This is a genomic window from Clostridium oryzae (assembly GCF_002029235.1).
Classification (GTDB): domain Bacteria; phylum Bacillota; class Clostridia; order Clostridiales; family Clostridiaceae; genus Clostridium_AE; species Clostridium_AE oryzae.
In genome coordinates, this window is record NZ_MZGV01000020.1 from 1 (window position 1) to 57,671 (window position 57,671).

At 33.3% G+C, this 57,671-nt stretch carries 42 protein-coding genes and 1 pseudogene (1 of these 43 running past the window's edge); 36 read left to right on the plus strand and 7 right to left on the minus strand.

Annotated features, from left to right (window positions below; all coding sequences use genetic code 11):
* Positions 1–240 precede the first annotated feature (240 nt).
* The 5 genes from CLORY_RS10680 (at position 241) to CLORY_RS10700 (ending at position 8,483) form a co-directional block, all read left to right on the plus strand.
* On the plus strand, positions 241–1,233 hold the full coding sequence (locus CLORY_RS10680; RefSeq protein WP_079424111.1) for an NAD(P)H-dependent glycerol-3-phosphate dehydrogenase: 993 nt from the start codon (positions 241–243) through the stop codon (positions 1,231–1,233).
* Between the two features lie 150 nt (positions 1,234–1,383).
* Positions 1,384–1,788 carry a glycerol-3-phosphate cytidylyltransferase gene (gene tagD / locus CLORY_RS10685; RefSeq protein WP_079424114.1) on the plus strand — a complete coding sequence of 135 codons (405 nt, stop codon included), beginning with the start codon at positions 1,384–1,386 and terminating at the stop codon, positions 1,786–1,788.
* Between the two features lie 84 nt (positions 1,789–1,872).
* The gene (locus CLORY_RS23770; protein WP_079424118.1) at positions 1,873–4,599 is read left to right on the plus strand and encodes a CDP-glycerol glycerophosphotransferase family protein; all 2,727 of its coding nucleotides are present in this window, start codon (positions 1,873–1,875) and stop codon (positions 4,597–4,599) included.
* Positions 4,600–4,692: 93 nt separating this feature from the next.
* Positions 4,693–5,940: a CDP-glycerol glycerophosphotransferase family protein gene (locus CLORY_RS10695; RefSeq protein ID WP_079424121.1), complete on the plus strand. Its 1,248-nt coding sequence runs from the start codon at positions 4,693–4,695 to the stop codon at positions 5,938–5,940.
* 242 nt (positions 5,941–6,182) lie between these two features.
* The gene (locus tag CLORY_RS10700; RefSeq protein WP_079424124.1) at positions 6,183–8,483 is read left to right on the plus strand and encodes an N-acetylmuramoyl-L-alanine amidase; all 2,301 of its coding nucleotides are present in this window, start codon (positions 6,183–6,185) and stop codon (positions 8,481–8,483) included.
* Between the two features lie 52 nt (positions 8,484–8,535).
* Here the strand turns inward: CLORY_RS10700 and CLORY_RS10705 are convergent, their stop codons facing one another.
* Positions 8,536–10,041, minus strand: a complete 1,506-nt coding sequence (locus tag CLORY_RS10705; RefSeq protein ID WP_169911588.1) for a recombinase family protein — start codon at positions 10,039–10,041, stop codon at positions 8,536–8,538.
* Positions 10,042–10,186: 145 nt separating this feature from the next.
* On the opposite strand from CLORY_RS10705, the pseudogene CLORY_RS10710 reads away from it, so the two are divergent.
* From CLORY_RS10710 to CLORY_RS10725, 4 genes and pseudogenes are all read left to right on the plus strand, one after another.
* Positions 10,187–11,176, plus strand: a pseudogene (locus CLORY_RS10710) (hypothetical protein); the annotation flags it as partial.
* A 174-nt stretch (positions 11,177–11,350) separates the two neighbouring features.
* Positions 11,351–11,794: a cell wall hydrolase gene (locus tag CLORY_RS10715; protein WP_079424131.1), complete on the plus strand. Its 444-nt coding sequence runs from the start codon at positions 11,351–11,353 to the stop codon at positions 11,792–11,794.
* Between the two features lie 47 nt (positions 11,795–11,841).
* Positions 11,842–12,402 (plus strand): hypothetical protein, encoded by a 561-nt coding sequence (locus CLORY_RS10720; protein ID WP_079424134.1) that lies wholly within the window; start codon positions 11,842–11,844, stop codon positions 12,400–12,402.
* Between the two features lie 249 nt (positions 12,403–12,651).
* The gene (locus CLORY_RS10725) at positions 12,652–13,242 is read left to right on the plus strand and encodes a metallophosphoesterase family protein (protein WP_079424137.1); all 591 of its coding nucleotides are present in this window, start codon (positions 12,652–12,654) and stop codon (positions 13,240–13,242) included.
* 123 nt (positions 13,243–13,365) lie between these two features.
* On the opposite strand, the gene CLORY_RS10730 is transcribed toward CLORY_RS10725, so the two are convergent.
* Positions 13,366–15,285, minus strand: coding sequence for a BMP family ABC transporter substrate-binding protein (locus CLORY_RS10730; RefSeq protein WP_079424140.1), 1,920 nt, complete (start codon positions 15,283–15,285; stop codon positions 13,366–13,368).
* 525 nt (positions 15,286–15,810) lie between these two features.
* Between CLORY_RS10730 and CLORY_RS10735 the strand changes: the two genes are divergently transcribed.
* From CLORY_RS10735 to CLORY_RS10800, 14 genes are all read left to right on the plus strand, one after another.
* Positions 15,811–16,422, plus strand: a complete 612-nt coding sequence (locus CLORY_RS10735) for a sugar transferase (protein ID WP_079424142.1) — start codon at positions 15,811–15,813, stop codon at positions 16,420–16,422.
* Between the two features lie 22 nt (positions 16,423–16,444).
* A complete protein-coding gene (locus tag CLORY_RS10740; protein ID WP_242954396.1) occupies positions 16,445–17,245 on the plus strand; it encodes a glycosyltransferase family 2 protein in 801 nt (266 codons plus the stop codon).
* 72 nt (positions 17,246–17,317) lie between these two features.
* On the plus strand, positions 17,318–18,418 hold the full coding sequence (locus CLORY_RS10745; protein ID WP_079424144.1) for a glycosyltransferase: 1,101 nt from the start codon (positions 17,318–17,320) through the stop codon (positions 18,416–18,418).
* An 87-nt stretch (positions 18,419–18,505) separates the two neighbouring features.
* Positions 18,506–19,741 carry a DUF6337 family protein gene (locus tag CLORY_RS10750; protein WP_079424146.1) on the plus strand — a complete coding sequence of 412 codons (1,236 nt, stop codon included), beginning with the start codon at positions 18,506–18,508 and terminating at the stop codon, positions 19,739–19,741.
* A gap of 2 nt (positions 19,742–19,743) precedes the next feature.
* The gene (locus tag CLORY_RS10755) at positions 19,744–20,751 is read left to right on the plus strand and encodes a glycosyltransferase (protein ID WP_169911589.1); all 1,008 of its coding nucleotides are present in this window, start codon (positions 19,744–19,746) and stop codon (positions 20,749–20,751) included.
* Between the two features lie 78 nt (positions 20,752–20,829).
* Entirely contained in the window at positions 20,830–21,639 is an 810-nt protein-coding gene (locus tag CLORY_RS10760) for an acyltransferase (protein WP_079424150.1), read from the plus strand.
* An 8-nt stretch (positions 21,640–21,647) separates the two neighbouring features.
* On the plus strand, positions 21,648–22,058 hold the full coding sequence (locus tag CLORY_RS10765; RefSeq protein WP_079424153.1) for a sugar 3,4-ketoisomerase: 411 nt from the start codon (positions 21,648–21,650) through the stop codon (positions 22,056–22,058).
* 12 nt (positions 22,059–22,070) lie between these two features.
* Complete coding sequence (locus tag CLORY_RS10770; RefSeq protein ID WP_079424155.1) at positions 22,071–23,168, plus strand: DegT/DnrJ/EryC1/StrS family aminotransferase; 1,098 nt, start codon at positions 22,071–22,073, stop codon at positions 23,166–23,168.
* Positions 23,169–23,170: 2 nt separating this feature from the next.
* Positions 23,171–24,607 carry a lipopolysaccharide biosynthesis protein gene (locus CLORY_RS10775; protein WP_079424157.1) on the plus strand — a complete coding sequence of 479 codons (1,437 nt, stop codon included), beginning with the start codon at positions 23,171–23,173 and terminating at the stop codon, positions 24,605–24,607.
* Between the two features lie 16 nt (positions 24,608–24,623).
* Positions 24,624–25,793, plus strand: a complete 1,170-nt coding sequence (locus CLORY_RS10780) for a nucleotide sugar dehydrogenase (RefSeq protein ID WP_079424159.1) — start codon at positions 24,624–24,626, stop codon at positions 25,791–25,793.
* Positions 25,794–25,858: 65 nt separating this feature from the next.
* Entirely contained in the window at positions 25,859–26,542 is a 684-nt protein-coding gene (locus CLORY_RS10785) for a YveK family protein (protein ID WP_079424162.1), read from the plus strand.
* A gap of 12 nt (positions 26,543–26,554) precedes the next feature.
* Positions 26,555–27,223: a CpsD/CapB family tyrosine-protein kinase gene (locus CLORY_RS10790; protein WP_079424164.1), complete on the plus strand. Its 669-nt coding sequence runs from the start codon at positions 26,555–26,557 to the stop codon at positions 27,221–27,223.
* A gap of 13 nt (positions 27,224–27,236) precedes the next feature.
* Positions 27,237–28,043: a tyrosine-protein phosphatase gene (locus CLORY_RS10795; RefSeq protein WP_079424166.1), complete on the plus strand. Its 807-nt coding sequence runs from the start codon at positions 27,237–27,239 to the stop codon at positions 28,041–28,043.
* Positions 28,044–28,160: 117 nt separating this feature from the next.
* Positions 28,161–29,024 (plus strand): SGNH/GDSL hydrolase family protein, encoded by an 864-nt coding sequence (locus CLORY_RS10800; RefSeq protein ID WP_079424168.1) that lies wholly within the window; start codon positions 28,161–28,163, stop codon positions 29,022–29,024.
* A gap of 159 nt (positions 29,025–29,183) precedes the next feature.
* Here CLORY_RS10800 and asnB read toward each other — a convergent pair whose 3' ends face one another.
* From asnB to argB, 4 genes are all read right to left on the minus strand, one after another.
* Positions 29,184–31,022, minus strand: a complete 1,839-nt coding sequence (gene asnB / locus CLORY_RS10805; protein ID WP_079424170.1) for an asparagine synthase (glutamine-hydrolyzing) — start codon at positions 31,020–31,022, stop codon at positions 29,184–29,186.
* Positions 31,023–31,131: 109 nt separating this feature from the next.
* Positions 31,132–32,244, minus strand: a complete 1,113-nt coding sequence (locus tag CLORY_RS10810) for a M20 family metallopeptidase (RefSeq protein ID WP_169911590.1) — start codon at positions 32,242–32,244, stop codon at positions 31,132–31,134.
* Between the two features lie 44 nt (positions 32,245–32,288).
* Entirely contained in the window at positions 32,289–33,452 is a 1,164-nt protein-coding gene (locus tag CLORY_RS10815; protein ID WP_079424174.1) for an aspartate aminotransferase family protein, read from the minus strand.
* 14 nt (positions 33,453–33,466) lie between these two features.
* Complete coding sequence (argB, locus tag CLORY_RS10820; protein WP_079424176.1) at positions 33,467–34,330, minus strand: acetylglutamate kinase; 864 nt, start codon at positions 34,328–34,330, stop codon at positions 33,467–33,469.
* Between the two features lie 273 nt (positions 34,331–34,603).
* On the opposite strand from argB, the gene argC reads away from it, so the two are divergent.
* The 5 genes from argC (at position 34,604) to CLORY_RS10845 (ending at position 45,255) form a co-directional block, all read left to right on the plus strand.
* Positions 34,604–35,644 carry an N-acetyl-gamma-glutamyl-phosphate reductase gene (gene argC, locus CLORY_RS10825; protein WP_079424179.1) on the plus strand — a complete coding sequence of 347 codons (1,041 nt, stop codon included), beginning with the start codon at positions 34,604–34,606 and terminating at the stop codon, positions 35,642–35,644.
* 531 nt (positions 35,645–36,175) lie between these two features.
* Positions 36,176–37,459 carry a homoserine dehydrogenase gene (locus CLORY_RS10830; RefSeq protein WP_079424181.1) on the plus strand — a complete coding sequence of 428 codons (1,284 nt, stop codon included), beginning with the start codon at positions 36,176–36,178 and terminating at the stop codon, positions 37,457–37,459.
* A gap of 33 nt (positions 37,460–37,492) precedes the next feature.
* Entirely contained in the window at positions 37,493–38,983 is a 1,491-nt protein-coding gene (gene thrC / locus CLORY_RS10835) for a threonine synthase (RefSeq protein WP_079424183.1), read from the plus strand.
* A gap of 319 nt (positions 38,984–39,302) precedes the next feature.
* A complete protein-coding gene (gltB, locus tag CLORY_RS10840) occupies positions 39,303–43,835 on the plus strand; it encodes a glutamate synthase large subunit (RefSeq protein WP_079424185.1) in 4,533 nt (1,510 codons plus the stop codon).
* A gap of 1 nt (position 43,836) precedes the next feature.
* Complete coding sequence (locus tag CLORY_RS10845; RefSeq protein WP_079424187.1) at positions 43,837–45,255, plus strand: glutamate synthase subunit beta; 1,419 nt, start codon at positions 43,837–43,839, stop codon at positions 45,253–45,255.
* Positions 45,256–45,423: 168 nt separating this feature from the next.
* Here the strand turns inward: CLORY_RS10845 and CLORY_RS10850 are convergent, their stop codons facing one another.
* Positions 45,424–48,090 carry a calcium-transporting P-type ATPase, PMR1-type gene (locus CLORY_RS10850; RefSeq protein WP_079424189.1) on the minus strand — a complete coding sequence of 889 codons (2,667 nt, stop codon included), beginning with the start codon at positions 48,088–48,090 and terminating at the stop codon, positions 45,424–45,426.
* A 751-nt stretch (positions 48,091–48,841) separates the two neighbouring features.
* On the opposite strand from CLORY_RS10850, the gene aspS reads away from it, so the two are divergent.
* The 8 genes from aspS to CLORY_RS10890 all read left to right on the plus strand — a co-directional run.
* On the plus strand, positions 48,842–50,587 hold the full coding sequence (aspS, locus tag CLORY_RS10855; RefSeq protein WP_079424196.1) for an aspartate--tRNA ligase: 1,746 nt from the start codon (positions 48,842–48,844) through the stop codon (positions 50,585–50,587).
* 176 nt (positions 50,588–50,763) lie between these two features.
* Positions 50,764–51,057, plus strand: coding sequence for an Asp-tRNA(Asn)/Glu-tRNA(Gln) amidotransferase subunit GatC (gene gatC, locus CLORY_RS10860; protein ID WP_079424203.1), 294 nt, complete (start codon positions 50,764–50,766; stop codon positions 51,055–51,057).
* Positions 51,054–52,511, plus strand: coding sequence for an Asp-tRNA(Asn)/Glu-tRNA(Gln) amidotransferase subunit GatA (gene gatA / locus CLORY_RS10865; protein WP_079424206.1), 1,458 nt, complete (start codon positions 51,054–51,056; stop codon positions 52,509–52,511). Before gatC ends, gatA begins: the two co-directional genes overlap by 4 nt.
* Positions 52,508–53,926 (plus strand): Asp-tRNA(Asn)/Glu-tRNA(Gln) amidotransferase subunit GatB, encoded by a 1,419-nt coding sequence (gene gatB / locus CLORY_RS10870; RefSeq protein WP_079424208.1) that lies wholly within the window; start codon positions 52,508–52,510, stop codon positions 53,924–53,926. The genes gatA and gatB overlap by 4 nt, the downstream gene beginning before the upstream one ends.
* 297 nt (positions 53,927–54,223) lie before the next feature.
* Complete coding sequence (locus CLORY_RS10875; RefSeq protein ID WP_169911591.1) at positions 54,224–55,114, plus strand: diacylglycerol/lipid kinase family protein; 891 nt, start codon at positions 54,224–54,226, stop codon at positions 55,112–55,114.
* A 38-nt stretch (positions 55,115–55,152) separates the two neighbouring features.
* Positions 55,153–55,857 carry a lysophospholipid acyltransferase family protein gene (locus tag CLORY_RS10880; RefSeq protein ID WP_079424211.1) on the plus strand — a complete coding sequence of 235 codons (705 nt, stop codon included), beginning with the start codon at positions 55,153–55,155 and terminating at the stop codon, positions 55,855–55,857.
* Between the two features lie 284 nt (positions 55,858–56,141).
* The gene (locus CLORY_RS10885) at positions 56,142–57,311 is read left to right on the plus strand and encodes a metallophosphoesterase family protein (RefSeq protein WP_169911592.1); all 1,170 of its coding nucleotides are present in this window, start codon (positions 56,142–56,144) and stop codon (positions 57,309–57,311) included.
* On the plus strand, positions 57,301–57,671 hold the 5' portion of the coding sequence (locus CLORY_RS10890) for an ATP-binding protein (RefSeq protein ID WP_079424215.1). The gene runs 2,008 nt beyond the window's last position; 371 of the gene's 2,379 nt are visible here — the first part of the coding sequence; the start codon lies at positions 57,301–57,303; its stop codon lies beyond the right edge, outside the window. Before CLORY_RS10885 ends, CLORY_RS10890 begins: the two co-directional genes overlap by 11 nt.

Here is a 57,671-nt window from a genome sequence, read left to right on the forward strand (position 1 = left end):
GTAATAGATAAGGACTGTTTTCTGTATTTTATCTTAAAACAATCCTTACTTTTTTGAATATAACTACCATAACAGAAGTTTTTTACTGCTTTGATATATAAAACTGGAAATGTTTAAAGATTTAATATATAATAAACATTGTTATAATTTGAAAATTGGATGGAAATTTGATATAAATATAGATTATTATCAAAGAAATAGACCCAATATAGAAATAAAGCTTAGAGAGGAATGATTTGAATGAATAAAGTAACATTTTTAGGAGGAGGAAGTTTCGGAACAGCCTTGGCTATTTTATTAGCTGACAAGGGGATTGATGTAAGTATCTATGACATAAATGCTGAAGTTATTAACGACATAAATAACAATAGAAAAAATGATAGATACATAAAGGAACTTAATATTCCGGAAAGAGTTACTGGATACACTGATATAGATTTAGCTTTGCAGGGAGCCAGCTTTGTTGTTTTGGCTGTGCCTTCTCATGTAATTAGAAGCGTTTGCAAAAGTATAAAAGGAAAAATAAACAAAAACATAATAGTTGTATCTATAGCAAAGGGTATGGAGGAAGGAACTGACCTTAGACTTTCTGAGGTGATAAGTCAGGAATTAGAAAATCCTGTTGTTGTAATGAGTGGACCTTCTCATGCTGAGGAGGTAGCTATAGGTATACCAACAACTATAGTAGTATCTTCAAAAGATATGAATAGTGCAGAAAAGGTACAGGATTTGTTTATGTCGTCTAACTTTAGAGTATACACAAATGACGATCTTATTGGTGTTGAAATAGGGGGAGCTGTTAAAAACATAATAGCTTTAGCAGCAGGAGTATCAGATGGGATTGGATTAGGAGATAACTCGAAAGCTGCATTGATGACTAGAGGAATAGTCGAAATCAGTAGAATAGGAGAAGAGCTCGGAGGAAAAGCAGAAACATTCTTTGGATTAACAGGCATTGGTGATCTTATAGTTACATGTACATCAATGCATTCAAGAAATAGGAGAGCTGGTATTCTTATTGGAAAAGGTGTACCTGTCGAGGAAGCTATAAAAGAAGTTGGAATGGTTGTCGAAGGAGTAAGTGCATGCAGAGCTTTTTATGAGTTAAAGGAGAAACTTAATGTATGTATGCCAATAACAGATATGCTTTATAAAGTTCTATTTAAAGGAAAGACTCCTCAGCAAGGCGTTGAGGAATTGATGCTTAGAGAAAAGAAAAGCGAAATACATTAGTAATAGCTTTTAAACACCCAAGTTTAATGAGCTTTTATTTAATAATGATATTTCATAGAAGTATACATATAAATTATTTTTGTTGAGCTTGCGACTCTATATCATATTAAAAATCGAAGATTAAATATATTTAGGTGGTGCATTATTAGAATGAGAAGAGTATTAACTTACGGAACATTTGATTTATTTCATGAAGGTCATATAAATTTACTTAGAAGAGCAAAGAAGTTAGGAGATTACCTTATAGTAGCAGTATCTACTGATGAATTCAACGCTATAAAAGGCAAGAAAGCATATTATAGTTTTGAGGCAAGAAAGAAAATATTAGAGGCAGTAAGATATGTAGATTTGGTTATTCCAGAGAACAAATGGGAACAGAAAATTGAGGATGTTAAGAATTACAACGTAGATGTATTTGTTATGGGCGATGACTGGAAAGGCAAGTTTGACTTCTTAAAGGAATATTGCGAAGTCGTTTATTTAAGCAGGACAGAAGGCATATCCACAACTAAAATTAAACAGGATTTGGGCGTAAAAGATGGTTCTGATGACTAGCAGGTGAGTAAAAAGTTATACATAAATGAGCAAAAAAGTTAATAAGCTTAATTTTTCTGCTTATCGTAAAAATGGAGGCACAAAATGGACAAAGAAGAAGTACTAATTAAAAATATATACTTACTTGAGAATAAAATATTTCTTGAAACAGAAAAAACTATAGATAAACTATGTCTAAAATCCTTTAATTCGTCATTGTTATTCAAAGTAGTGCAAAACACTATAGATTTAGAACAGCTAATAAAAGAGAATGCTAGTTTTTTTGAATATGCTTCGCTGTGTAAGGTCTGCGCTGTAAAAGACAATAATTCTTTAGTTAACTTAAAAATACAATTAGTAGATCAAGCTAAGAAAGAGTATATCTGCAAAGGAGTACATTTTCTTGTTAACGAGGATGTTTATAATGTAGATATATACTTAAATAGTGTTGGTGAAATAAATATAGAAATTAATATCGGTAATGATGAAAAGCCTATATTAGCAGAAACTATATACGCAGATGATAGGCAAATTAATTTATCTGTTGCTTTACCAAAGACGTACATGAGTTCACTTACTTCAGATGTAGGCAGTTGTCTGAATAGTAAAGTGCTTTTATTTTCTCAGGACAACAATATTTTAGAGTACAAATGTAAGGCTATTGATAAAAATATATTGCACTTTGCTATTGGTTTTGATTCGTTTCCATTAAATAAAGATAATACATTTAAGGCTGTGCTTCGTTTAGAAGGCAGATATCCTAAAAAGATTAGATTGAAAAAGAATATTCATTTTAAACGAGTAAAACTTATCGATAAAACTACTGTTAAATCACTGATAGTGACTTCAGATGAAGAACATAATGAGCTTGCATTTATTATAGATAGCAGGATATCTGTGTTACCTAAAGTGGATAAAGTACATGTAGACAATGAAGATGTTATTATTGAAGGTACTCTTAATTCAACATTGTATGCTTATGATCATCCCTCAATTAAAGCTAAATTAAGGCTGATAAATACTGAAAGCAATATACAGATAGCAGATGACATCAATGTTGAAAAGGATAGATTTTTATATAAGATTCGTAAATCGGATATATTTGAATTGAAGAAGGTTGCCTATGGAAGTTGGAACATGAATATTGATATACTCAGAGATGGTCAGGTTATTGATAGTAAACCACTTAAATATGTCGATGAGAGTCAAGTTGTCCTAATTTCAAATGAACTTTACAACGATAGGGACACTTCATTTATGGAACTTTTCTTGGAAGGTGAAGAAAAGAATCTTCAGTTAAAAATAGCAGGTAGAGTTACAATAAAACAGATACTTAACATAAGAGTCAGCGGAAGCAGATTAAAGATAAAATATAGAACTAGAGAAAATGTAGAAGCTCTTCTTGACAAAAAAGATATACGTACGAGTATTATGAATTCGGTAGAAGAATTAAAATGTCAAAAGGTAGTTAAGCTTGGTAAAAAGACATACGCTTGCTACTATACAGCAAATGATATAAAGAAATTTATGGATGAAACTTTCAAAAATGGTTTAGCCTTAATTACTGCAGTTGATGGAAAAGAGTACACTAATTTAGTACCAGAAATAAATAAGTATTCTGTGTATTTCAGTTTCATGGAACATTTGGTTAACTCAAGAAAGTATAAAATTTTATGTATCAAACTGTATAATAAGCTGTTCACTAAGATGCCTATAAAGAAAAAAAGGGTTATTTTCGAAAGTTTTCTTGGCAGAAATATGTCTGGAAATCCTAAATATATTTATAATTATTTTGTTGAAAACGGCTTGGATAAGGAATATGAATTAATATGGTCATTAAATGACTTGAATGAGGATATACCTGGTAATGTTAAGAAAGTTAAAAGAAAGACTTTAAAATATTACTATTATATGGCAACATCTGGCTATTGGGTTTTGAATGCGAGACACCTTGAAGAAATACAAAAAAGACAAGGGGTAACATTCTTACAAACATGGCATGGTACTCCGCTTAAGAAGCTTGGAGATGACATGTTTAACGTAACTATGGCTGGAATGAAAGACATAAATCAATATAAAGAAAAGTTCTTCAAAAGTTCGAGACAGTGGGATTACCTTATTGCTCAGAATGATTATTCAGCAGAAATATTTAAGAGAGCATTTAGATTTTATAAGAAGATGTTAGACTATGGATATCCGGCTAATGATATTTTATATAGACATAATAACAAAGAAGATATTGATAAACTTAAGGATAGACTAAGAATACCTAAGGATAAAAAAGTTATACTTTATGCTCCAACTTGGAGAGAAGATAATTTTTACCAAAAAGGTCATTACAAAGCTACGATGGAATTGAATCTAGATAAGATGCAGGAAAAGCTTGGAGAAGAATATGTTCTTCTACTTAAGATGCATTATTTAATAACCAATTCAATAAATATAGAAAACTATAAAGGATTTGCATTTGATTTATCACAGAATTCTGATATACAGGAATTATATCTTATATCAGATATTTTGATTACAGATTATTCTTCTGTAATGTTTGATTATAGTAACTTAAAAAGACCTATAATATTTTTTACTTATGATTGGGATAAATATATGAGTGAGTTAAGAGGTGCATACTTTGATTTAAAAGCAGAAGCACCTGGTCCTATAGTTAAGACTACTGATGAGGTGGTAGATTCTATTTTGAATTACAAAAAATTAGGCTCAATGTATATTGAAAAGCAGCAGAACTTTTATAATAAATTCTGCCATATTGATGATGGTAAAGCAGCTGAGAGAGTAGTCAATGAGGTTTTTTTACACAAAAAGGAAAAATAGATTTATTTAGATAAGTTAAGGGCTCTTTTTACTACCAATAGTAAATGTACTCTTAATTTATCTGATTTAACTGTTTATACTATAGGAGATGCTATGAATTTGCTAAAAAAGATAAAAAGAAAAGTTATATCAAGAATAAAAAAGCACAAGAGGTTTGTTAAACTTGCTAATACGGTTAGAAATAGGATAAAAAAGATAATATACCGTAAGCTATTTGTTCATACGAGGATAGATGAGAGAAAAATAATTTTTTGTAGTCATCTTGGAAGAAATTATTCGTGTAATCCTAAAGCCTTATATGAGTATATGCTTAAGAATCATAAATTTGATGATTACGAGTTTATTTGGGCCTTTGGCGATAAAGATAAGTATTCAATAGACAGAGGCATTAAGGTGAAATATGGAAGCCTTAAGTATCTATATTATCTAAGTAAATGTAAATATTGGATATTTAATGCTAAGATGCCTGGATTTTATATAAAAAAACCAGGACAGATATATTTGCAAACTTGGCATGGTACACCTCTTAAAAAATTAGGGCTAGACATAAATGTAGGTGAAGATGCTACTTTTTATAGAAATAAAATCAGCAGAGAACAAATGGTTCAAACTTATATAAATGATTCTATGAAATATGATTATTTTATTTCTGCAAACAAGTTTTCAACTAAGGCGTTTAGTACTGCCTTTAATATAAAAGAAGACATAATTATTGAAACAGGTTATCCGAGAAATGACGAAATAGTTAATGCTGATAAAAAATATGTGGAAGCTCTTAAAGATAAGTTAAATATCCCAAAAGATAAAGTTATAATACTATATGCTCCTACATGGAGGGACAATAAATATACGCAAGATGGATATTTCCAGGAGCTGAACGTAGACTTTAGAAAGTGGTATGAAAAATTAGGTGATAAATATTATATAATTTATAAACCTCACTATTTAATTAGTAATACTAAAAATATGTACATGAATCCTAACTTTATATATGATGCAAGTGAACACGAAGATATAAACTGCCTTTACATTATAAGTGACATGTTAATTACAGATTATTCTAGTGTATTCTTTGATTATGCTGCGTTGAAGAGACCTATATTATTTTATATGTATGATTTAGAAGAATACAAAAATAATCTTAGAGGTTTCTATCTAGATATATATGAGGATCTTCCTGCACCTATCATTGAGGATGAGGAAGAACTTCTAAATAGTATATTAAATATTGAAGAAGTCGAAATTAACTCTAAAGAGAAATATGATAGATTTTATGATAGGTTTTGTGCATTAAATGATGGAAAATCTTCAGAAAAAGTATTGAGAATTCTAGTAAAATAAAAGATATTCGCATTGAAAATTGTATTTTAATGCAGATATCTTTTATTTTTAAATAATATTAGCCGAATTTGGCAGTATTTTATTTTTAGAATAAGAAAATGCAATCTTAATGCCTCTCTTAATCTAAAATGCTAGCTGAGGGAAACTGAACTTTAAAATGAAATATAGTATAATTTAATATAAGTATAATAATGGTTAGATTATAGGCCATATAGCAAAATTGACTAATAGAAGGTGATAATTTGAGAAAGTATTTTCGATTTCTAATCCTATTTGTGACGCTTTTATATATGTGTATGGTAAATGTGAATAATGTACAAGCGGCTTCACTTCCTATGAGAATGTATCTTGATAGTGTAAAAAGTAACATGAAAGTACATGGTTCCACACTTACTGTAAAGGGATGGGCACTAAGCAGTAATGGAATAAGTAAAGTTAAGATTTATATGGATGGAAACTATAAAGGAAAAGCTACATATGGAAAAATTAGAAATGATGTTAAGAAGGTATATACAAAGTATAAGAATGCAGATAAATCAGGTTATACATATACTCTGCCTTTAAGTTCATATAAATCCGGAAAACATAAAATTGTAGTACAAGCTGTAGATAAAAAGAATAAAACATATTCTATAGTTAGATACTTTACAGTAATAAAGTCAATACCAATAGGAGGCATTGAAAAACCGAAAAGTAATTCTAAAGTATCAGATAGCAAATTTACTGTAAGCGGTTGGGCTATAAGTAAATTTGGTATAAAAAACATAAAAGTGTATTTAGATGATAAATACAAAAAAAGTGCTTCTACCAGCATTACTAGGAAAGATATAGCTAAAAAATATTCAAGTTATTCATTAAAATATGCAGCTAAAAGTGGCTATAGCTGTAGTATAGATACGTACACTACAGCTCCAGGTAAACATACGTTGAAAATTATTATTACTGGAAATGATGGCGGAACAAAAACTTACAAAAAGACTATATACATATCTAAAAAATCTTCAGTAATGAGTATAGAGAGTCCAAAGGCTAGTCAAACTTTCAATGGATCAATAGCAAAAATAACAGGATGGGCTTTAAATGATTCTGGTGTTAGAGAGGTACAGGTAAGTGTCAGCGGTAAGTATCAGGGTAAAGCTTCTATCGGTATATCTCGTACTGATGTAGGTAAGAAGTATAAAGGCTACAGATATGGTGATAAGAGTGGATTTTCTTATTCTTTAAAAATAGGTAGTTTATCTATTGGGAAACATAAGATAACTGTAAAAGTTTTAGGTTATGATGGTACAAGCCAATCAAAATCTGTGACTATAGCAAAGAAAAGTGTAACTGCAAAAAAATCCTATGACACCACACTGCGAAATTTTGTAGATAAGGAATATAATAAAGGTGGAAATGTATATGGAAATACTTCCACAGCGGCAACTAGATCTCAAATAAAATATTATATGAGTCCTGGTAATTTCTCTGGTTCTACCAGTGGAAAATTCATGTTTTTAAAATTATCTTATGTATCAGGGATAAGTGTATATGATTTAAATACGATTTTAAAAGGCAAAGGTGTACTTAGCGGAAAAGGAGAAGCTTTTTTAGAAGGCGGTAAAAAATATAATGTAAATCCTATTTACCTTGTGTCACATGCATTTCTTGAAACAGGATATGGAACATCACAGCTTAGTAATGGTTCTTTGAAAGTCAATGGTAAAAAGACCTATAATATGTATGGTATAGGAGCTACAGATGGAAAAGCTAATAAGGCAGGTTCTGAAAGGGCATACAAGGAAGGCTGGTTTACGGTTGACAAAGCTATAATAGGGGGAGCGAAATTTATAGGTGCTAACTACATAAATAATAAATCCACGCCTCAGGATACGCTTTACAAGATGAGGTGGAATTATTATAATATGGCGCATCAATATGCCACTGATGTACGATGGGCAAGCAATCAGGTTGGAAACATAAAGAAACTTGTAGATATGACTTCAAAGTCTGCATTCGCATATGAGATACCTAAATATAAGACTGCAAAGACTCCTGTAGTGACTCTTGATCCAGCATACGGAGGTACTGAAACTGGTGCATCTGCTAACGGTCTTGTTGAGAAAAATGTTACTAAGGACGTAGCTGCTATGGTTGGAAGCATTTTGAAGAAACAATCTGTTAAAGTAATCTATACTAGAACAAATGATAAAACAGTATCTTCAGAAGATAGAATCACGATATCAAATAACGCTGGTGCTGATTATTTTGTATCACTTCAAGCTCATGATAAATATACTTATTACTATCCAAGCAGTACAAATAAATTAGGCAATGCAATAGCCGAAGCCATAAATGCAGTTATTAATGAACTGAAGGTTTCAACCAATTTAACTAAGTCCAATAAAACTATTGCAACGCTTGCAAAGACTACTTCTACATCAGTAATAGTTAATGTAGGGAATATTAAGAAATCAAAACAAGCGTCATCTTTAAAATCCAGTGATTATAAAAAGAAACTCGCTCAACAGATTGCTAATCAAATTTTAGACTTTGTGTATTAGAATAAAAGCGTATCAACCCTTTAACGTAGGTTTGGTACGCTTTTATATGTTTTTACACTCTAAGCTTTACATTGAGTCGACTTGCTTTAGCATCATAGAGAATATAATCGATACTAGAAGCTAAAATATCTTTTTTTGTGCTGATGCTGCACTCGGTTAACCAACGTTTTATATCCTGATATATTGTTTTGGAATCAAAACTATTAAGGCTTATCAATTGATTTTCTATAAGGGATAAATCGCTTTTCAACTTATTATTTTCCTTTGAAAGGCATTCAATTTTATCTGATATAATTTCTATTGAAGAAGGAGCTTTTATGAAGCATAGATTACTAATCAAATTATCTATAGATAATCTATTTGAATTTATTTTTTTATTTAGCTTTCTTATCTCTTTAATACAAAAAGAATTGATGTTATTTTTACTTACACAGGAATCTAAAATAGTCCTATCGATAAGAGCTGCAAAGAAATGCAGTATAGCATTTTCTAAAATATCAACTCTTAAATAATCAGCACCACATAATGGACATTTAAAATAATATAATCTAGAGCCATCTTTTCGTTTATGTCCTAAACAAATTTTCATGGATTTTTCGCATTTTTTACAAATAATTATTCTTGAATTAAGAAAACTGTAATGGGTCTGTTTTGAACGTGAAAATGTAGATTTAGATTTCAGAAGTTCATTAGCCTTTTTCCATAAAGGTAAAGCTATAATCGGTTGATGTACTGAAACTGCAGCGAATATAGCTTTTGCTTTATTACTATTGTTTTTATTTGGTTTACGATTGTATGGTAAATATCCATAACCGTTAGGAGTTCCATACACAGTATATCCTATGCTTCTCAAGTATTCAGAAGCTTCCTGAGAGGATTGAAGATAAGTAGGGTTCGTAATAATATTTAGTACAGAATTCGCTGAAAAAGTATAGTTCCGCTCTTTCAAAAAACGGCTTATATAGCTTGCAGAATAATCTTGAACGTACAGCTCAAATATATTTTTTATTACGCTAGATTCGGATTCAATAAGTTCTAGAAAAGCAGCTTTCTTATTGTTTTTAATAGTAATCATACTCTTATAGCCTAAAGGAACTTTGCCGCCTGTCCATCTGCCCAATTTAGCAAGTTCAAGCATATTATCTGATACTCTTTCGGAAATGTTTAATCTTTCCATTTCAGCAAATGATGCTAAAATTAGCATTAGCATTTTACCTGTAGGTTTTGAAGCATCAAAGCCTTCGGTTATACTAACAAGTTTTACAGAATATTTTTCTAATGTATCAAAAATATTAACGAAATCTACTATATTTCTAGCTATCCTATCTATCTTATATGTTGCTATTATTTCAAAATGCCTTGATTTTGCATAATCCATCATTCGAAGAAAACTGGGTCTATTAATATTACTACCCGAGAAGCCTTCATCTTCAAATATAGTAAATTCACAGTCATCATATCGTTTCATAAAATAATCTTTGCATAGGTTTACTTGATTTTTAATGCTTTCACCAGTATCAGTTTCAATAGATTTTCGAGAATAAATTGCAATATTCATCATGATGCTCCAATTTTAAAACTTGCTTATTATATTATATGAAATTACTAGTTGTTTTAGCCTTAATAAGTACCTTGGTAAGAATTAGTTGAAATATTAATCAGAAGAACGAGCAGACGTAGAGTGCAACCTTTTTTAAGCTAATATTGCACTACCGCCTATAGGTGTAGCAATGGCTATGAATCTATTTGGACATGGTGTTGCTCTATCAGGTGATTTCGTCATTCAAGGTGCTCCGAAGCTAACAGCTGATGCAGCAGGAATACCTGTGAATAATGTAGTCTCTGCAAGTATACCACTAGTAATGATAATGGGAATTACGACTACTGTCGCAGCTTATTACTTCCTTTCTAAAGATATGAAAAATAATAAAATACAACATAATAAGAGTGAAATACGAGGAAAATATATACACGAAAACACAGTAGAAGAAGTAGTAAAAGTACCATTTTCAGGCAGGTTAAGAAAAGCTTTTGCTATTGCAATTCCATTAGTATTCGTAATAGATATAGTCATAATGTACTTTCTGAAACTGCAAGGTGGCGATGCAACTGCATTGATTGGAGGTACAGCTCTATTTATATTGATTATAATCGCAATTTTTGCCTATAAAAGAGCTTGTCTTGAAAAAGTTACGGACAACTTTATCGAGGGACTTATGTTTGGCTTCAAAGTATTTGGGCCAGTAATACCAATAGCCGCATTTTTCTATCTTGGGGATGCGGGAATATCTGATATAATAGGAAAAGTACTCCCTGTAAAATCTCAAGGTATAGTAAATGATTTGGGCCTGGCATTAGCTAATGCCGTTCCGATAAATTCAATCGTATCTGCAGTAACAGTTACTGTAGTAGGTGCAATAACTGGATTAGACGGATCAGGATTTTCAGGTATATCTTTGGCTGGTTCTACTGCAAAATTATTTGCGCTTGCATTAGGAAAAGGTACGGCTACACTGACTGCTTTAGGACAGATAGCTGCCATATATGTTGGTGGAGGAACATTGGTTCCTTGGGCATTAATTCCTGCTGCAGCAATTTGCGGTATAAACCCATTTGAACTGGCAAGACGTAATTTTAAACCGGTTATGATAGGACTAGCAGTTACTGTTGTCGCGGCAATAATTATTTTATAAATGCTAATGAGTGGATCTAGAGAAAATGCTTTACTATAATCCACCCATTAATATTTATATTCGTAAACATTAAAATCTGTTAGAAGTTTTTTATGGGAAAATTAATATTTTTGTAACCAATTAGATTCTTTTGAATATTCTATATAGTGTACACTGAATAGAGGAGTGAATATAGTGGCTTATTCCGACAGAGAACTATTGGCTAGAATAATAAGATGTGAAGCTGGTGGAGAAGGACAAAACGGTATGAAAGCAGTAGCTACCGCAGTTATGAATAGGGTGAGAGTTTCATATGGAGAATATAGAAGAATAGGTCAAGGAAATTTAAGAAATATTATATTTCAAAAAGGGCAATTTGATTGTGCAACATCAGTACTGGGAGGAATGCCAAATCCTCAGACGATATGGGCGAATCCACCCACAGAAGTACACTATCAATTAGCGGATTGGGCATTAGCAGGAAACAGATTGTTTACAGTCGGTGCTTCATTATGGTATTTTAATCCGTTTGTCCCTGAATGCCCATATTATTTTCCTGTAAATAGAACAGGGAGTTTTCAAGTAAGAGTAAATCAACACTGCTTTTATAATCCTACTGAGCTATACTCAGAAACATAGACTTATGAATCATATTAATAGTAATTAGTAAATTTAGGAGGAAATATATGTCTGAAAGTTTTTGTGATGACTGTTTGGCTAGACAAAATAACGCAAATATAGCTTCAGGATGCGGTACTGGAGGATGGAATGCTGGAGCATGGACGTTAGGTGGAAATCAGCAAAACGCTATGGGACAACAAGTTCCTATTAATCAGCAGGCTGCTATGAATCAACAAGCATCATTACCTCAATCAGCTATGCAGCAGCCTATTATGGGTTCAACTGCTGCGAATTTAGGCGGTATGCCTGGCGCTGTAGTATCTGGTGGTGGAGCAGGTATGCAGCAACCATCTGGTGCATTTCCATCACCTGTTCCTGGAGTAGACTTTGTTCAAGCACCAGGCTCACCTGTATTCCAAGGGCAGGGATATACACAGGCGTTTCTTAGAAGAAATATCGGAAGAAATATGCGAGTAGAATTTCTTATCGGGACTAACTTATTAACTGACAGAACTGGAACTCTACTTGAAGTTGGCATAAGTTATATTGTGCTTCAACCTACAGATAGTGATGATCAACTTATGTGCGATATATATTCTATAGTATTTGTTACTGTATACTATTAGGAAAAATAATAGTATTTTGAAAAGCCAGTTATTTTTACGAAAATAACTGGCATTTTGCTGAAAAATACGAAGAAGTAAAACAATTTGTAGAAATGTAAACCATATTATTTTATAATGATTATATAGACAAGAGCTTTCTATATAATTTTATCAAGTAAAGTCCAATCAAATATTTGCGCTGATAATAACAATCGGGATGTTTACGTTAATCTTATATAAAGACAGCTTAGAAAAAGGCGGGGTAACATTTTGAAAATATTACTGGTAGCAGATTTAGAATCAAGGTATATATGGGATTATTTTCAACCTGAAAAATTTAAAGATATAGATATAATAATATCCAGTGGTGATTTAAAGGCAGAGTATCTCTCTTTTTTAGTAACTATGATAAAGGCACCGTTGTTTTATGTTCCAGGAAATCATAATGATAAGTATCTGAAGAATCCACCTGAAGGCTGCGAAGATATAGACGGGAAAATTATTACCTATAAGGGCATAAGGATTATGGGACTCGGAGGAAGCATGCGATATAATTTTGGTAATTATCAATATACAGAAAGAGAAATGAAGAAAAGAGTATTTAAAATGGGACTAAAGCTTTGGTTAAATAAAGGCGTAGATATATTTGTAGCTCATGCACCACTTAAAGGCATCGGCGATGGAAACGATTTGTGTCATACGGGATTTAAATCATTTTATTCCATATTAGATAAATACGAGCCTAAATATTTTATTCATGGACATCAGCATCTTAGCTATGGATATCAGCCTGAAAGAATAAAAAAATATAAGACTACAACTATAATAAATGCGTATGATCATTACATACTAGAATATTAATAATTAGGAATAATGAGTGATGGTAAAAATTCAGATGTGCCGAATTTTGCTTGCAGAGATAATCTAAATTGATTTAGCAATACATTAAAAAAGATTGCACCCCGACGGAGGGCACAATCTTTTTTAGCTTTCTACATCTTCCACAAACCAATCCATTGCAAGTATCTGTTCGTGTGTAGCAATAGCGTCTTTATCAAAGCGCAGCATACCTTTAGAATCATTAATAGGTCCTGTAAATGGATATAGAACACTTTCGATTATCATTTTCCTCATAACATCCACAAGTTTCTGAGTAGCTTTTGGAACATGTTCCTTCGAATAATATATATCTAAAACTCCTGAAGCAATACCCCACCAAAAGTTTAACATCTGATATTGGTTACCATACATATCATGAATAGTTTTTAAAGTGTCGTTCAATATGCTTTTTAATATTTTCTCATAGAAGATTCCCCAGTTCCAAATAGGAGCTGCAAGGTATTTATCTGGAAGTCCAGTGCTTAAGTCAATACTGGAGAGCATCGAATAAACACCATACTGGTAGGTTACAGGATGAGGGGTCAATACCGCTTGATTTGATATTATATCTGACCCTGCATCAATTAACTCTTTTGCAGCATTCGTATTTTTCATATCACTGTTCCATTCATTAGTCCAACTGACTTTAACTTTAACATACGGATTAACCATTTTTGCGCCAAGCGTAAACGCATTTATTGAACTCACTACTTCAGGATCAGGAGTAGTAGCTACATATCCTAAAATATTAGTTTTAGTCATTGAACCTGCAATTATGCCTGTCAAAAATCTAGGCTCATAAGTGCGGCCGAAATAGTTGCCTACATGTACGTATGGCTGGTATTCTGAACAGTTAAAGAATCTAATATTAGGGTAATCCATTGCGCATTTTAATGTAGCTTTGTTAAAAATAGGACTTGTAGTGAATATAACATTATTTCCTTGTCTAACTAGATCTCTAAGAACTTGGTATGCTCCCGAAGTGTTCTCTGGAACATTTTCTATGAAATTCGTTTCAACTTGATCCTCCAAAAGCTTACTAACATATTGTCTTCCTATTTCATGTGCATAAGTCCAGCCAGAAGAATCTATAGTTCTTGCATAAGCAAAAGCAGCTTTTAACTTTTTCTTCTTTGGAAGAACTAGCGAAGTCAAAGCGGAAATAACACTACTTGTTGTAGAACTAGGTTTTTCTATAGGCACAGTTTGAACAGACATGCCGGAATAATATGATTTGTGCTCAAGTTCCGTAATCAGCTCTTTTACCTTTGGTATAGTACTTTTCTCATCTAAATAATCCGGAATTCCATATATTTTTGCATACTCTAAAAATGCATCACCAGTGGTTAATGGGAGTTTTGAATCACAGAGACTGTTATAAATACTGCTGAATGCTTTATATACATATATATCAAAATGCCTATATTTAGTATCTACAGCAGATCTCTTGGGATTATATTTGTCCAGCATCTTTAACAATTTACCGAAATTCTCAATCTTAGAAAAGTAAATTGAAAATAAATTTGTAATCTTATTAAATTTAAGAAACTCATAATAAAGACATATGTCATAATCATTTTTGTCTTTTTTCGGAATAAATCTAGTAACTGTACCTGTGATAGAGTACGCATCAAAATATTTTAGTACGCTTACTCTTTTATTTCCTTCTTGAACGTAATACCAATTTAAATATTCATATATTTTTATAGAATGCTTTATTCCTTCATTTAAGTGGGCTTTGCATAGATTAATCCATTTTCCACCGAATTCTGTATCTTCAGACAATAATGGCATAAAGTTCTTAGCTAAAGATAGACTTCTTAAATGTGAGTAAGTGCCTATAATTTGTTTTAATGGTATCTCTACGATACCTAAATCTACTTCTGAAACAATGTCAGTATTTTTTAATATACCTTCTAAAGACGGAAGGTAGCCATTTTCACCTCGAGAAACACATCTATTGTATTCTTTAATTCCAAGTTTTCGGGCATCGAGATAATAACCCTCAGGAGATAAATCTTTCATAAATCTTCACCTCGCCATATAAGCGTTACAATATAGAAAAATTGCATAGTCAGAAAGTATTACTATAACTATGCAATTCGTTGATAGATTTATTATAGCATAAATTCACATATTGGTTACAGTATATTTTCTAAGTAAGGTGTTTTATATATTTATAAATATTCAACGGTTTTCTTGGAAATTCTAAGTTGTTTTCTATCTGATGTTAAGAATTATATCTTAAAGTTAAAATGCAAGCTGATTATATTACAGCCAGCAATATCATACTCAAGAAAAAATGAAGATTAATGGAAAATATTACACAAGCGCTAACATTGAAAATCGAAATATGTCGATATATAATAAAATATATAAAATGTATATGAATGATTAATAATGCATGGCATATATTCTGTTTAATTTTAATTTGCCGATAATATGACTTTACCCAATATATCTAAATATGGATAAATAATGGCTTAATGTTGCATTATTAGATTCAATATGGAAAAGGTTGTTTTTGCATAAAGGGGGCATCAATTAATCATGAAAAGAGTTTTAGACTTTATATTTAGCGCTTTATTAATTCTAATGTTAATCCCTATATTTATTATTATTGTTATAATAATAAAATTAACCACAACAGATTCGCCTATATTTAAACAGCAGAGAGTAGGTAAAGATAATAAGGTTTTTGTGATCTATAAGTTTAGAACCATGAAGGCTAATACTCCGAACGTGGCAACATATTTATTGAAAAATCCTAATGATTATTTAACATTTATAGGCAAAATTTTAAGAAAAACAAGTTTAGATGAATTACCTCAGCTTATGAATATACTGAAAGGTGATATGTCCTTTGTAGGACCCAGACCTGTTATTTCAGAAGAAAAAGAATTAATACGCCTTAGAACTGATGCAGGTGTGCATAAATTAGTACCTGGACTTACGGGATGGGCTCAAGTTAATGGCAGAGATGCATTGATGATGCACGATAAAGTTAGATATGACAAGTACTATTTGGACAACCAGTCACTATGGTTAGATATCTATATAGTAATTATAACTTTCTACAAAGTGCTAAAGAATGAAGGGGTTATTGAAGGTAATAAAGTACCAGAGGCATTAGTACAAAAAAATAATATAAAAATTGACTAAACGATATTAGGAGGAAAGGCAATTGACTAAATGTATCGAGCATCATGTAAAAAAGAATGATAGAACTCCTGATAAGGCACAAAGTCTAGTTTCAATAATAATTCCAGCCTATAATTGTGAAAGGTTTATAGGAATTACGTTAAATTCAGTAATTGGTCAGACTTATTCTAATTGGGAAGCTATTGTAATAGATGATTATTCAACAGATAATACTGGACAGATAGTAAAGAAGTACGCTGAACGTGATAGCCGTATCAAATATCACAGATTGATTAAAAACTCTGGTGCAGCAATTGCTCGAAACACAGGGGTAGAATTATGTGAAGGAGAATTTATTGCTTTTTTAGATAGTGATGATGTATGGTACCCTCAGAAGTTATCTAAACAGATATCATTTATGAGGGAAAATGGATATATGTTTACTTGTACAAGCTATGGGAAAATTGATGAAGATGGTAGTCAGCTTAACACAACTATAGTTGCTAGTATTAAACAAGACTACAATGGAATTTTAAAGAATTGTCCAGGAAATTCTACTGTAATATATAACTGTAAAAAGTTAGGAAAATTTAAAATACCCAATATTAGAAAAAGGAATGATTATGTAATGTGGCTGCAGATTATTAAAAAGGCAGTGTACATTTATGGACTAGATGAAGTTCTTGGAAGTCATAGAATTAGAAAGGGTTCTTTGTCTAGAAACAAAATGGGATTAATAAAATACCATTGGCAGGTATATAGGCACATAGAACATTTATCAGTAATAAAATCAATTAATTTGATATGTTATTTGTGTTTCAAGAAAGTTTTAAGGATAAAATAGTGATGGAAATTACGATACTCGATGATATGGAATACTTAGAAAATAATTCTGTAAATAAGAAATGGGGATAGCATGAAGATTTTATTTTTATCTGCTGCAAGTAATATTCATACAGTTCGGTGGGTAAATGCACTGACAGAAAGAGGTTATGAGGTACATCTAACTTATAATGCTAATCATAAACCTAATAAAGATATTATCAGTAATGCTGTATTTAGGCATGAACTTAAATTTTCTGGTGTAGCAGCGTATTATCTAAACGCATTTGAAGTATATAAGCTGTCAAAACAGATAAAGCCAGATATAGTAAATGTACATTATGCAAGCGGATATGGTACCTTAGCACGCTTTGCAAGACTAAAGCCTTCAGTTTTATCAGTATGGGGAAGTGATGTCTATGATTTCCCATATCAAAGCAAACTAAAGATGAAAATAGTAAAAAAGAATATCAGCTATGCATCTATAGTAGCATCTACTAGTTATTCGATGGCAGATCAGGTGAAAAAGTTAATGGGTAAGAATATGGACATTCCTATAACACCATTTGGTGTGGATACTCATTTATTCAAACCTTTGCAGTTGGAAAAGAAGAAACAAAAATTCGTTTTTGGCGTGGTAAAAACATTAGAACGTAAATATGGGATTGAGTATATCATTAAAGCATTTAAAGCTGTCGCTGATAAGCTTGAGAAAGAAAACAACAGTAGTACTCCTGTATTAGAGATATATGGTAAGGGTACCTTGGAAAATGAGCTAAAAAATTTGTGTAAGCAGTTAAATGTTGCTGATAGAGTTTTTTTTAAAGGATACATTGCCAATAAAGATGTTCCACTTGTGATTAATAATATGGATGTTTTTTGTCTTGGAAGCGTAATGGATAGTGAAAGCTTTGGAGTAGCAGCTGTGGAGGCAATGGCCTGCGAAGTACCAGTAATAGCAACAGATGTAAGCGGCTTTAAAGAAGTGATGATACATGGAGAGACTGGGTATATTGTACCTAGAAAAGATTCTGACAGTATGGCTGAAAAAATGTATGAATTACTAAAGTATAGTAAAGTGAGAGAAGAATTAGGCAAAAATGCTAGAGCTAGAGTTATTGAGTTTTATGACTGGGATAAGAATGTAAGTGAGATGGAAATTATCTATAAAAGCTTAGTTAATAATCCACGCTAAACTAGTGTATAGACTAGTAACCTGTTCGCTAGTACAGCTAAGAGAAGAATTTACAATAGAATTGGACTTATTAATGGGCGGTGAAACATGGAATTTATATTGCTATTAATTTTTTCATTAACATTATTAATTGAATATTTTCAAAATAAAAGTTTGTTTAATGGATATTTTCTCGTAATCGGTCCATATATAATCATTGCATTACTTAATAATTATATAATGAGCAGCTTTGGATATGAGAAGTTGAATACTGATTCACTTTATATACTGTTTTTTGGAGGTCAGATTTTCTATGCAGGTATGATTGCGTGTAGGAGTCTTTTACATTCAAAGAAAGATAGATCTACTCATCTATCAGATAACAATATTGAATCAGTTAAAATAAATATTAATATAAAAATAGTTTCATATTATATAGCTTTTGTTTTACTTTTTAGGTTATTTCAAATCATTAGTATATATCGTCAGGGAGGTATAGCATATATAACAAATAATGATTTTGAAGTCATGCAATTAAAAGGAATAGGTGCCCATCTGGAGTTGAGTATCTTTCCACTGGAAGCAATAATGTTATACGAAGGAATTAAACAAAGGAAAAAAATCTTTTTTCTTTTGTATTTTCTCGGCATTGTTATAGCGTTTTCAAGTTTTATAAAATATCATGTCATAGCATATGTTATGATTTCCTATTTATATTGTTCAATTAAGGACAAGCATTTGATGAAAAAAATGCTTAACTATATAATTGTAGGAATTTTAGGACTATTCGTTCTAAATTATTATATTAGCTTTTTGCTCCGTAATATGCAGTATGCAGGTAATCAATACCTGTATAAGATATGGAACTATATAGGCGGCAGCAGTATAAATGCCAACTGGGTTACTTCAAATCTATCGGGTTCATATAGTTCTAAAGATTATATGCTAAACACATTTATGACATTACCTAATCTATTTTTCGATAAATTGATAGGATTGAGGGTTGAAGGCCACTTGATTACGATGGGATTTAGAAGTATTAATGAATGGAATATGACTTCCAATGTTATAGGAGTTTTATATAATATTTATCTGACAAATAATATTATATTCTTTGTATTTGCGCTTCTTGTATGGGGGGCAGTAACGGAATTAATAGTCATTATGGTGAAAAGAATTCGAACTGAGAAAATAGCACTTTTTGCGAGTGTTTATTTTACTTTTAACGCACTGTCTTTTTTTGCAAATTATTTTACGCTAGTACTTCCATGGGAATTACTGATTTGGAGTCTTTTAACTATTCCTATAATAAATTTAGTAGTTCCAAAGGCAAGGAGGATATAATAATGTTTTTTACATTTGGAGTTATAACATACAATCAGCAGAAGTATGTCTTGGAAACTCTAGAAAGTATAAAGTATCAGATAAAAATTTATGGGAAAAACATGAGATTCAATTTAGTGGTTTCTGATGATGCCTCTAAAGATCTTACACTAGTATATGTAAAGAAGTGGCTGGCTTTAAATCCTGATTTGTTTGAAAATGTTAAGATATTAAGCTCAAAATCAAATATTGGTACTGTAAATAACTATCACAGACTACTAGATCACGTTGAGACAGAAGATTTCAAAGTGATTGCTGGAGATGATTTGTTTTCTAATAATAATCTGTTTAGCTATGTGAGCTTATTGAAGAAATATGATCTTGTTTCATATTTCCCTTTGTATTTGCAGCAGGGAAGGATTTACTATGATGATAATAGATTAGTAAGATTTATATATGGAATGGATAAAAATTATAAATATTATCTTGATGAAATTAAGAAAGGCAGTTTATTTCATACACCTTCAACATTTTTTAAAAACTGTCTATATACTGATAGCTGCAGAGAATTTGTGAGTGAATTCTATCTTTTTGAAGATGATCCAAGATGGTATAAATTTTTGAAGGATAATCTAAATTTAAACATAAAATTTTTGCTTAATCCTCTCATATTATATAGAATGCATGATGAATCTGTATGCCATGGATTACCTAAAAAAAATAAGACAGCAGATATTTTTACTAGCGACCTAATAAAACTAAAGAAGCGATATTATGATGATGAAAACGGAATTTTAATGAAATTGTACCTAAAATGTGATATTTTTTCATTTAAAATTAGTAATCCATTATTAAAACCTATCAATTACATTAGAAGAATTGAATTAATAAAAAGAAAGCAAAGTAGAAACGTCAAAAAATCAATGGCTGAAGCTAAAAGTATATTGAAAAATCAATGTCGTAGCAGCAAAGAGTACTACAACGAAATATGTAAAAAAGTTAATGAAGCTATCAATAGATTCGAAAAATGAGATTTTAATAAACAGCTCAAGCACTTATATGACAGCAGTTTAGTTTTAATAATTACTAACGATGAGGGAGAGATTTAAATGATTCATCCATCAGCCAATATAGGCAAAAATGTAACTATAAAAGATGATGTAATAATATGTGAAAATGTGACGATAGAGGATAATGTTTATATAGATTATGGCTGTATTATCAGAGAAAATGTTCACATTAAAAAAGGAAGCTTCATTGGTGCGAGAAGTATTCTTGGCGAATATTTATTTGATTTTTATGGGGATAAAGTCAATAAGCTTCATCCACTAGTAATAGGTGAAAATGCACTGATTAGAACTGAAAATATAATATATGGAGATACAAGTATAGCTAATAATTTTCAAAGTGGTCATAAGGTTACTATTAGGGAACATACTACAATAGGCAGAAATGTTAGAGTAGGCACTCTGTCAGATATACAAGGCTATTGTGAAATAGGAAATTATGTTAGTATGCATAGCAATGTTCATGTTGGACAAAAAAGTAAGATTAAAGACTATGTATGGATTTTCCCTTATGTAATTTTAACAAATGATCCCACACCTCCATCAAATGAATTAATAGGAGTTACTATAGATTCATTTGCTGTAATTTCTACCAGAAGTGTTATACTTCCAGGTGTTCATATAAAGGAAGATGCATTAGTAGGGGCTGGAGCTGTAGTTACGAAAGATGTGCAAAAAGAGATGGTGGTAGTTGGTAATCCAGCAAAAGAGGTTTGTTCCGTTAGAAAAATCAAAAATAAATTTACCGGAGAAGCAGTTTATCCATGGCGTAATAATTTTAAAAAGGGAATGCCTTGGGAAGCTTCAGATTTCGAAATATGGATTCAGGAAATAAAAATTATAGAAGAGTAGGTGAATCGATGTATAATTGTTCGCTAATTAAATTTAAGGATATTACAGATAAATATGGACATTTAACTCCCATTGAAGGCAAAATAGATATACCATTTGAAATAAAGAGAGTTTATTATATCACTGGTGTTGGACAAGGAGTAGTAAGAGGATTTCATTCACATAGGAAGCTTCATCAAGTACTCATATGCCTAAATGGTTCAGTTAAAATCAGAACTAAGAATCCTGAAGATGAGGAACTAACTGAACTAAATGATCCTTCAGTTGGTTTGTATATTGGCCCTCATGTATGGAGAGAAATGTTTGATTTCACTGAAGGAAGTGTACTGTTAGTTCTTGCTTCAGAGAATTATTCCGAAGATGATTATATAAGGAATTATGATTTTTATTTAGAGGAAGCTATAAAAATATATAGGTAGGAGAATCAAGTTATGAAAGTTCCTTTTGTTAGTTTTGAACCTATGCATAAAGAAATAGAAAATGAAATATATGATCAATTTAGGTCAGTGTACAGCAGAAATTGGTTTATACAAGGTGAAGAACTTTCCAAATTTGAAAATGAATTTGCAGAGTTTTGTGATAGTAATTACTGTATAGGATGCGGCAATGGTCTTGATGCACTTTATTTAATTTTAAGAGGTTTCGATATAGGTGCTGGAGATGAAGTCATAGTACCATCTAATACTTATATTGCTACTGCACTTGCTGTTTCTTATACAGGAGCAAAACCAATTTTTGTAGATCCTGACTTAAAAACATATAATATTAATTCCGAACTGATAGAGAGGGCTGTAACTAGTAGAACAAAGGCTATTATTGCGGTTCATCTTTATGGGCAACCTGCAGATATTGATGAGATAAATAGCATTGCAAAAAAGTATGACTTAAAAGTAATTGAAGATTCAGCACAAGCCCATGGAGCATTATATAAAGGGAAAAAAGTTGGAAGCTTAGGGGATGCTTCAGCATTCAGCTTCTATCCGGGAAAGAACTTAGGGGCTCTTGGGGATGCTGGAGCTGTTGTAACAAATAATAGGGAGCTGGCTGATAAGATAAGAGCCCTCGGGAATTATGGTTCTAGCAAAAAGTATCATCACATATACAAGGGCAACAACTCAAGACTTGATGAAATGCAAGCGGCATTTTTAAGAGTAAAACTTAAGAATCTTGGTAAATGGAATGAAGAAAGAAGAAGAATAGCACAAAAATATTCAGAGGGAATAAGCAGCGATATCATATTTAAGCCTTATGAAGCACATTATTCGATGCATGTATGGCATCTGTATGTGATTAGGACCGAGAGAAGGGAAGAACTTAGTTCATATTTAAATATGAACGAGATAGGAAATGTAATTCATTATCCAATACCTATGCATTTACAGTCAGCATATAAGGAGCTAAATATAGAAGAAGGAAGTCTGCCTATAGCTGAAAAAATATCTAAAGAAGTGATAAGCTTACCTATTTGGTACGGTATGAAGGATGAAGAAATAAACTACGTCATTGATAAAATTAATAGCTGGAGATAATTATGAATAAAAATAGGACAAAGCTTTTTCTTGAAAATTTCCTTATATACGGGCTTGGAGGCATAATTAGTAAAATTGCTCCTATCATAATGCTTCCAATTGTTACGAGACTTATGCCTAATACTACTTACTATGGTCTCAGTGATTTGAGCAACATTACGGTTTCCTTTGGATCAGCCATTGCAGTTATGGGTATGTATGATGCTATGTTTAGAATGTTTTTTGAAAAAGATGATTTAGAATATAGAAAAGAAGTATGCTCTAATGCATTAGGATTCGTCTTAATCAGTGGGCTTATAATGTGTCTTATTTTATTTTTGATGAAGAAATATTTTTCAGTATGGATATTTAATGATATGAAATATGTAGGGTTATTAAATTTTACCGCTTTTAGTATTTTCATTTCTACATTGAGTAGTATTATAATGGCTCCTACTAGGATGCAAAACAAGAGAAAGGTATATCTTGCGGCAAATACAATATCTCCTATACTGGGCTACAGCATTTCAATCCCTCTGCTCATGCAAAAAAATTATTTATACGCATTGCCGGCAGCAGCGCTGATTTCTTCTGCTATAATGCTGATAGTTTTTTATGGACTAAACAGAAGATGGTTCAATAGTAAAAGAGTAAATGTTGAGCTTATAAAAGAGATGCTAAAAATCGGAGCTCCATTAATGCCAGGTTTTATAGTGTACTGGATATTTACGTCCTGTGCCAGAATAATTATTTCAAAAGAAATAGGCAATGATTTTGTTGGAATATATGGAGTAGGAGCTAGGGTAGCGTCTGTAAGTCAATTTATTTATCTTGCTTTTGCAGGCGGCTGGCAGTATTTTGCTTTTTCCACGATGAAAGATGACGACCAAATTGTATTAACCTCAAACATATTTGAGTATCTGGCGTTAGTTGCGTTTTCAGCCTATATTATAGTAGTTCCATTTACTTATTACATTTTCAAATTACTTTTTACTGGGAGCTATGTTAATGGGTATGTAATTTTTCCATATTTATTTTTGTCACCATTATTGCTCATGCTATATCAAACAATAGTAAATCAGTTTTTGGTTGTGAAAAAAACATGGCCATCTACATTGATATTATCTATAGGAGCTATAACAAACATTATTCTTAATTATATTATGATACGAGTAATTGGAATTGAAGGATCAGCTGTTGCAACCTTGATAGGTTATGCTGTTAGCTTGATTATTGCTTCAATAGTGTTATCAAAAATGAAGCTTATTATTGTATCGAAACGAATAAAAATTATGAGTTTAATACTTATTTTATTTATAATTTTATGGAGACTAATATCACCTGTGAATATACTGCCAGCAGTTTTTATATCTGTATTAGCTCTTATAATGTTTATTTATCTATATAGACAGGAAATTAATACAGTGTATAGAAATGGTATTAAATATATTTTAGGCTAAAGGAAGGTAATGCATTATGAGTAAAATTACAATAGCAGGGACAGGATATGTAGGACTAGCAAATGCAATTTTATTAGCTCAGCATAATGAAGTTACTGCATTAGATGTCATTCAAGAGAAAGTTGATATGATTAACAATAGAAAATCACCTATTATTGATAAAGAGATTGAAGAATATTTAGTATCTAAGGATTTAAACCTAACAGCAACAACAGATAATTATAAAGCATTTAGAGATGCAGAATATGTGATAATTTGCACACCAACTAATTATGACGAACATAAGAATCATTTTAATACAAGAACTGTTGAAGCTGTAATTGCAAATGTATTATCTATCAATCCTGAAGCTACAATGATCATTAAATCTACTATACCAGTAGGATATACGGAAAAAGTTAAATCAATGTTTCAAACTGACAACATCATTTTTTCTCCAGAGTTTTTACGCGAAGGTAAAGCTTTATATGATAATTTGTATCCGTCTAGAATTATTGTAGGAGAACGGTCAGAAAGAGCTGTAAAATTTGCAGCCCTTTTACAAGAAGGAGCTATAAAGCAGGATATACCAATTCTATTTACAAATTCAACGGAGGCTGAGGCAGTAAAGCTCTTTTCTAACACTTATCTAGCTATGAGAGTAGCCTTTTTTAATGAGCTGGATACCTACAGCGAATTAAAAGGGCTGGACACTAAACAGATAATTGAAGGAATATGTTTAGACCCTAGAATAGCTAGCCACTATAATAATCCTTCTTTTGGCTATGGCGGTTATTGTCTGCCTAAGGATACTAAACAACTGTTAGCAAATTATTCTGATGTACCCAATAATATTATGGGTGCAATTGTCGAGGCTAATAGGACCAGAAAAGATCATATAGCTGACATGATACTAGCCGGAAAGCCTAATACAGTAGGAATATATAGATTGACTATGAAAACAAATTCTGATAACTTTAGGCAATCTTCTATTCAAGGTGTAATGAAGCGTATAAAAGCCAAGGGAGTTGAAGTAATAATCTATGAGCCTGCTATTAATGAGGATAGCTTTTATAACTCAAGGGTTATTAGAGATTTAAATGAATTTAAAAAGAAAGCAGATGTGATTGTCACTAATAGAATGTCTGAAGAAATCAAGGATGTTATAGATAAGGTGTATACTAGGGATCTTTATGGCAGAGATTAATAGTACGTTTAAATGAAAGCAACATAGGAATAATAGTGCAGTTACTACTGTTAGGAGGAAAACTAATGGAATTTGATATATTAGAATATTTGATTCTTTTAAAAAAAAGATGGAGATTTATTACTATCATTACTCTTATGTTTACGTTAATGGCTGGTGTAGTAAGTTTCTTTGTTTTAAAACCAGTATATGAATCTGATATTTCTGTAATAATTGGAAGACCTAAAAACGTAAATTCTCAGAATTACTCTTCTAGTTATAATGATGTTATGATGTATCAGAAGATGGTATCTACTTACATGGAATTTGTAAGATCTAGAACTGTTATTGAGGACACTATAACCACTCTTAAACTTAATATAAATGTAGAGGACCTGCAAAATAAAATTTCAGTTACTGCTAAGGGTGATACTGAATTCTTGACAATAGCTGTGAAATCCAAGAACGCAGAGGAATCTATGAATATTGCTAACCAGCTTGCCAAATCATTAAAAAAGATAAGCAGTGATGTAAAAAAGGAAGATAATGTCCAGATTTTGGACAAAGCCCAATTTCCAACAAGTCCTGATACGCCAAAACCATATTTAAATATGACTATTGCATTTATTCTTGGATTTATGCTTTCTATTGTAATAGTCATCGTAATGGAATACTTAGACAATACTATAAAAGATCCAGAAGAAATAGAAAAACTACTAAACATTCCAGTAATAGGAACAATCCCTTATATGTCAAACAATAATAAATGATGAGGTGAAAAGATGCTTAAAGATATTATTTCTATAAAAGATCCTAAATCTACTGCAGCGGAGGCTTTTAGGACACTTAGAACCAATATACAGTTTTCTTCTTTTGATGAAGAACTTGATACTATAGTAATCACCTCAACACAACCAGGGGAAGGAAAGAGTACAGTTGCTACAAATTTAGCTGTTGTTATGGCTCACAGTGGAAAAAAGGTTTTACTTATGGATTGCGACCTAAGAAAACCTACGGTTCATAAAAAATTAGGATTGTCTAATAAAGAAGGACTATCAAATCTTTTATCAAAAGAGAAGAAATTAGATGAAGTGATAAAGGCTTCTGATGTTGAAAATTTTTATGTTCTAACTACAGGACCTATACCGCCAAATCCATCAGAACTTTTAGAAAGTAATAAGTTTAGAAATTTTTTAAAGGAGATCAGTTCAGTATTTGATATTGTATTGCTGGATGCTCCACCAGTTCTTGCAGTTACTGATGCACAGATCTTGGCTTCATTCTGCAATGGGGTTGTATTTGTAGCAGGCTATGGACAAGCCGAAAAAAAAGCAATTGTAAGGGCAAAGGAGCTTATTGAGAAAGTTTCAGGGAAAATACTTGGCGTAGTAATTAATAAGGTACCTAATACAAAAGATTCTTACTATTATTATAATTATGAATATAAATAGATGAGGTGCAAAAATGATAGATTTTCACAGCCATATTATACCAGGAATAGATGATGGCGCTGATAGTTTTGACATGTCTATAGAAATGCTTAAAAATTCAGTAAATGAGGGCACTAAATTTATTTGTGCTACATCTCACTATATTCCTGGAGAGGATGCAGCAGAAAACTTTAACTACAGAAATGAAAAGGGTGTTGAAAGCTCTATATATGATGAGAAACTTTTAGAACTTACCAAGCTATGCTCTGAAAGAGACATAGATATAAACATACTTAAAGGTATGGAACTATATATGTCTTTAGAACTTCCAGAGTTATACAAAGAAAAACGAATATGGGGACTAAATAATTCTCAATATCTTTTAATAGAGCTGCCTATGCAGCAATTTCCGCTTTATACTGAAGAGGTACTTTATGAACTTAGACTTCTTGGTGCAATACCGATTATTGCTCATCCTGAAAGAAATTTTAGGATAATGAAGGATAGAACTCTACTCGAAAGTTTAGTTTCACAGGGCACACTTGCTCAGGTTAATGCAGGCAGTTTGACTGGTTCCTATGGAAAAGATATTAAAACCTTTGCGGAAGTACTGGTTAAAATGAACCTTGTGCACATGATAGGCAGCGATGCCCACAATGATAAAAAAAGAACCACAAAAATAAACGGAGCACTAAAGATAATAGAAAAAAATAATAATGAACTATATAATTGGATAAAAGAAAATGAATTTAATATCATTAATGGATTAAGTGTTGAACTTCCTCAGATAAAGCGAAAGAATAAAACATCATTTTTCTTTGGCCTATTTAAGAAAAATTAAAATAACTACCCTTAATATGTCATGATTAAGGGTGGTTTAATAAAATTATGAAGTACATATTTATTAAATGTTATAAATAACACTTACGGATAAGTTACATATAAGGAGGGGGTATTTTTGTTTTGGAAGCCCAAAGTTAAATTTTTTCAAACTTGTTTCACTCTATTATTATTAACTTTAATCTTATTCGTTGTTATCGCTGGAAACAACAAACTTAGAGAAAACACTTCGAGACTTAAGATCGAGGCTAATAAAATTGAAGAGGAAAATAAACAGAAGGCTGAAGCTGAGGAAAAGAAGTTAAGCAAGGCAGCAAAACAACAGGAAGATGCAAGTAAAGACATTACATATAAAGGTTCAACAGTCATAGGCTCAGCAGATGAGAACAGATGGAAAAATAAGAATTGGCTTGCTTTAGGTGACAATATAACTTATAAATTGAGTTATCAGAGCAATGTGAAAGTTTCGTTAGGAATGAATAAGGTCACTACAGATGCTTCGATAGGCAGGCTTATGAAAGATTCAGCGAATGATGTTAATGCCAGTAAAGTGGCTAATGAGGATTTGATTACCGTATTTGCAGGGACAGCTGATTATTCATTAAATACTCCTCTTGGCACTGTAAAAGATGATGAGAATACCAAAACTTTTTATGGTGCGCTTTATAGGACTATAAATAAGCTTATAAAGCTTAAGCCTGACGCAACTATTGCTTTTTTTACACCATTGAAAAGAGGCGCTTATAGCGTTTATCCTGTATACCCAGCACCGAATCGTGCAGGAGTAACATTAGGAGAGTATGCTGAGGCTATAGAAAATGTATGTAAGTCATATAATATATTGGTTTTGAACCTATTTGATGAAAGCGGAATAAACAGAAGTAATATAAGCAGTTATACAGTTGATGGTCTTCATCTAAACGAGGCAGGAAGCAGGAAGGTTTCAACATGTATTTCAGATTATCTTAAGAAAATTGAATAAAAGAGCCGAAAAAGAGTAAAGAGAAAAGAGTAAAGAGTAAAGAGCTAAATGAAGGTAGCAATTCATCTGTGCTGAATTGCTATAAATTAATTTTATTTTTAGAAATTTCTGAGAGCGAAATTTCAACCTTAACTTTTCTCTTTTCTCTTTTAACTTCTGCTATATGATATTTACATTGTATTTTCTTAGCCAGGTGTCAATCTGAATAAGATAGGCTATCATCTGTGGTCCAGTCATAAGCTGACCAAACCAAGGCTTGCCGAAAGATTTACCTGCCGTATCAACAATATCCTGTACTTTCTCTCTATTTATCAGTTCGAGTATAGGGGAGGTTTTATCTTTTAAAATATTGTTCATTGAAGTTACAACATCCTTTGTATATTCGGGACTGAAGGTCTTAGGATAAGGACTTTTCTTTCTCCATAGAATATCATCTGGAAGAATTCCAGTAAATGCTTTTCTTAATAACCCTTTTTCTCTGCCTCCATAAAGTTTTAATTCTCCAGGTATATTATAGGCATATTCTACTATTCTGTAATCGGCAAATGGAACTCTTACTTCAAGGCTGTTTGCCATGCTCATCCTGTCTTTTCTGGTCAGCAGTGTGGTCATAAACCATTTAATATTTAGAAAAAACATTCTCCTTGATGCCTTATTTTCATCGGATTCACCTTCAAGATAAGGAACTCTGTCTATCGTTTTTTTATACTGATAATTTACATAGTCCTCTAAATTTATATTTGATAAATGAGGAGAAAGTATGGCTTTTCTTTCCTTTGTTGCATTTGACCATGGAAAAGTGTTTAGGTTTCTTAGTTCGGGTCTTGTGAACCACGGATATCCGCCAAAAATTTCATCAGCACATTCACCTGAAAGTGCTACAACAGCTTCTTTACTTATCTCTCTGCAAAAGAGCAGCAGTGACGAATCGATATCTGCCATTCCTGGTACGTCATTGGCTTGTACTGCATTTTCAAGTGCAGTAAACAATTCATGGTTATCGTTAATTATTTTGTGATGGTTTGAGCCTATAAACTCGGATATTACATCTACCCAATCGTCATCACTGGTGGGCTGAAAATCATTTGCTTTAAAGTTTTTGTCATTGCCTTCATATGTTATTGAGTAGGTGTTAAGAATTTTTCCCTGCTTTTTAAACTCTGATGAGGTTATTGCACTTATTAAACTTGAATCTAGTCCTCCAGAGAGAAAGGTGCATACAGGTACATCTGAGACTAGTTGGCCTCTTATAGCATCTGTAAGCAGCGATCTAACATGTTCAAGAGTTTCAGCTTCTGTTTCAGTATGCGCTGCAGCCTTAAGCTTCCAATATTCTTTAACTTTAAGTCCATACTTATTGTAATTAAGATAATGAGCAGGAGGCAGTGCAAAAACATTTTTAAATATACCACTTTCTTCAGAATGAGCTGGTCCTAGTCCAAGAACCTCACAAATCCCTTGTTCATCAATAACTGGTTCTACAATTGGATTGGCAAGGAGAGTTTTTAGCTCAGAACCAAATATGAAATTGTTATTTTTAATAGTATAAAATAGTGGTTTGACACCTAACGGATCTCTAGCGATAAACAAATTTTCTTCTTTTTCATTCCATATTGCAAAAGCAAATATACCATTTATATGTTTAAGGCACTCACTGCCCCAAGCTATATAAGAAGTTAATAATACTTCTGTATCAGAATAGGAATCGAACTCATAGTTTAAAAACTTAAGTTCTTTCCGCACTTGTTCAGTGTTGTATAGCTCTCCATTGTAGACAATGACATATTTATTTCCATCTATTGATTTTATCATTGGCTGAGTGCCACCAGCAGGGTCTACTACGATAAGCCTTCTATGACCCAGTATTCCATGTGGTGAATAATAATAGCCATGCTGGTTAGGACCTCTTTTTGATAGGGTTCTGGTCATGTTTTCGAGTACGTTTTTTTGATCTATTATATCTCTTTTCAAATTTACAATACCAGCAATTCCACACATAAAAAATCACCTGCTTTTAATAAACTTATTTATGATATAACTTAAAATACTTATCATATACAATAATAGTTTATTAAAAATAGATGATTTGGGTACTGATTTATAAAATTTAGAGATATTTCAAAATAAAATTAGTTAATATATATATGCCGTAGAAAATACAATTATCATCAGCAGTAAAATATTGTGAATGCAATGGAAATCGGCCTTTTTCTCCATGAGTTATTCCTAACCTGAAATGGACAGAAGGTGCAGCTTCTGAAAAAAATGCAAAATCCTCACCAGCAAAGGTAGGCATTAAATCAAGCACATTTTTGCTGCCTATTAAATTTGCAGTAATTTCTTTGAAAGCCTTAGTAAGTTTCATATCGTTCTTAAGTGGAGGATACTGCTCGTCATAGTCGATATTTATATGGCAATGGTGCTGTTCTGCATAAGAGGAAGCAAGTGAAATTATCTTATTCTTAAAATTTTTTCTAATACCTTCATCAAAAGTTCTCAGTGTTCCCATAACAACAGCACTGTCAGATACAACATTAGGCGCTTCACCGCACTTTAATGTGGTAATTGAAAGTATGTGAGTCTTATATGCGCCTTCTGAAGCATGAAAATAGTCGTTCATGTCCTTTATAAATTCTACCCCTGGAACAATAGGGTTGATAAAAGCTGATGGGATAGCGGCATGTCCTCCTTTACCCTTAAATGTTATTTTAAAGTCATCAACTGATGCCATTGAAGCTTTATCGGTAACTTCAATTGTGCCTAATTCTACGTCTGGCCATACATGAAAGCCAAGCAAGTTTTTAACTTTTGGTTCATTCAGGACACCTTCCTTAATCATAGGAAGAGCACCGCCTGTAGTTTCTTCCGCTGGCTGGAAGATAAACTTAAAACACTTGTCATAGTGCATTGCTTTTAATGTACTTGCTGTTCCCAGCGCAATAGCCATATGGTAGTCATGACCGCAACCATGAAATACACCATTTATCGGCAGTGCATCTATATCAACCCTCAGAGCATTGCAATCGCAACCATCATTCATTACACCCACGACTCCAGTTTTAGCCAATTTATTAGACTTAATTCCGATAGTGCTAAGGTAATCCATGATTATCTTTTGAGTTTTATATTCTGAGAATCCTAGCTCTGCATTATTGTGGAGTAGTTTTCTCAAATCTTTAAATTCAGTTAACCTGCTATTAATAACTTCTTTTAAATCCAAATTATGCACCTACCTTACTGGAGAATATACAGAATTTAAATATATTATTTATTATCTTTAATAGCCTCTTCAAGAATCTTAATTGCAGCATCGATGTCCTCTGTACTGACGTTAAGAGGAGGAAGAAGTCTTATTACATTGCCAGCTGCAGGTATGACTAAAAGTCCTTTTTCGATGCACGAACCAATAACTACATCAGTAGGTATAGAAAGCTTAATCCCAAGTAGCAGCCCCATACCTTTTATCTGTTCAATTATTGGGTATTTTTCTTTTAAAGCAGTAAGCTTATTGACGATATAATCACTTTTTTGGGGAATTGCATCTATTATTCCACCGCTAAGTTCTTTAAGAATTGTACATCCAACAGCACATGCTAAAGGATTTCCGCCATAAGTGCTGCCGTGATCACCATATGTGAGAACGGAGGATTTAGTATTTGTAAGGAAGGCACCTATAGGAAAGCCGCCTCCAAGAGCTTTAGCAATACAGATTATATCAGGAATTACACCAAAACTCTTATAAGCAAACATAGTTCCTAATCGACCTAAACCACATTGAACTTCATCAAATATAAGCAGTGCATTGTATTTATCACATAAGTCTCTAGCGGTCTGTAAGAATTCTTTTGTGGCAACATTTATTCCGCCTTCACCTTGTACAGGTTCAAGTATAATTCCGCATACAGTATCATCAAAAGCTTCCTTAAGCTGTTCTATATTATTGAAATCTATAGATACGGTATTTGGTATCAGCGGCAAATAATCCTGCTGATATTTACTTTGACCAGTTACAGAAAGTGAACCTAGCGTTCTTCCGTGAAAAGAATTATTCATATAGATTATTTTATTTTTATTTCCGTCTCCGTTAATCGTCCCAAATTTCTTTGCACATTTTAAAGCACCTTCTATTGCTTCTGTACCGCTGTTAGTAAAGAACACTTCAGTATGGTCGCAATATTCACATAAAATATTTGAGAGTTTTATATTGTATTCATTCCAATAATTATTGGACACATGAATAAGTTTTTTAGTTTGCTCATTTATTGTGTTTACTATAGCTGGAGGACAATGACCAAGACAATTTACAGCTACTCCAGAAACAAAATCGATATATTCCTTGCCATTTTTATCATATACTTTTGTACCTTTGCCTGATACTAATTCTAAAGCATATCTTTTGTATGTATTCATTACATGATTTTCAGTCATCATTAACATCCTTTCTAAAGTGAGATTCTTGTACCTGAATTTGAAAAAAGTTCATTTGCTAAAGCGTGGTTCTCTCTTCCATCAATTAGATGTACATTTTTAGCTCCGCCTTTTATAGCCTTGGAGCAGCAGCGGAGTTTTGGAATCATGCCTCCATCTATAAATCCTTCATTAATATATTCCTCAATAAGCTGAGGTGTTAAGAAACTAATTAAAGATGAAGGATTATTTATATCTTTAAGTACTCCAGGTATATCTGTAAGGATAATGAGTTTCTCTGCATTAAGTGCAGAGGCTATAGACGAAGCTGCGTAGTCAGCATTAATATTATAGGCATTGCCGTTTCCATCTGTTGCTACTGGGGATATTACAGGAAGTATTCCAATGCCGAGTAGGTTAATTAATACTTTGCTATTTACTGAAATTACCTCTCCAACGTAGCCTATATCAATTTTACTGCCCTTTTCATCAACGGCGAAACTTTTCTTTGCTATTAGAATTTTGCAGTCCCTTCCACTTATACCTAATGCATTTACTCCTATAGCTCCTAAAGCTGAGGAAAGTTTTTTATTTACATTTCCTGACAATGCCATCTCTACAATTTCCATTGTATCTTTATCTGTAACCCTTAGTCCTTGTAAAAACCTACTTTCTATGGAAGTCTTTTTTAACCATTTATTTATTTCTGGACCGCCACCGTGAACGAGTATTATTTTTATACCATGCTTTATAAAAGAAGCTATATCTTCTAAAAAAGCCTTTTGAGCTTCAAGATTATTAACTATACTTCCGCCATATTTTATTACAAATGTCCTTCCAGAATAGTTTTCTATTTGGCTTTGAAAGTTATTCGATAAATTTTTACTCGAAATCGTCATGATAATATGTCCTCCCATAGTATAAATAAGAAATAAAAATGAATAAATATGGTATTATTATAACACTTAGACAGGATTATGCAACAAGATAATGTATCTTTATAAAAATATATTGCATAATTATACTTAATGATATACAATCATATTATGCTTAACTCACAATAAAATTTCATTGTGCCTTCTAAAATATCATTTTCATTTTTCAGATGTTTTATAAGACAGAATGTAGTAGAATTATTTAAGTATATATTTGTAGATTAAGAGGTGATTTTATTGATAAAAGCTGGAATTATTGGTTCAACCGGGTATGCAGGAGCTATGCTTACGTGGCTCATATATAATCATCCAATGGCTGAAGTAGAATTTTTGAATGCTCATAGTAATGCAGGTAGTGAATATAGTGATTTGTATGGAAATTTTCAAGGTTTCATTAATGAAAAAACTATATCCATGGAACAAACTGAAGAAAAACTTAAGGATATAGATGTACTTTTCATTTCTATGCCTCATGGAAAAAGTTTTGAAATTGTACCAAAAGCATTAGCTTTAGGGGTTAAGGTTATTGATTTAGGAGCCGATTATCGAATAAAGAATGCTAATACTTATCAGCAGTGGTACAACGTGGAACACACTCAGAGGCAGCTTCTTCAAAGGGCTGTTTATGGACTGCCGGAAATTAATAAAGCAAAAATCAAAGAAGCTGAATTAATAGCTAATCCCGGTTGTTATCCCACAGCAACTATTTTAGGACTTGCACCGTTGGTAAAAAATAACCTTATCGATATTAATTCAATAATAGTAGATGCAAAATCAGGTGTAAGTGGAGCTGGTAGAGGAACTAATGTAGCTAATTTATTTTGCGAATGTAATGAAAGTGTAAAAGCCTATGGTATAGGTACACATAGACATACTCCAGAGATAGAACAAGCTTTAGGAGAATTAAGTGGTAAACAGGTATTAATAAATTTTACACCGCATTTAATACCAATGAATAGAGGAATTCTTTCTACTATATATGGAAGTTTATTTGATAAAAATATAAATGAGCAAAGTCTAAAGGATATTTATACAGAGTTTTACAAGGATAGTCCATTTGTTAACCTAATAGATATGCCTCCTGAGACTAGAAACGTAAAAGGTACCAATAATTGCCGTATCTATTTGAAAAAAGATGTAAGGACAGGAAGAATAGTAGTGGTATCGGTTATCGATAATCTTGTTAAAGGCGCTGCGGGACAGGCAATTCAAAACATGAACCTTATGTTTAGCATTGACGAAAAAACTGGTTTAAAGCTTATTGCTCAATTACCGTAGCAATAGCTTAAACATATTTTACTCCCTTTTTTAATTTGCACTAAAGGCAGGTTCTTTAGTGCCTTTTTTTTAGCTGCTTACTATTATCAATCTCAAATAGCACTAATCATCCAAAATTATAATGATAGTTACTTAAATCAATGTTACATACTGTATTTCTGTTCTATTGTTAGTTCCAATTACTCATTGCTATGAGCTAATAAATATGATAAAATTCAGCATATAGATGCAATTTCGTTAATAAGATTAATATTTCTAAGTTTTTTTGCAAAGAATGAGAAACTACTATTTGTATAAGTTGCAATAAAGTTCTTACATCGTGGCTTCTAAAATATCATTACTAAATCGGTTCGCCCCTAGCAGCTTTTAGAAGTCAGAATGTATTAGAACTTTCACAACTTATATAGTTATAAGAATAAAAATTATAAAATGCTGCTTAAAGTTGTTAAAAATAAAGAAGGACACTTTTAATATACGGCATACATGTAATTTTATATATAATTGCTTTAATTAATGAGGGGGTAATTCAAAATGCAAAGGGTAAAAATTGCAATTTTAGGTATTGGAAATGTAGGAACAGGGGTTTGGAAGATACTAACTATGAACAAAGAACAGGTATCAGCCAGATCTGGCTATGACATAGAAGTAGCTAAAGTGCTGGTGAGGGATAAGAAAAAGAAGAGAAATGTAGAAGTTCCTGAGGAGGTACTTACAGACAGTTTTGATGATATCATTAACGATGATTCAATAAAAATTGTTGTTGAGCTTATGGGTGGAGTGGACCCGGCCAAAAATTATATGCTAAAGGCTATAAAGAGCGGCAAACATGTGGTAACTGCAAATAAATTCGCCTTAGCTACTTGCGGAAAGGAACTTGCTGAGGCAGCTGAAGAATTTGGGGTAAAGCTTAACTATGAAGCAAGTGTGGCTGGAGGAATACCAATAATACATGGAATTACAGAAAGTCTTACAGCCAATAAGATATTAAATATTGTAGGAATTATTAATGGTACAACAAATTATATTCTTACTAAAATGACACTTAATGGTATGGAATTTGAAGATGCGCTCAAAGAAGCACAGCAGAAAGGATATGCAGAGGCTGATCCTACTTCTGATGTTGAAGGCTATGATGCAATGTACAAAATAGGTATATTAAGCTCTTTATCTTTCGGCGGATATATTGATGTAGATTCTATTTATAGGGAAGGTATTACTTCCATAAATTCTATAGATATTGAATATGCAAAAGAATTCGGCTATGTAATTAAGCTTCTTGCTATAGCTAAGCAAAATGACGGTCTTGTAGAACTAAGGGTTCATCCTGCTATGATACCAGCAACACATCCTCTTGCCAATGTAAATGATTCTTTCAATGCAATATTTATAAAGGGAAATGCAGTAGGAGATTTAATGCTTTACGGAAGAGGAGCAGGGGATCTGCCTACAGGCAGTGCAGTAGTTGGTGATATTATTGCAATATTGAAAAACGGTTTAGATAAAAACGTTGAAAGGAATACATTTGCAAGTTGTCCGTTAAGAATTAAGGACATGGAGGATACAAGGTGTGAATACTATATAAGGGTTACTGCCAGCGATACTCCAGGTACACTAGGAGCCATATCTAATGTGTTTGGAGGTAATGGAGTAAGTCTTGCAAGTGTAATTCAGAAAGGAAAAGGAGACGTAAATGTTCCTTTAGTATTTGTTACTCATGAAACTCTTGAAAAAAATATAAATAAATCTATTAAAGAAATCAAAGCTATGGAATCAGTTGTCAGTGTAGACAACCTTATAAGAGTTGAAAATATTTAATTATGAAAGATAAATATACTGGAGAGTGATGAAATGAGCATTTTATACAAAAGTACTAGAGGAAATGAAAAACTTCTATCTGCTAGTGAAGCTATAATTAAAGGAATAGCGGATGATGGCGGATTATATGTTCCTGCTAAGTTCCCAAAATTAAATATAGACATTAAAGATATGGTTGATATGGACTACAATGAAGTAGCATATAATATAATGAAAGAATTTTTTACTGATTTTACGGAAGACGAGCTCAAAGTTTGTATTTCAAAAGCCTATGATAGCAAGTTTGATGTACAGGAAAAAGCTCCTTTAAAAAAAGCAGGCGGTGCTTATTTTTTAGAATTATTCCATGGTCCTACTATTGCATTTAAGGATATGGCTCTTTCAATATTGCCGCATTTATTAACTACAGCAGTAAAGAAGAATAATATGGATAAAGATATCGTAATATTAACTGCTACTTCTGGAGACACAGGAAAAGCCGCTTTGGAGGGCTTTTCAGATATAGATGGAGTAAAGATAATCGTATTTTTCCCTGAGCATGGAGTAAGTGAAGTTCAGAAGCTACAAATGAAGACACATAAGGGCAGTAACACTTATGTAGTTGGCATAGAAGGTAACTTCGATGATGCTCAGAATGGAGTGAAACGTATATTTAATGATGACAGTATGAAGAAGAAACTTAATCAGAACAATTATGCGTTTTCTTCTGCAAATTCAATTAATATTGGAAGGCTTATTCCTCAGGTGGTATATTATTTCTATTCATATATTCAATTAGTTAAGGAAAAGGAAATAAACTCTGGAGAGCAGATAAATGTAGTTGTGCCTACTGGAAACTTTGGTAATATCTTAGCTGGCTATTATGCAAAGAAAATGGGATTACCGATAGATAAACTTATGTGTGCTTCTAATGAAAATAAAGTACTTTATGATTTTATTAGTACTGGAATATATGATAAGAGAAGAGACTTTGTTATTACAAGTTCTCCCTCGATGGATATACTAATATCAAGTAATCTTGAACGTTTGCTTTATCATATCAGCGGAGAAAATACTGAGAAGATTAATGAACTAATGAATAAGCTAAAAGATCAAGGCGTATATGAAATCGACGATACGATGAAAGCAAACTTAAAAGACTTTTTAGCTGGATATGCTTCAGAGCAAGATACTCATACAACAATAAAAGAATTATATGATCAGGAAGGGTATGTTATAGATACACATACAGCTGTAGCATATGCTGTTTGGAATAAAAAACGAAGTTTAGGACAAATCGATGATAAGAAAACAGTCATAGCTTCCACTGCAAGCCCATATAAATTTCCAGCTGCAGTTATGAATGCTATTGATAATAAGTATAAAATATATGATGACTTTAGATTAATTAAAGAGATGTCTAAAATAAGTGGTGTAACAATACCTTCAGCAGTTGACGATATAGATAAAAGAGAAATTGTTCATAATAAGGTTTGTGATGCCAAAGATATGAAAAATGTTGTATGTGAAATACTACATGTTTAATTTGTTTTTCCTATGAAGACAAATGCAAGAAATGAATATATTAAATTCATTTCTTGCATTTTATTTTGCAACTTAACAGATAAAATTCATTCCCTAAATTCATTCCTATAAATATCCATGAATAAACAGCAGTAATATATCCATATTATAATCTTCAGCATTAATTTATAAACAATCAGGCAAAATTAAGATTAAATTTGCTAAAAACAATAAAATTAGCAATAAAAAAATGCAAGAAACATATTGAAATAATTCAAATTAAGTGTATAATTAAGATACAAACAGAACCTACATTAAGTAAAAAAGAGGGGGCAATTTGATGAAATATGAAATGGGGCTTCCTGCTGCACAAGGACTTTATGATCCTCAGTTTGAAAAAGATAGTTGTGGAGTAGGTTTTATAGCTAATATTAAAGGCGAAAAAAGTCATGCATTAGTTAAAAATGGTCTAAAAATACTCCAGAATCTAACTCATAGAGGGGCAGTTGGTTCAGACCCTAAAACGGGTGATGGCGCAGGTATCCTTTTACAAATACCTGATGAATTTTTTAGAATACAATGTGAAAACTTAAGTATGGCTTTGCCTAAAATAGGAGAGTATGCAGTAGGAATGGTTTTTTTACCTAGGGAGCCTGCTGTAAGAATGCAGTGTGAAGGTATATTCGAAAGAATAGTACAGGAAGAGGGACAAACTGTACTTGGCTGGAGGGATGTACCTGTAAATAACAGAGTTATAGGTGAAACTGCTAAGGGGACAGAACCTACAATAAGACAAATATTTGTAAAGAATGATACAAGCCTAGGACAGGATGAGTTTGAAAGAGTTCTCTATATAATAAGGAAGAGAACAGAAAACGAAATTCATAAGCTTGTTACTAGAAATTCAGAATACTTTTATGTATGTTCTCTATCCAGCAGAACTATAGTATATAAAGGCTTATTTGTTGCTGAACAGATAAACAGTTATTATGTAGATTTAGATGACACAAATTTTAAGAGCGCTATAGCTGTTGTTCATCAAAGATATAGTACAAATACATTTCCTACTTGGAGTTTAGCTCAGCCATTTAGATTTTTAGCACATAATGGAGAGATAAACACTATTAGGGGTAACAGAAATTGGATGAATGCCAGAGAGGGAGTTTTAGAGTCAGATACTCTAGGAAAAAATCTTAAAAAAGTATTTCCACTAATTAGGGAGAATGGTAGTGATTCTGAATCACTTGATAATATATTTGAACTTCTAGAGAAAGATGGAAGAAGTATGGCTCATGCTATGATGATGCTAATTCCTGAAGCTTGGGAAGGTAATGACAGCATGGACGAAGATAAGAGAGCCTTCTATGAATATCATGGTTCAATGATTGAACCTTGGGACGGCCCTGCTGCTGTAGCTTTTTCTGATGGTATCAAAGTAGGTGCTACTGTTGATAGAAACGGCTTAAGACCAGCTAGATATGTTGTAACTAAAGACGGTATGGCTGTGCTTGCATCTGAAGCTGGTGTACTTGATTTTAAGCCTGAAGATATCCTTATTAAAGGAAAGCTTAAACCAGGAAGAATGTTCTTAATTGATACTGAGCAGGAAAGAATAGTAGAAGACGAAGAAATTAAGAAGAGCATTTGTACTGCAAAACCATATAAAGAAATGGTAAAGCGTATGAAGACGACGCTTGCAGATTATGAAGATGTTGTGGTCGATGTAAACCAGCACGCCAATCTGCTTAAAGAGAAGCAGGCTGCTTTTGGATATACACTCGAGGATTTAAAAGTTATATTAGGACCTATGGCTGAAGCTGGAAAAGAGCCTATCGGTTCGATGGGAAATGATACTCCTCTTGCAGTGCTTTCAAATAAGCCGCAGAGTTTGTTCGCATACTTTAAACAGCTTTTTGCTCAAGTAACTAATCCGCCAATAGATCCAATAAGAGAAAAGCTAGTTATGTCTCTTATGAACTATATTGGAACTCAGGAAAACATACTAAACAAAAATCAAGCAGAAAGTCCATTTATAGAAATAGAGGGACCTGTATTAAAGAACGATGAAATGACAAAAATAAAGAGCCTTAGAAATGAGAATTTTAAGACTACTGTTATTCCAATAACTTTTAAGTACGATACTGGTACAGAAGGTTTTGAAAAATCGCTTCAAGCTATATGTGAAAGAGCATCTGTCAGAATAAAAGAAGGCTATAACATAATCGTATTGAGTGATAAAAAAATCGATGCATATGATGCTACTATTCCAAGTTTACTTGCAGTATCAGCACTTCATCAGTATCTTATTAATGAAAAGACTCGTACAAAAGTTTCTATTATAATAGAGACTGGAGAACTTAGAGAAACAATGCATCTTGCGCTATTATTAGGCTATGGTGCTACAGCAGTAAACCCATATTTAGCTTATGAGACAATCGAAAACTTAGTAGCTGAAAATGAAATAGCTATTGAAGATCCTAAAAAAGCTATAGCTAATTATATAAAAGCTCTTAATGCCGGACTTATGAAAATATTATCTAAGATGGGTATCTGTACTCTTCAAAGTTATCATGGAGCACAGATATTTGAAGCTATTGGTCTTAGCAAGGAATTTATAGATAAGTACTTTACCGGAACACCTTCAAGAATAGGTGGAATAGGTATAGATGTAGTAGCTGAAGAAGTTCTTATAAGACATAAGAAAGCTTTCAACAATATAAGAAAACCAATGAAAGAATTGGAAGTTGGTGGACAATACTCCTGGAGAAAAGATGGCGAGTTCCACTTATTTAATCCGGTTAGTATAGCTAAACTACGTAGAGCTGTAAGAACTGGTGATTTCAATATATTTAAGGAATATACTAACTCTATCAATGATCAGAGCAAAAATCATTGTACATTAAGATCTTTGTTCAAGTTTAAAAATGCTGGTAAAGCTATTCCGATAGAAGAAGTAGAACCAGTTAGTGAGATAGTTAAGAGATTCTGTACAGGCGCTATGTCTTTTGGATCTATAAGTAAAGAAGCTCATGAAACTATGGCAATTGCAATGAATAGACTAGGTGCAAAGAGCAACTCTGGAGAAGGTGGAGAAGACAGCGAAAGATATACTGTTGATGCTAATGGAGATTTAAGAAGAAGTGCGATTAAGCAGATAGCATCTGGAAGATTTGGTGTTACAACTGAATATCTTGTAAATGCTTTGGAACTTCAGATAAAGATGGCTCAAGGTGCAAAACCTGGAGAAGGTGGACAACTTCCTGGAAAGAAAGTAAATGCAGAGATTGGAAGAGTAAGGCATTCAACTCCTGGCATAGATTTGATATCACCGCCACCGCACCATGATATTTATTCAATTGAAGATTTGTCACAGCTTATATATGATTTGAAAAATGTAAATCCTGCTGCAAGAATAAGCGTAAAACTTGTATCTGAAGTTGGAGTAGGTACAGTTGCTGCTGGAGTTGCTAAAGCTCATGCAGATATGATACTTATTAGTGGTTATGATGGTGGTACAGGAGCATCTCCTTTATCTTCAATCAAACATGCAGGTATTCCATGGGAACTTGGCTTATCCGAAACTCACCAGGTATTATTGATGAATAATCTCAGAAGCAGAGTTAGAATACAGACAGATGGACAAATAAAGACAGGAAGAGATATTGTTATAGCATCATTACTTGGAGCTGAAGAGTTCGGTTTTGCAACTTCTGCATTGGTAGTAATGGGTTGTACAATGCTAAGAAATTGTCAGGTTAACACCTGTGAGATGGGAATTGCTACACAGGACCCTGAACTTAGAAAGAAATTCAGAGGAAAACCTGAGCATTTAATTAACTTCTTTACATTCCTAGCTCAGGAAGTTAGAGAATATATGGCACAGTTAGGTTTTAGAACAGTAAACGAGATGATAGGAAGAAGCGATGTGCTGGAAGTTGACAAATCTGTTGATCATTGGAAGGCAAAATACCTTGATTTATCTTCTATTTTGTACAAGCCAGATGTACCAAGCAAGATAAAGTCATACTGTGTTATGGCACAGGATCATGGACTTGATAAGTCACTTGATTATAGACTTATTGAATGTGCTAGAAAGGCTCTTGATGAAGGAAAGCCTGTAGAAGGTAATTTTGAAATTAAAAATAAGCATAGAGCTGTTGGTGCTATGTTAAGTGGTGAGATTGCTAAGAGATATGGAGCAGAAGGACTTAAGGATGATACAATAATTTTGAATTTCAAAGGTTCAGCTGGACAGAGTTTCGGTGCGTTTGGAGCAAAAGGACTTACTATTATTCTTGAAGGTGAAGCTAATGATTATGTTGGAAAAGCACTTTCTGGTGCAAAAATAGCTGTTAAGACACCTGCAGGTTCAACATTTAATCAGGAAGAAAACGTCATAGCTGGAAATACAATACTGTACGGAGCTACTTCTGGGAAATTATTTGTAAATGGTTGTGTTGGTGAAAGATTTGCTGTTAGAAACAGTGGAGCCACAGCTGTTGCTGAAGGAGTAGGAGATCACTGCTGTGAATACATGACAGGCGGTGTCGTAGCTGTACTGGGTAAGTTCGGAAGAAACTTTGCAGCCGGAATGAGCGGCGGAATTGCATATGTTTATGATGATAAAGATGTGTTTAGAGACAATTGCTTTAATGAAACTTTGGAAATAGACAAAGTTGAAGATGAAGATGAAATAGCTGATTTGAAACAACTTGTCCAGGAACATTATGATTTAACTAACAGCAGTAAAGCTAAGAAGCTTTTAGCTAACTGGAATAATGAGTTAGGTAAGTTTAAGAAGGTAATTCCTACAGCGTATAAGCAGATACTAAATGACAGAAAAGCAAATATGGAAAAGAAGGTAGGTGCATAGAATGGGAAAAGTAACTGGATTTAAAGAATTTAACAGAGAAGCACCTAAAAAGAGACCTATTAAGGAAAGAGTAAAAGACTATAGAGAAATGACAATCCAGCTTTCTGAGGAAAAGCTTAATGAGCAGGGTGCTAGATGTATGAATTGTGGTGTACCTTTCTGTAATTGGGCTTGTCCTTTAGGAAATCTAATCCCTGATTTTAATGATATGGTTTATAAGAATAAATGGGAGAAAGCTTATAAAAGACTTGCACTTACCAGCCCTTTCCCGGAATTTACTGGAAGGATTTGTCCTGCACTATGCGAAGGCTCCTGTACACTAGGAGCTAATAGTGAAGCAGTAACTGTACAGCAGATAGAATTAGCAATTATCGAAAAGGCTTATGCGTCTGGCTGGGTAAAACCAGAGATACCTAAGGTAAGAACAGGAAAGAAAGTAGCTGTAGTGGGCTCAGGCCCTGCTGGACTTGCAGCTGCAGCAAGACTTAATTCTTATGGACATAAAGTCACAGTATTTGAAAAACATGATGAAATAGGCGGACTATTAAGATATGGTATTCCTGATTTTAAATTAGAGAAAACTGTCGTTCAACGAAGAGTTGACTTGTTAAAAGAAGAAGGAATTCAGTTTAAGGCTAACTGTGAAATAGGAAAGGATTATAGTGCGTTAAAGCTTAAGGAAGAGTTTGATGCTGTACTTCTTACAGGCGGATCTTCAGTTCCAAGAGATCTTAAGGTTAAGGGAAGAGAACTTAAAGGCATTCATTTTGCATTAGAATTTCTAACTCAGCAAAACAGAAAAGTTGCAGGGAAACCTATAGAAGGTCCGGATATTGATGCCAAAGATAAGATTGTAGTGGTGATTGGAGGTGGAGATACTGGTTCCGATTGTATTGGTACGGCTAATAGACAGGGAGCTAAGAAGGTTTATCAGTATGAGATAATGCCAAAACCTCCAACTGCAAGAGACAATTCTATGCCATGGCCTGATTTCCCAAGAACTCTTAAAACAACTACTTCTCATGAGGAAGGTTGTGAAAGAAAGTGGTGCATCAGTACAACTAAGTTTGAAGGCAAAGAGGGTAAGCTTACTGAACTTCATGGTGTTGAACTAAAATGGAGCAAAGATGCTTCAGGAAAAATGGTTATGGAAAATGTTGAAGGCAGTGAATTTGTTCAACCTGTAGATTTAGTGCTTATTGCTATGGGATTCACTAATCCGCAGCATGAGGGCATGCTTAATGAACTTGGAGTAGAGTATGATCAAAGAGGTAATGTTCATACAAATGGTAACTTTATGACAAGTGTTGACGGTGTATTTACAGCAGGAGATATGAAGACAGGACAATCATTGGTTGTAAGAGCAGCTAGCAGTGGAATAGGAGCTGCAGAAAGTATCGATAAGTATTTAATGAAATAAAGAACGTAAGGAAGCGTAGGTGGCTGAAAAATGCAACCTATGCTTTCTCTTACGTTACGTTTAGCAACTTAATAACTTCTGGATAATATTATAAAAGGTGAGAGTTATCTCTGGCGGCTGAAAACGCACCAGGTGCTAACTCTCACCTTTAACTTTACTTTTACTCTTTTAACTTCTCTGTGCTATTCGTCTAAATAACTTATAAATTTCATTAACAACAAGAGGTATGATTGACAGAATACCTACAAGCAGCCAGTCTCTCATATTTAAGTCAAATACACCAAATATGTTTCTAAGGAAAGGTATTGTAATTACTACGTCTTGAAGGAATATCCCTACTAAAAGAGCAGCTATAAGGTATTTGTTTGTAAATATTCCTAATTGAAATATTGATTTTTTAGGATTTCTCATGTTAAGTGAGTGAAACAACTGAGATACACTAAGAACAACAAAAGCCATAGTTTGTGCATGTGTAAGGGTGTTAGGGTGTATATCCTTCGGGAAAAGAGGGAATATACTCGTCTCACCAGTGTAAACTTTAGCTCCTATTATAAAGGCAGCTAAGGTAAGAAATCCAATAAGTGCACCATTGAGCAGAACACTTATGCCGGTACCGTGAGCAAATAAACTCTCTTTAGGATCACGTGGTTTTTCTTTCATTACATCTTTATCACCAGGATCAACACCAAGTGAAAGTGCAGGTAGTGTATCGGTAATCAAGTTAACCCATAGTATATGTATTGGCTTTAGTGGAGCACTCCAACCCATAAGGATTGATACGAATAGAGCCAATATTTCTCCAATGTTACATGAAAGAAGGAATATTATAGATTTCTTTATATTGTTAAAAATATTTCTACCTTCTTCTATAGCAGATACGATAGTTGAAAAATTATCATCTGTAAGTATCATATCAGAAGCACCTTTTGCAACATCTGTACCAGTAATGCCCATGGCAACGCCGATGTCAGCGGCTTTAAGAGAAGGAGCATCATTTACACCATCACCTGTCATTGATACGATGTTTCCTTTTGCTTTGAACGCTTTTACAATCTTAACCTTATGCTCAGGTGAAACTCTTGCAAATACTCTAAGATTATCAATCTTAGAAGCAAGTTCCTCATCAGACATATTATCCAGTTCCATACCGAATATAGCCTGTGATTCATCTTCTGCTATGCCTAACTCCTTAGCTATAGCGAAGGCAGTGTTCTTATGATCGCCAGTAATCATTATTGTTTTTATTCCAGAGCTTCTACATAATTTTATTGAGTCTTTGACTTCTTCTCTTGGAGGATCTATCATTCCTACGAGACCAATAAATGTAAGCTGACTTTCTAGTTCATCTATATCAATATGAGTTGATGTAAGAATCTTGTAGGCTGATCCTAAAACTCTTAATGCATCATCAGACATTTTGTTTGAACTTTCCATAATAGATGCTTTAACATCATCAGTAAGATTCACGACTTCACCATTAATCAGCGCTGAAGAACATATTTTAAGCAAATTATCTATCGCACCTTTAGTCATTACATAATATTTATCATCATATTTATTTACTGTTGTCATAAGTTTTCTGTCAGATTCAAAAGGAATTTCATCAATTCGTTCATGTTGTTTATTAAGGTCATCTCTAAATATATTGTATTTAGCTCCCATTGCTAATAGAGCGATTTCTGTAGGATCACCAGTTTGTGAACTTCCAGTATAGGTTGCATCATTACAAAGCATTATATTGTCTAAAAGCAATTTCTCAGAAGTATTATCTACATTTAGTTCAGAAGCAGGTTTAAGTTGATTATCAATATAAAATTTAGTCACAGTCATTTTGTTTTGGGTAAGGGTACCTGTCTTATCTGAACAAATTATATTTACAGCTCCTAAAGTTTCTACAGCAGGAAGCTTTCTTACAATAGCATTCTGCTTAATCATCTTCTGTACGCCAACAGCAAGCACTATAGTAACAATAGCTGGAAGTCCTTCAGGAATAGCTGCTACGGCTAGACTTATTGCAGTTAAAAACATTTCAAAAGGTTCTCTTCCCTGAATTATACCTACAATAAACATTACGATACATATTCCTAATGCTCCAAAACCTAGAATTTTTCCTAGTTCAGCAAGTTTTTTCTGAAGTGGCGTAAGTTCAGATTCACTTTCATCAAGCATTTTAGCTATTTTACCAATCTCAGTATTCATTCCTGTACCAGTTGCTATACCAACAGCTCTTCCGTAGGTTGTAAGAGTTGACATGAAGGCCATGTTCTTCTGATCACCTAATGGTACCGCATTTTCATCTGAAATTACTGTAGAATCTTTGTCAGAGGGAACTGATTCACCAGTGAGAGCAGATTCTTCAATTTTTAGATTGGCTGTTTCAATAAGCCTTAAATCACAAGGAACGTATCGTCCTGCGTCTAGAATTACAATATCCCCAGGCACTAGTTCTTCTGAAGCTACTTCAACCATTTCACCATTTCTTTTTACAATTGCTTTAGGGGTAGACAGCTTTTTCAATGCTTCAAGGGACTTTTCAGCTTTGGATTCCTGGATTATACCCACAACCGCATTAATAATTATTACAATAGCGATTACAATAGCATCTGATCTTTCACCCAAAGCAAAAGAAATAACGGCGGCTACAATTAAGATGTATATCATTGCATCATTAATTTGAGCAAAGAGCATCTTTAAAAGGCTTTTTTTGCCTTTTTGAGCCAATTTGTTCTCTCCGAACTTCTCAACTCTTTTTTTTACTTCTTCAGATGATAGTCCGTTAATAATATCTGTTTCTAATTCTTTTACTATGGTGTCAGTATCTTTCTTATACCACATCATGTTACCACCTTTCATTAAGTTTAATATAATTTTGTATGTATAAAAAACAATATAAAAAGACCTTTGTTCTATATAAAATAGAACAAAGGTCTTGCTATCTCTAAAATATAAGAGCTCACTATCCGGGTAACTTACCGAAATGACGGATAGTTCAAGCGTTTCATGCTTTAAGCTACTCCCCTTATGAGATGATTATATCATAGGGAAGGTCTTTAAGCAATATATCTATGGATAAAAAAGCTATTTATAGAAGTCCTTATCTATATCTATTTTATATGGTGTATATATACATAATATGTGTAAGTCAATTGCGAATTATAAGTATATATTTATTTAAATAAAAATGTCACGTGGCTGGCACTTGAATATTTTTGTATTGACAAAACCTCATAAATTGTAATATAATTTTTGCAAAGCAACGACGAAGAGGAGTAACATAAATTATCGTTCACAGTGAGCAGGAGATAGTGAAAACCCTGCAAAATGAATTTATGCGAATAACACTTTACCAGCTGCAATCTGAACGTCTTTTGACAAGTAGGTGATGCCGTAAGCCAAGCGTGAGAATGGCAACACTAGAGAGACTGCGTTGACAGTAAATCAGGTGGTACCGCGGACATGTAATGTAATATACAGTTGTTCGTCCTGAAATTTTATATTTTTGGGCGAGCAGCTTTTTTTATACAAAAAATTAGCAGTATTTTGCTCATCCGAAATAAGAGTGTTTAAAGAAGGAAAGGAGAAAAAAATGTTACCAATTTATCGAAGCAAAATCATGAACCAAATTTCCGAAAGCGACATAGGATCTGAACTAAAGATAGCCGGATGGGTAGAAAATATCCGTGATCATGGAGGAGTATCTTTCATAGACTTACGTGATATGTATGGTGTAATGCAGGTTGTATTTAGAGATACTGACCTTTTAAAAGGAATCAAAAAAGAGGAATGCTTATCTATAGAAGGTGTTATTGAGAAGCGTGACGAGGAAACCTATAACCCTAGTATTCCAACAGGAACCATAGAACTTGAGGCGCATAAGGTTACTGTTCTTGGGAAAGTTTATAGAGAGCTGCCATTTGAAATAGCTACTTCAAAAGAAATCCGTGAAGATGTGCGTTTGAAATATCGTTATCTTGATTTAAGAAACCGTAAAGTCAAAGATAATATCTTGTTTCGTTCTCAAGTTATAAGTTTTATGAGACAGAAGATGGAAGGTATGGGATTTATAGAAATTCAAACTCCTATTTTGAGTGCATCATCTCCTGAAGGCGCACGTGATTATATTGTTCCATCAAGAAAATATAAAGGTAAATTTTATGCATTGCCGCAGGCTCCTCAACAGTTTAAACAATTGCTTATGGTATCAGGTATTGATAAGTATTTCCAGATAGCGCCATGTTTCCGTGATGAGGATGCTCGTGCTGATCGTTCTCCTGGAGAATTCTATCAATTAGATTTTGAAATGACCTTCGCAACTCAAGAGGATGTGTTCCGTACAGGAGAAGAAGTGTTAACTGAGACTTTCAAGAAGTTCGCTCCAGAAGGATACAAAATTACTGAAGCACCTTATCCAATCATCAGCTACAAGCAGGCAATGCTTGAATTTGGTACTGATAAGCCTGACCTTCGTAATCCGTTGCGTATTATTGATCTTTCTGACTTTTTCCAGAAATGTTCCTTCAAGCCTTTTCACAACAAGACAGTAAGGGCTATTAAGGTTCATGCAGAGCTGTCAAAGGGTTTTCATGAGAAGTTACTGACATTTGCACAGTCTATTGGAATGGGCGGACTTGGATACCTTGAAGTAAAAGAAGATTTATCTTACAAGGGACCTATTGATAAATTTATTCCAGAGGAAATGAAGAGTCAGTTATTGGATTTAGCGCATCTGGAAGCAGGGGATATTATATTCTTTATTGCTGATACTGAAGACCTTGCAAATAAATATGCAGGACAGATTCGTAATGAGCTTGGTGTTCGTCTTGACATTATCGAGAAGAACGCTTATCGTTTCTGCTATGTTAATGATTTCCCAATGTACGAAATCGATGAAGAGACAGGTAAAATTGGATTTACGCATAATCCATTTTCAATGCCGCAGGGTGGTTTAGAAGCACTTACTACAAAAGATCCGTTAGATATACTTGCATATCAGTATGATATAGTATGTAACGGTATAGAACTTTCCTCTGGTGCAGTTAGAAACCATGACATGGAAGTAATGGTAAAAGCCTTTGAAATTGCAGGTTATGATGAGGAAACCTTAAAAGATAAATTCGGAGCCTTATATAATGCATTTCAGTTCGGAGCTCCACCTCATGCTGGTATGGCACCAGGTGTTGACCGTATGATTATGCTTCTTAGAAACGAAGAAAACATCCGTGAGGTTATAGCTTTCCCAATGAGCAGCAGTGCACAGGATCTTATGTGCGGTGCACCAAACGAAGTAACAGAGCAGCAGCTCCGTGAAGTTCACATTAAGGTAAGGAAATAATTGATTATCCGATTCAGTCATAATCAGATTTAAGAATAAGTAAGGGTTTAGATGGAAATTCAGCTTTTAAGCTGAATTTCTTCAATAGCTTTTAATTCTTAGTTCTTATCTATTATCTATTTACGAATCTTAATTTGTTTATAGCTGAATCGTCGATTGTAGAAAGGAGATTAACTATGGCAGTAACGAAAACAGAAATTGAAAAGCTTGCTAAGCTTTCTAAACTGCGCTTTTCTGATGACGAACTTGAAAAGTTTGCAGATGAATTTGACGAAATTATTGCATTTGCTGATACGATTAATCAGTCTGTGGAAGGCGGAACAGATGAACTCAGAAGTGTTGGTTCTCAGCTTATTTCCTTTGAAGATCTTCGCGAGGATGAAGTGATTCCATCCCTGCCTAATGAAAAGATTGTGTCTAATGTAGAAGATAAAGACGGATTTTTCAGCGTTAGGAGGAATAAAAAATGAGAGAAATAATTTCTGAATTAACACAAAAACTTCATAACGGTGAAATATCTTCCGTTGAACTGACAAAGCAATATATAAAATCGATTGAAGAAACAAATCCAACTTTAAATGCTTATGTGCATACTACCTTTGAAACTGCACTTCAGGGAGCCGATGTTGCTGACAAGATGTTAAAAGAAGGTAAAGCTTCTGCACTATGCGGTATTCCTATGGCATTAAAAGATAACATTTGCACCGATGGCCTTCTAACTACTTGCTGCTCCAAGATTCTTGACGGATTTAAGCCTTATTATGATGCAGCAGTATGGGAAAAATTAAAAATACAGGGAGCTGTACTTCTAGGTAAAACTAATATGGATGAATTCGCCATGGGAAGTACTTCTGAATCAAGCTGCTACGGAGCACCTTTAAATCCAAGAAATACCGCTCACGTAACTGGAGGTTCTTCTGGTGGATCAGCTGCAGCAGTGTGCTCAAATATGGCAGCATATGCACTAGGTTCTGATACCGGAGGCTCAGTTCGTCAGCCTGCATCTTTCTGTGGTATTGTAGGACTTAAACCAACCTATGGTGCAGTTTCACGTTATGGACTCATAGCTTACGGAAGCTCTTTAGATCAGATTGGTCCTCTAACTTACAGTGTAAAGGATGCTGCCATAGTATTTGATGCAATAAAAGGTGCTGACAGGCGTGATCAAACAAGTAAAGCATTTGACTATGGCAATATATTAGAAGGCTTAAATCAGGACGTTAAGGGAAAGAAGATTGGTGTAGCAGAGGAATTTTTCGATGGTATTGATGAAGATATGAAAGCTCAGATCCTTGAAGGAATCAAGCTGTTTGAAAAGAATGGTGCTGAAATAATAAATATTAAACTTCCAGCACTAAAACTAGCACTTCCAGTTTACTATATAATCGCCTGTGCAGAGGCCTCCTCTAATCTTGGAAGATATGATGGTATCCGTTACGGCCATCGTACAGATTCCTACGATAGCATTGATGATATGATTTATAAGACTAGAAGCGAGGGATTTGGTGATGAAGTAAAACGTCGTATAATGCTTGGAACTTATGTTTTATCCAGCGGTTATTATGACGCATACTATAAGAAAGCTATTGTCATACGTGAAGAAATTAATAGAGAATTTAATGATATATTTGAGAAATGTGATGTGTTAATTGCACCTACTGCACCACATACTGCATTTCCACTGAATTTTAGAGGCGCAAGTCCTGTTGAAATGTATCTTTCTGATATTTGTACTGTGCCTATTAATATTGCAGGCATCCCATCTATTTCCGTTCCTTGCGGGAAAGATGCGAAGGGACTTCCAATAGGTATGCAGATTATAGGCAAGAAATTTGATGAAGCAACAATATTAAATATGGCTTATTTCTATGAACAAAATTCGGAAGACAAGGTTGGCATTTATGAAGGGGGTGTCAGAATATGAGATATGAATTAGTATGCGGTATAGAAACTCATATTGAGCTGGCAACTAAAACAAAGATTTTCTGTAACTGTACAACTCAATTTGGAGGAGATCCGAATACTCACTGCTGCCCAGTCTGCACTGGTCAGCCGGGTTCTTTGCCGATTTTAAACAAAAAGGTGGTTGAGTATGCGGTAAGAGCAGGTCTTGCAGTACATTGCAAGATTAATAACATTTCTCACATGGACAGAAAAAATTATGTTTATCCTGATTTGCCAAAGGCTTATCAGATTTCACAGTATGATGAGCCTATTTGTGAACATGGCTATATTGAGCTGGATAGCGGAAAACGAATTGGTATTACACGTATTCATATTGAAGAAGATGCAGGTAAACTAGTTCATGAGAATGGTTACACTTACATTGACTATAATCGTGGTGGAGTTCCGCTTATTGAGATAGTATCAGAGCCAGACATCTCTTCTCCGGAAGAAGCTAAAGAATACGCTGAAAAGCTGCAGTTAATTATGAGATATGTAGGAATTTCTGATTGCAAGATGCAGGAAGGTTCCATGCGATGTGATGTTAATGTATCGTTACGTGAAGCAGGTACGAAGGAATTTGGCACAAGGACGGAGACCAAAAACATCAACTCGCTTAATTATATTCAAAAGGCTATGTATGCTGAAATAGAGAGACAGACTGATATTTTGGAGGAAGGCGGAACTATAGTTCAGCAGACTATGAGGTATGATGATGTATCAGATTCTGTATCTCCAATGCGTGAGAAGGAAAATTCTGATGATTATCGTTATTTTCCTGATCCGGACATTATACGTTTCGAAGTTTCTCAGGATAAAGTTGATAAAATTCAAGCATCACTTCCAGAACTGCCTTTTGATAAGTTAAAGAGGTATATAAATGAGCTTGAGCTGCCAGAAGCAACTTCAAAACTCATATTCAAATACAGACGTGTTGCTGAGTTCTTTGAAGAAGCTACTTCTGAAGGTGCAAGTGTAAAAAATGCCTCAAACCTAATTACCGGTACGATTTATGCTAATATGAATACTGAGGAAGATAAGGAACTCTTCAAGGTTCTTATCTCCGCGAAACAATTTGCACTACTTGTAAAACTTTTGGATGATAAAAAAATCAACTTTAAAATGGCACAGAGTACGCTGCAGCAGATGCTGGAAAGTGGTAAATCTGCAGAAGAATTCATAAAAGCAGAAGATTTAGCAGGCATTTCAGATGAGGACTTAACGAAATTATGTAAGGAAGCAATTGCTGCTAATCCAAAAGCGGTTGAAGATATCAAGGCTGGTAAGGATAGAGCAATCAACTCTATGTTTGGCTACATCATGAAGCAGACTAAAGGAAAAGCTGATGTCAAGAAAGCTGAAGCTATTATTAGAGATTTAATTAGTAAGATATAAATGTGTTATGTCAAGGCTGCCGCACTAAAAATTAGTACGGCAGCCTTTTATCCATAGGAAATGTTCATGAAAGCGTGCTTTCACCAAGTAGAATGAAAAAGTAATCTTCTTTTTCGTAGGAATAATACTTTGTAAATGCATAGAGTCGGCATATGGTAGGAAGTGGTTGGAGGAGGCATTTTCCAGCCCACGGAAATCACTTCCTACCCTTCTCTATATATCGTTGAATATTAACGGGATATAAGATATACTATTTTTGTTGTGAGAAGTATATTTTATAAAATAATGGTGATAGAAATGAGACATATATTTATTATTAACCCTAAAGCAGGGAAAGGAAAAACGCTTAAATATATACCTATTATTAAAGAAAAGTTTATGAACATAAATGAAGAGTATATTATTGAGCTTACAGAAAAAGTTGGACATGCTACTGAGATTGCGAGAAGATATGCCGAAAAAGGCAAATGCAGGATATATGCTATAGGTGGTGATGGCACAATAAATGAAGTCCTAAATGGAATAGTAGGAACCGATAGCAGTTTAGCTGTAATTCCAAGTGGCAGCGGAAACGATTTTGTAAGAAGCATGATAAGCGGTAATTTTAGAAAAAACATATTGACGAGAACTATAAACGGAACTGATAAGGCTGTAGATATAGGATGTATAGATCATGAACGGTATTTTATAAATATAGCATCTATAGGCTTAGATGCCGAAATAGCTTATGGAGCTCAGTATTTTAAAAGAAAACGCTGGATTCCGTCAAAACTTGCCTATTTGCTAAGCGTGTTTGTAACTATATTTAAATATAAAGCTATGAAAATGAAAATACTTTTAGATAGTACTCAAGAGATAGAGAATACTCTTTTCATTGCTATAGCAAATGGAAAATATTATGGCGGAGGCATTAAGATAGCACCTTCTGCAGAACTTAATGATGGATATTTCGAAATATGCAAGGTAAAGAATATTAGCTTATTTAAAATATTGATGTTGATGCCTCGAGCAATTTTGGGAAAGCATGAGGGGCTAAAGGAAGCGGTATTCAGAAAGGTTAAAAATATTGAAGTGAGTGCTGAAAGAAATATGCTTTTTAATATAGATGGTGAAATAGTTCAGCTAAAGCACGCAAAAATTTCTATGATACCGTCAGCACTTAATGTGGTCATACCACGGAGTGTCTAAATATGATAACAAATTTGTTTTAAAAAGAGGTATGATTTATGATAAAATTTTTATGGTATTGTTACTTTGGATTATATGTATTTATGAAAACAGTTTGCTTCGCACCTAAAATTATGTTCTTAAGAAAATTTAAGCCTGAAAAAGCAGATGCATATGCCTTTAAGATTTTTAAGATTATGTGCACACATGTACTTGTAAAATCAAAGACTGATTTAAAGGTCTCAGGACTTGAAAATATACCGGAAGGAGCTTGTGTTTTTGCTGGAAATCATGAAGCGATTTTTGATGTATTTGCTGTACTTCCGTGCATGAAAAGCATAACAGGTTTCATAGCTAAACAGAGCTTAGGCAAATTGCCGGCGGTAGCTTGGTGGATGAGACAAGCACATTCGGTATTTATTGATAGAGATAATCCCAGAGAAGGTATAAAAGCAATTAATCAAGCAGTTGAGAATCTAAAAGCAGGATATTCAGTTATTGTGTTTCCTGAAGGGACAAGAAGTCTTAAAAGTGAAATAGCAGAATTTAAGAGAGGAAGTTTAAAACTAGCACTTAAAGCAAATGTTCCTATAGTGCCATTTACAGTAGATGGTACCTATAGAGTATTAGAGGTTGGAAATAAAGTTAGAGGAAATAAAGCAAAGATAATATTTCATGAGCCTATATATGTAGAAAATTTATCTAGAGAGGAACAGAAAAATATAACAGAGATAGTTCATGATATAGTTAAGAAAGCTTTGTAGAAGAGCAAAGAGTAGAGAGAAAAGAGAAAAGAGATAGATGAAATTCTGCTATGCAGAATTTCTATGACTAACCTTTTCTAAACGTAACTAAGTCCCAGCGCGTAACCTAAATCGCAAAAACGTAAACGAAATAAAACACAGAGAATCCTATATGATGAAATCGGCTTCCAAAGTAGACGATTGCCACCTTCACTTTACTCTTTGCTCTTGGTTCGTATATAATTTGGGGACTCGGCTTTAGATGCGGGTCCCTTTTTATTGAAATGAAAGATGGGAGGAGACAAATGAACAGCGTAAAAATATTACATTGCAGCGATTTTCATTTTGATACTGTTTTTAGCGATTTAACTTTAGAAAAAGCAGAGCAGCGAAGGGAAGATATAAGAGAGAACTTAGGCAGCATAATAGAACTTGCTAAAGAGGAGAAAGTTAACTTCATCTTGATTGCTGGAGACATGTTTGATAACACAATGGTACGATATGAAACTATAACATATATTAGGGATAAGTTTTGCAGTATACCAGAAACACAGATATTTATAAGTCCAGGTAATCACGATGCACTTACAGAAAGAAGTTTTTATAAAGATATCATATGGCCTGATAACGTGCATATATTCACAACTGAGATGCAGTGTTTCAGTTATGACGAATTAAATGCTGATGTGTACGGCAGAGCATTTTCTGAAAGTTATGAAAGGGAGTCTTTTCTTAATAATTTTAAGGCATCAGATGAAAATCGCATTAATATAATGTGTATCCATGGTGATTTTACTGCCAGCAGCAATATATCTGATTACAATGCTGTAACTACTGAACATATATCAAATTCGAAGTTAGACTACCTTGCATTAGGACATATACATAGCTATTCAGGAATTAACAAATCTGGTGATACATTGTGGGCATACAGCGGTTGTCCTGAAGGCAGGGGATTTGATGAGCAGGGTGACAAAGGTGTATTAGTAGGAGAAATATATAAGGGACATGCTGACTTAAGATTTGTTAAAACATGTAAAAGAGTTTATCTAACTTATGAAGTTGATATAACAGGGGCAGAAAATTACGATAATATTATGACAAAAATAATAGACGAAATAGAAAAGAATATGGAATATCAAGATGTTGGCGAAGCAATACAAAATATGAGTCAAAATCTATGCCAGATTGTTTTAAAAGGTCGCATAAAAAAAGAATTCAAAATCAATAAAAGCATACTTGAAGAAAAGCTGCTTAGAAAATTTTATTATGCTAAGCTGCTTGATAAAACAGATTTCGAGGTGGATTATGAGGCTATATCGAAGGAATATACACTAAGAGGTATATTTGTAAAGAAGATGCTTCAGAAAATACAACTGGAAGAAGATGAAAATGAAAAGATAAGTTTGCTTAAGGCTCTTAATTTAGGACTTGATGTGTTGGAGCAAAAAGAGGTGACAACAAATGATTATTAAATCTATTACTATAAAGAAATTCGGCAAACTAAAAGAATATGAATTGAATTTTAGGGAAGGCCTCAATATTATATATGGAGAAAATGAAGCTGGAAAAAGTACCATTCAGAATTTTATAAAAGCTATGTTTTATGGCATGAATTCACAAAAGAAAAATATTAGTGAAAACATCAGAAAAAAATATTTACCCTGGGATGGTGAGAGGGCAGCAGGCAAGATTGTTTTTTGTGATGATTTAAATAATGAGTATGTTATTGAGAGAAGTTTTGGACAAGTAAAAAAACAGGATATATGTAATGTATATAATAATATTAATGGAGAACAGGCAACAGGTATTGATAGCTCATGCCCAGGTAAAGA

Coding starts and splice junctions, on each gene's coding strand:
- CLORY_RS10815 (WP_079424174.1), bottom strand. CDS start 33,452: ATGACTGAAAATCATGTAATGAATACATACAAAAGATATGCTTTAGAA.
- CLORY_RS10780 (WP_079424159.1), top strand. CDS start 24,624: ATGAGTAAAATTACAATAGCAGGGACAGGATATGTAGGACTAGCAAAT.
- gatB (WP_079424208.1), top strand. CDS start 52,508: ATGAGATATGAATTAGTATGCGGTATAGAAACTCATATTGAGCTGGCA.
- gatC (WP_079424203.1), top strand. CDS start 50,764: ATGGCAGTAACGAAAACAGAAATTGAAAAGCTTGCTAAGCTTTCTAAA.
- CLORY_RS10765 (WP_079424153.1), top strand. CDS start 21,648: ATGTATAATTGTTCGCTAATTAAATTTAAGGATATTACAGATAAATAT.
- CLORY_RS10845 (WP_079424187.1), top strand. CDS start 43,837: ATGGGAAAAGTAACTGGATTTAAAGAATTTAACAGAGAAGCACCTAAA.
- CLORY_RS10745 (WP_079424144.1), top strand. CDS start 17,318: ATGAAGATTTTATTTTTATCTGCTGCAAGTAATATTCATACAGTTCGG.
- CLORY_RS10790 (WP_079424164.1), top strand. CDS start 26,555: ATGCTTAAAGATATTATTTCTATAAAAGATCCTAAATCTACTGCAGCG.
- CLORY_RS10730 (WP_079424140.1), bottom strand. CDS start 15,285: ATGAAAGATTTATCTCCTGAGGGTTATTATCTCGATGCCCGAAAACTT.
- gatA (WP_079424206.1), top strand. CDS start 51,054: ATGAGAGAAATAATTTCTGAATTAACACAAAAACTTCATAACGGTGAA.
- CLORY_RS23770 (WP_079424118.1), top strand. CDS start 1,873: ATGGACAAAGAAGAAGTACTAATTAAAAATATATACTTACTTGAGAAT.
- CLORY_RS10875 (WP_169911591.1), top strand. CDS start 54,224: ATGAGACATATATTTATTATTAACCCTAAAGCAGGGAAAGGAAAAACG.
- CLORY_RS10735 (WP_079424142.1), top strand. CDS start 15,811: ATGAAAAGAGTTTTAGACTTTATATTTAGCGCTTTATTAATTCTAATG.
- CLORY_RS10680 (WP_079424111.1), top strand. CDS start 241: ATGAATAAAGTAACATTTTTAGGAGGAGGAAGTTTCGGAACAGCCTTG.
- CLORY_RS10775 (WP_079424157.1), top strand. CDS start 23,171: ATGAATAAAAATAGGACAAAGCTTTTTCTTGAAAATTTCCTTATATAC.
- CLORY_RS10795 (WP_079424166.1), top strand. CDS start 27,237: ATGATAGATTTTCACAGCCATATTATACCAGGAATAGATGATGGCGCT.
- CLORY_RS10885 (WP_169911592.1), top strand. CDS start 56,142: ATGAACAGCGTAAAAATATTACATTGCAGCGATTTTCATTTTGATACT.
- thrC (WP_079424183.1), top strand. CDS start 37,493: ATGAGCATTTTATACAAAAGTACTAGAGGAAATGAAAAACTTCTATCT.
- CLORY_RS10750 (WP_079424146.1), top strand. CDS start 18,506: ATGGAATTTATATTGCTATTAATTTTTTCATTAACATTATTAATTGAA.
- CLORY_RS10720 (WP_079424134.1), top strand. CDS start 11,842: ATGTCTGAAAGTTTTTGTGATGACTGTTTGGCTAGACAAAATAACGCA.
- CLORY_RS10785 (WP_079424162.1), top strand. CDS start 25,859: ATGGAATTTGATATATTAGAATATTTGATTCTTTTAAAAAAAAGATGG.
- gltB (WP_079424185.1), top strand. CDS start 39,303: ATGAAATATGAAATGGGGCTTCCTGCTGCACAAGGACTTTATGATCCT.
- asnB (WP_079424170.1), bottom strand. CDS start 31,022: ATGTGTGGAATTGCTGGTATTGTAAATTTGAAAAGAGATATAATAGAT.
- CLORY_RS10760 (WP_079424150.1), top strand. CDS start 20,830: ATGATTCATCCATCAGCCAATATAGGCAAAAATGTAACTATAAAAGAT.
- CLORY_RS10755 (WP_169911589.1), top strand. CDS start 19,744: ATGTTTTTTACATTTGGAGTTATAACATACAATCAGCAGAAGTATGTC.
- CLORY_RS10705 (WP_169911588.1), bottom strand. CDS start 10,041: ATGAATATTGCAATTTATTCTCGAAAATCTATTGAAACTGATACTGGT.
- aspS (WP_079424196.1), top strand. CDS start 48,842: ATGTTACCAATTTATCGAAGCAAAATCATGAACCAAATTTCCGAAAGC.
- CLORY_RS10830 (WP_079424181.1), top strand. CDS start 36,176: ATGCAAAGGGTAAAAATTGCAATTTTAGGTATTGGAAATGTAGGAACA.
- CLORY_RS10850 (WP_079424189.1), bottom strand. CDS start 48,090: ATGTGGTATAAGAAAGATACTGACACCATAGTAAAAGAATTAGAAACA.
- tagD (WP_079424114.1), top strand. CDS start 1,384: ATGAGAAGAGTATTAACTTACGGAACATTTGATTTATTTCATGAAGGT.
- CLORY_RS10695 (WP_079424121.1), top strand. CDS start 4,693: ATGAATTTGCTAAAAAAGATAAAAAGAAAAGTTATATCAAGAATAAAA.
- argB (WP_079424176.1), bottom strand. CDS start 34,330: ATGACGATTTCGAGTAAAAATTTATCGAATAACTTTCAAAGCCAAATA.
- CLORY_RS10770 (WP_079424155.1), top strand. CDS start 22,071: ATGAAAGTTCCTTTTGTTAGTTTTGAACCTATGCATAAAGAAATAGAA.
- CLORY_RS10880 (WP_079424211.1), top strand. CDS start 55,153: ATGATAAAATTTTTATGGTATTGTTACTTTGGATTATATGTATTTATG.